The sequence below is a fragment of the Lacisediminimonas sp. genome (genome assembly GCF_030645335.1).
GTDB lineage: Bacteria > Pseudomonadota > Gammaproteobacteria > Burkholderiales > Burkholderiaceae_D > Lacisediminimonas.
On the sequence record NZ_JAUSNH010000180.1, the window covers coordinates 1 to 44329 of the forward strand.

Below are 44329 nucleotides of genomic sequence, written 5' to 3' on the forward strand. Positions count from 1 at the left end.
CCGATCTGCAGCGGGATCATCCAGTTGGCGAAGCCGACGAAGGCCGGCATGATCGCGCCGAACACCATGATCAGGCCATGCATGGTGGTGAGCTGGTTGAAGAATTCCGGACGGAACAATTGCAGGCCGGGCTGGAACAGCTCGGCGCGGATTCCCAGCGCCAGCACGCCGCCCATCATCAGCATGATGAACGAGAACCAGAGGTACAGCGTGCCTATGTCCTTGTGATTGGTGGCGTACAGCCAACGACGCCAGCCGTGGGGGTGGTCGTGCGCGTGGTCATGAGTATGATCGTGTGCGTGATCAACGGCGGTTGTGCTCATCTCGAACTCCTGATTTCAATTACTTGCGCGCAGCCAGGACTTCGGCCGGTTGAACGATATTTTCCTGCGCCTTGTTGGACCAGGCGTTACGGACATAGGTCGCGACTGCTGCTATATCGGTATCCGACAACACGCCCTTCCATGGCGGCATGGCCCTGACGCCATTCAGCAGGACGTCGATCTGGGCCGGTTTCGCTCCGAGCACGACTTTGGATCCGTCCAGCGGCGGGAACGCAGGTGGCACGCCCTTGCCGGTGGCCTGGTGGCAAGCCACGCAATTGGCGGCATAGACTTTCTCGCCGCGCTGGCTCAGTTCGGCGACGGTCCAGGTCTTGGTCGGATCGTCTGCGGCCGCAGCCATGGCTTTCTTCTTGCCTTCTACCCAGGTCTTGTAATCGTCGTCGGACACGACATTGACGACGATCGGCATGAACGCGTGGTCCTTGCCGCACAATTCAACGCAGCTGCCGCGGTACACGCCGATCTTGTCTGCCTTGAACCAGGTGTCGCGGACAAAGCCGGGAATCGCATCCTGCTTGACGCCGAAGGCCGGGATCGCCCAGGAGTGGATGACGTCGTTGGCCGTGGTGACCATGCGCACCTTGCGGTTGACCGGCACCACCATCGGATTGTCGACTTCGAGCAGGTAGTTGTCGCCCTTGACCTTGCTGCCGTCGACGATCTGCTCGCGCGGTGTCGACAGGTTGGAAAGGAAGGAAATTCCTTCGCCGTCGCCTTTCAGGTAGTCGTAGCCCCATTTCCACTGCATGCCGGTGACCTTGATCGTCAGGTCGGCATTGGACGTGTCCTTCATGGCGACCACGGTCTTGGTGGCTGGCAGCGCCATCAGGATCACGATCACGAATGGGACGATGGTCCATGCGATCTCGACAGCAGTGCTTTCATGGAAAGTCGCCGGCTTGTGGCCGAGCGATTTGCGATGCTTGAGGATGGAGTAGAACATCACGCCAAACACCGCGAGAAAAATGGCAACGCAGATCGCCATCATCAGGTTGTGGAGCTGGTAAATCTCGCTTGCAATCTGTGTGACCGGAGTATGGAAATTCAACTGGCGAACCGCTGGACCTCCCTGGCTATCGTTGACTGCCCAGACCGGCATGCCTGCGATCAGCAGTGATGCCCCGAGCATCAACGAATGAAGGCGCTTCACATGTTTCATGTTTTCCTCAAATGCCCTAAAAGTGAATTCTTGCCATATTCCGGCTACCGGCCCGTGCTGCCGCAATCCAGGCCCGGTCGCGTGCGAACTGTCGCACTGCGCGTGCGGCACGGGACGCGCTCCTTGCCGGCAGGGCTAACGACGGCTCGACGATTGGCCGAAGCATGTCCGCCATGGCGAAAAAGGCGATTGCACCGATGCGTCGGCCAGCGCCTGAATGCGTGCTTGCGCATCCGAAATCGACCCACCAGTCTGCCTGCGATCAGGGCCAGGGTAGCGGGCGGCGAACCGGAATTTGCTTGACCTGTATCAAATAACTCCGGAAGTATAAGGCTGATGCGAAGGCGGAATCAAGAAGAAAGGCTACCGGGATATGGCCGGCCACGACTGAAAATCAGTTTGCGCCGCTATTGCCGGCCTGCTTGCGCGGCGTGAAATGCACGATCGACTCGCCCCGGGAAGTCGTGCGCGCAAGCGGCCTGAACGCGTGGCCGTAGATGACTTCAATGCTCAAAGTCAGCTTGCCCGCGGCATTCCGGCCAGCTTCCAGCGCCCGGTAAGTCGCGTCGCGCAGCGTGTGTGTGGCAAGCCCGCGGGCACGCGTGGCCAGCGGATTTCCGCCCAGCGCGCGCACATCGGCCAGCATCTTGTCGGCTGTATCGTAGGTCAGTGTCAACATTTCCATGTCCATGACCGGTGTGGCAAAACCGGCATCGACCAGCATGTCGCCGAAGTCGTGCATATCGACGAAGGGCAGAACCTGCGGCGCCCGCGCCAGTGGGCGCGCCTGGCGCAATTCCCGGAAGGTGTCCGGACCGAAGCAGGAGAACATCAACAAGCCCTCATCGCGCAGGACCCGGCGCCACTCGGCAAATACCTCGTGCGGCCTGGGGTGCCAGTGCAGGGCAAGGTTGGACCAGAGCAGTCCGGCACTCGCATTGGGCAAGGGCAGCCGGGCATAGTCGCCGCACACCAATGACGGCGCGGCTGCAGCACCACCGCCCGCCCCCTGGGGCAGCAGCCGCGCCAGCAGCCGGCTCATTGCCGATTGCGTGCGGCGCTGTCGCGCGGCCGCTTCGCCGATCATCGCCTGCGACCCGTCGATCCCGATCAGCCGCGCCTGCGGAAAACGCTGGTGCAGCACGGCAAAGTCGGCGCCCTCGCCGCAGCCGGCATCAATGATTGCTTCCGGTGCGACACGGATCAGCTCAAGCCGCTCGAACATGCGTGCAGCGATTTCGCGCCGCAAAAAATCGGACGGCGCAATGCGCGCCGGGCGGCCGAACAGCGCGCGCACGTGCGCAAGCGAAATAGGAGCGCTGCCCATCTGGCCTGGCGGCGTCATGGAGGTAGTCAAGGCGGGGTCATGCAATGAGATAATGCGCCAGTTTACACGCACGAGGAGTGCTCCGCTGCTTAGCCGCCTGATTAGCCGCCTGATCCCTTCGCGCTGCCCGCTGTGCTGCCAGGATTGCGAGCATGCCGTTTGCGAAGCTTGCCAGCGACAGTATTTCGGCACGCCACAGGCTCGTTGCGTCCAGTGCGCCATGCCACTGCCGCATGCGGGCGGCACGCGCTGCGGATCATGCCTGCAACACGGTCCGGCCTTCGACCGCACGCTGGTGGCCGTCGATTACGGAGCGCCGCTCGACCGCCTGGTGCTGGGGTTGAAATACGCCGGCAAACTTGAACTGGCGCATTGTTGTGCCGCAGCGCTGGGCCCGCTGCTGGCGTCGGACCCCGTGCTGCCGGAACTTCTCTGCCCGGTGCCGCTGAGTGCCGGCAGGCTGCAGGAGCGCGGCTACAACCAGGCGCTGGAGATTGCCCGTCCGCTGGCGCGCAGCTTGCGCATTGCCTTGCATGCGCGGTTGCTGGAACGGGTGCGTGAAACGCCCGCCCAGGCCCGCTTGCCGGCCCCGCTGCGCGGCGACAACGTGCGCAACGCCTTCTTGCTGTTGCCGACGGCTGCGGCGATCGTGGCTGGCCGCCATGTGGGCGTGGTCGACGACGTGATGACCACCGGCGCGACACTGGATGAAATTGCATCGACGCTAAAGCGCTTTGGCGCCAGCCGCGTCACCAACATCGTCTTTGCGCGCACACCACCGCATTGAAGCTGGCACATGGTCACGCCAGCACCGGCAACAATGCTGTATTGACATTACTTTTTGCAGGGAGCAAGCCGTGTTTCATGTCGTACTGGTAGAGCCGGAAATCCCGCCCAACACCGGAAACATTATCCGTCTGTGCGCCAATACCGGCGCATGCCTGCACTTGATCAAGCCACTCGGCTTTCCGCTGGATGACGCCCGGATGCGGCGCGCCGGCCTGGACTACCATGAGTACGCGGACATGAACGTACATGAGGACTGGGCTGCATTCCTCGCCTTGGCCAGGCCCGACCCGGCGCGCATGTTCGCCCTGACAACCAGCGGCTCACGTCCTTTTGCCGGCGCCGTCTTCAAGCCTGGCGACGTCTTCGTGTTCGGCGCTGAAACACGCGGCCTGCCGCCGGCGCTGCGCGAGAGCTTTCCGCCTGAGCAACGCATCCGCTTGCCAATGCGCCCTGACAACCGCAGCCTGAACCTGTCCAATACCGTTGCCGTGGTCGTCTTTGAGGCCTGGCGGCAGCAAGATTATGCGGGCGGCGCGTGAAGCCTGAGGCGCCATTAGCGGCGCTTGTTTATAATGCCCGAGCTCCAGTGAACGTTTTCCGCATTGCTCCTACGTACCGATGCACTGACCGTTCCACCTTCGCAACCAAGGATCGCCATGATGTGCCGCACCCTCCGCACCCTCCACACCCTGCCAGTTTTCGCGGCGCTGTTGTTTGCCACTGCCGCGCACAGCCACTCTTTTGACCTGGGCAACCTGCGCATCGGCAATCCGTTTGCGCGGCCCACCGTTGCGCAGCAACCGGCTGGCGCCGCTTACCTGTCCATCGAGAATCGCGGTAAAACAACCGACACGCTGGTGCGCGCGAGCTCGCCAGTAGCGCGCGAAGTGCAGATCCATACCATGTCAATGGAAGGCGACATCATGCGCATGCGTGAGGTACTGCGGCTGGACCTGAAACCTGAAAGCACCGTCACCATGACGCCCGGCAAGGGCTATCACATCATGCTGATCGGCCTGAAACAGCCGCTGAAGGCGGGCGAGCAGTTCCCGATGACACTGATCTTCGAGAAATCGGGCCAGGTGGAAGTGAGCGTGACGGTGGAAGCCCGGAACCAGGGTGCATCGGCGCCGATGTCGGACAAGAATCACGGCCACAAGCATTGACACCCGGCGGCGACTTCCTGGAGGGAAAGTGAAGCAGGCGGGAGCATCATGCGCAGCGGTCGGGAAATCCTGCCACTGCGCCTGGTAACCGGTCAGTTCCTCGGGCAGGCGGATGCGCCGATCAGTTCAACCGGAGGATGGCATTGATCCGTCACCGGATTGGCGCGCCGCCGCGTCAGCCTCAACCCGGACTTTTTGCAGCAGCTTCGAAGTCGACCGGTCATGCGTGAAATCAATCGCGACCGCCTGCCCGCCATACGCCTTCACGGCGCGGCCTTCGGGGATGGCGTCCATATCGTAATCGCCGCCCTTGGCGTAGATGTCCGGACGGCTGTGCAAGACCGTCTCCAGCGCCGTATCCTCAGCGAACGCAACCACCAGCGATACCGATTCCAGCGCCGCCAGGACCGCCATGCGATCTTCGCAGGTATTGATCGGCCGGTCGCTGCCTTTGCCTAGCCGGCGCACCGAGTCGTCGGTATTGACCGCCACCACCAGCGAGCCACCCAGTGCGCGCGCCTGCGCCAGGTAGGTCACATGGCCGCGGTGAAGAATGTCGAAAACGCCATTGGTCAGCACCACCGGGCCGGGCAGCGCGGCGACTCGCGCTGACAGTTGCGCGCGGTCGCAGATTTTTCGTTCGAAATCAGGCATGAAAAAGCCGCGTCTGGCGCGGCTGGAAAATGGCGGCTAGATTGCCTGCGGAACCGGTACCGCAGCCAGGCGCACGGCCACTTCCTTGCGGTAGCGGTTGAGCTCCTGGACAGAATTGAAAGTCTTTTCAAACAACAGGGACATGTTGTGCAAGATGCGCTCGACGACTTTCTTTTCCCACTCGCCGTCGAATTTGATCTGCGTATCCAGCCATGCTTCGAGCCACTCCGGGTCGGGCAAACGGCTTTGCACCGTATCCAGCGGGAACAAGGCCTGGTTCACATGCAGGTTGGTTGGGTGCAGCGGCTTCTCGGTACGGCGCGCCGAACCCATCAACACACCGATCTTGGCAAATGCCGCACGTGCGGTATCGCCCTTTTCCAGCAGCGCTTTCTTCATGTAGCGCAGGTAGGCGCCGCCGTGGCGCGCCTCGTCCTGGCTGATGATCTTGTAGATTTGCTTGATGACCGGCTCGGTATGCCAGTCCGACGCGCAGCGATACCAGTGGTTCAGGCGTATCTCGCCGCAGAAATGCAGCATCAGGGTTTCCAGCGGCGGCGCCGGGTCGAACTCGAAACGCACGTTATGCAACTCTTCTTCGGTCGGCACGAACTCCGGACGAAAACGGCGCAAATATTCCATCAGCACCAGCGAATGCTTCTGCTCTTCAAAAAACCAGACCGACATGAAGGCGCTGAAATCGCTGTCCCCGCGATTGTCGCGCAAGAACATTTCGGTAGCAGGCAGCGCCGACCACTCGGTGATCGCATTCATCCTGATGGTCTGTGCCTGTTCGTCGGTCAGCAAGCCGGCATCGAACTGATCCCAGGGGATGTCAGTCTCCATGTTCCAGCGAACTTGTTCCAGTGATTTGAATAATTCCGGATACAACATAAGCGGCGCAGCCATAAAAAGTGGAAAGAGCGACCTGATTCTACCAATAAAACGTCGAAGACACGCCACACAAACCGGCCAATGACCGACCGCCTTGTGCACGGACGTACTGCTTGCGCGCTGGCGGCCTGTTGATTCACACTGTCGTGTGCCGCTTTGGCATCCCTCTGGCAGCTGGCCAAACAGGATACGAGCATCAGCAAAGTCACCCAGGAAAACCGCCATGATTGATATTTTGCCACGCTGGATTGTCGCGCTTGCCTTCATCTTGCCCGCTGCCACGGCAGTCGCGCAGCAAAAGCCGCCTGCCTGCGCCGGCCTCTATAACCACCAGTTCACGCGCTTGCAGGACGACGCGCCGCAGGATCTCTGTCAGTACAGCGGGAAAGTGGCCTTGATCGTGAATACCGCCAGCTATTGCGGCTTTACCGTCCAATACGAAGGACTGGAAAAACTGTACGCAAAATACCGCGACCGCGGGCTGGTCGTGATGGGCTTTCCATCCAATGATTTCGAGCAGGAGCCGGGCAATGGCAAACAGATTGCGGACCTGTGCTTCAACACCTACGGCGTGAAATTCCCGATGTTTTCGAAATCGCACGTCAAGGGCAAAGAGGCCAATGCGCTGTACCAGGCGCTGGCCCGCGACAGCGGCGCCATGCCGCGCTGGAACTTTCACAAGTACCTGGTCGGCCGCGACGGCCGGGTGATTGCCGACTACCCCAGCCGCGTCACGCCGCAAGACCCCAAACTGGTTGGTGCGATCGAACGGGCCTTGCAGCAAGCGCCGCCGGGCCCGCGCGAGCGCTAGCTCAGTAGGTGCCGGGCACGAGGATGCTGCGATCGACGCGGCGGATGTCGGTATGGCCGCAAAAAGCCATGCTGACATCGAGTTCGCGCTGGATGATTTCCAGTGCCGTTGTCACACCGGCCCCGCCCATCGCGCCCAGCCCGTACAGGAAAGCGCGGCCGATGTAGGTCCCCTTCGCGCCCAGCGCCATCGCTTTCAATACATCCTGGCCGGAACGGATGCCGCTATCGAGGTGCACCTCGATCTCGGAGCCGACCGCATCCACAATGGCCGGCAGCGCCTGGATCGACGACTGCGCGCCATCGAGCTGGCGGCCGCCGTGGTTGGACACGATCAGCGCATCCGCGCCACTGCGCACCGCCAGGCGCGCATCTTCGGCGTCGATGATGCCTTTCAGGATCAGCTTGCCGCCCCAGCGCTCCCGGACCCATTCGATGTCATCCCACGACAGCGCGGGATCGAACTGCTGCGCGGTCCACGACGACAGCGAGGACATGTCCGTCACGCTGCTGGCGTGGCCGACGATATTGCCGAACTGACGGCGGCGCGTACCCAGCATGCCCAGGCACCAGCGCGGCTTGGTCATCATGTTGAGGATATTGGGCAGGGTCAGGCGCGGCGGCGCGGACAGGCCATTCTTGATGTCCTTGTGGCGCTGCCCGAGCACCTGCAGGTCGAGCGTCAACACCAGCGCGGAACAGCGGGCTGCACGGGCGCGCTCGATCAGGCGGGCGATGAAATCCCTGTCCTTCATCATGTAAAGCTGGAACCAGAATGGCGCAGTGGTGTGCGCTGCCACGTCTTCGATTGAACAGATGCTCATCGTCGACAGCGTAAATGGCACGCCGAATTTCTCGGCCGCCTGCGCCGCCAGGATCTCGCCGTCGGCATGCTGCATGCCGGTCAGGCCGATCGGCGCCAGCGCCACCGGCATCACGGTGTCCTGCCCGGCCATGCTGGTGCGCAGACTACGGTTGGCGATGTTGACCGCCACCCGCTGCCGGAATTTCATGCCGCCAAAATCAGTCGTGTTGGCGCGATAGGTGGACTCGGTCCATGACCCGGAGTCGGCGTAGTCATAGAACATGCGCGGCACGCGCTTTTGCGCAAGCACGCGCAAGTCTTCGATATTGGTAATGACTGCTGGCATGGTGGCTCCCTGTTCCGAGCCGACACTTTAACCGAGCAGGATGCCGGCCGGCATGATTGCGGAAGTGAAATTTTCTTCATGGCGGCAAGCACGCCGGCAGACCGATGAGCCGGGGCCTGTCACACGCGGGTCGCCACCTTGGCCATGCCGCGTCGCAAGCCCATTGGACATTCGGACAAAAAAGGGCGCCTTTGGCGCCCTCCAGAGCATCTCGCGATAGACGCTTGATGCCCGGTTGCTGGATTACTAAAGGGAGCGTTAGTTGCCTGCGGCTCCACCCCCTGCTGCTCCACCCCCTGCGGCTCCACCACCGGCTGGCGGCGCTGCCGGCGGCGGGTTGAAGTTCACCAGATACTGCGCCACTCGCGGATCCTGCACACTGGCTACAGCGTTAAAGGTAATGGCACTGGCCGTGACGACCGGTGTGAATGTGATCGTCGTGCCATCGATCGGTGCTCCCATGTTGCCCAGCGTGATGGTCACGACACCGGTACCTGCCGCCATGGCGAACGCGGTGCACTCCGGCGTAGCGGCCGGGGCTACGCCCATGCCGATGGTTGCCCAATCGTTGGCAGCAGCCGGAAAGCCGCCGCGCTCCTGCTGCGTCACCGACAGCGCAGTCTTGATCGGGGCAAAGCAACTGAACACCTTGCTCAGCTTTGCGCGCAAGGTGTAGTTCTGGTACTGCGGGACGGCGACCGCGGCAAGAATGCCGATGATCGCCACAACGATCATCAGTTCGATCAGCGTAAAACCGCGTTGAAGCGGACGGTGTTGCATGGGTTTCTCCTGAAGTTGAAAGACGAAGCGAAAGCCTCGCTAGTCCAACAGCAAGATGACCGCCGGCAAGAAATGCCCGATATGCGAACTATGTTTTTTATACGAACGAACGGCAGCGAACAGATGACTGCCAAGCTGCCCATCTGGCAGTGTCTTGGCCACTGCCAGATTGCTGACAGCCTATCCCGCACTGTCCATGTCAGAGCTAGCCTTACCAACAGGCGCATCGACAAACCGTCCGCACAGGGCGCTGAGCAGCGCATCCGAAATCAGGTGCCCGGTGCAAGCCGAGCGCGCCAGCCACATCAGGCCCCTGTTGCGATCCTGGGGCACGCCCTCGCCGCCGAGGTAGCAACGACCGAGCCAGTGCATCGCATCCGCATGTCCGCCACGCGCCGCCTGCTGCAGCCAGTACGCCGCGCCGGACTGCAAGCGATGTGCCAGAAAAAGCAGGGCAAGGTCGTTTTGCGATTCGGCATCGCCGGTGTCCGCGCTGCAAAGTAGCGCCAAGCCATCGCGATCCAGCTTCAATCGTGCATGCGGCTCCACGCTTTTCCACGTGACCAGCACCCGGCTACCGCTGCTTGCCGGCCCGACACGGGTGATCGAACCCGCCGATAAGCGGCGCCATACAGTGCGCTCGCTCCATCCGGTGATGCTGATGACGGCGCCCAACGTAAAGGCCGGCCCGGTTTCCCTGGCCGCGAAAACAGGCCGTTCGCAAAGAGCTTCCATCCGTCTGGCTTTCCTGTGCAATGTTCAAGCGCAGCAAGATAGTCACGGGCGGGAAGGCTGGACAGACTTGTTAAGGCCAGGTCAATTGCCAGCGCAGCGCAGTGCGCGAAGGTCGCACGAGAGGTTCGGAAATGACCAGGCCAAGGCAATGCCGACTGACACCAGCAAGCCAGGCCAGGCAAAGCGGCGAGCACAGGAGGGCAAGCCGCGAAACAGGATTTTTTAGCCGCGCTTGCGAGCGCTTGCCGCTTTCTTGCCAGCGCCAGTGCTGCCACCTTTTACTGCTGCACTCTTGCCACGTGCAGCGCCACCGGCCGCCTTGCCAGTGGGCGCATTTTTTGCAGCCGCAGTTGTGCGCCTGGACTTGCTGGCCGGAGCCGCCGCTTTCGGCAGCTTGCGTGCCGGCTTGCCAATGCTGGCGCTGCCGGGCTTGCGAGCGGATCGGTTTGCGGGATGCGCCGCGGGCTTGGCCGATTTTGCAGCGGGCTTTCTCTTGATGGCGACAGGTTCGGCCTCCGGCGCCATTGCCTTGCCGACGGCTTGCTTGAACTGATCCTGCAACATGCCCCACCATGCGGCCGGATTGACGAATGGCGCTGCTGCTGCGGCCATATCTCCGGCATGGTCCTCGGCCTGTGCTGCCACCTTTTCAATTTCCGGCTCGGACTCGGGCGCAGGCGGCTTGTCCGCCGTTGGCGGCGCGAAGCTGAAGGTACTGTCCGCTGCCACGCCGGATGCGCCCCCCGCCGGTGCGCTACCTGTGCCGGCAGTGTCCGTCGATGCCCCCGCATGCATGGGATTGAATCCCGCCATCGACCCCGCCGCGCCCATTGCCGCGCCCATCGCCTTTTCCATCGATCCCATCGATTCGCCGACTGTCTTGCCCATCGACTGCAGCGCGGTGAGGGTCGCGCTTTGCACTTCCAGCGCCTGGATCGAGGCACGCAACATGCTCATGTTCAGCCCCAGCCAGGTTTCGACCGTTTTCAGATCCGTGATCTGCTTGTTGACGTCTTCCACTGACAAGCTGGGCATTGTCATGCCCGGCATTTTCACGCCGGCCCACAGGTTCTTCATGAAGCCCAGCGTGTCGCCCATCGGGTCTGACCCGGGCGTTTGCGTATTCGATGTCGACATGGCGATTCTCCACTGTTGCCGTTGGCGTATTCCGCATGCACCGCAGCCTTGTACTACACACCGGGCCCGGAACCTGATGCAGCGTAGCAGATACGAACGCCCCTGGTTCGAATTAGCGCAAGGCCCCGGGCCCGGGCTGCTGCACCCGGCCAACATACTGCGTCGCACGCTGGCGACAACAATTGCCAAACGCCCGGCCAGCCGCGAGCAGCAGCAGCTAAACTAGCGCGCATGCCTGCATTCCTGCACGTCCGCCCTCTCGCCAGGTTTTCCGTCGGCACGCTGCTGCTGCTCGCCTTGTCGATCCTGCTGCATCTGCTCGCGCTGCACACCTTTGCGACGCTGGACGCGCCAGCCGGCGACAGCAGCAGGGACGCGGGTACCAAAAGCACAGCCAGCACAGCCGAGCCGGTAATCGTCCAATTGCAAGCCCGCGCCACCCCGCCGTCCCGGCCGCCGGCGCCAAAGAAAAAGCCCCCGCCCGGACCGCCCCGGAAGACCACAGCAAAGACAGCACCGGCCACCCTGCCGACGCTTCAAGCGTTCCCGACAATACCGACACTGCCGACGCCATCGGCGCCGGAAACGGCCGAGGCCATTGCGCCAGCACCGGTAGTAGAACCGGATTCCGCACAAACCGGCGTGGCTGGCAATGGCAGCGCCGGCCTGGCCGCCGACCAGGCGACGGCCCCGACCATGCTCGACCCTGGTCCGGCGCTGCCCGATCCGCCCGCATTGACAGCAGCGCTCAAGCCCGAATACCGCACCGATCCCCCGCCACCGGCCGAGCTGCGCTATGACGTGCAGGCGCTGCGCCAGGACGGCGCTTACCATGGCAAAGGAAAAATACGCTTCACGCGGCAGGAAGACGGCTACACCATCACCGGCGAAACCAGCCTGCTGTTCATTTCAGTGCTCGACTTTCGCAGTACGGGACAGATCAACGAGCGTGGGCTGGAGCCGGTCATGTACACCGAAAAACGATTCCGCCGTCCGGCAACCAACACCCATTTCCAGCGCGAACGCGAGCTGATCAGTTTTTCGGCCTCGGCCAAAACTTTTCCGCGCCAGGGTGGTGAGCAAGACCGCGCCAGCATCATCTGGCAACTGGCTGCGATCGGACGCGGCGATCCTGCGCAATTGGGCGCCGGCCAGGAAGTCACCCTGTTCGTGGCCGGCGTGCGCGACGCCGAGCCGTGGATCATTTCCGTGATCGGTGAAGAAACGGTGGAGGCCGATGGCAAGCAAATCGCCGCCATCCACCTGGTTCGATTGCCGCGTCCCGGCAGCTATGAACAAAGGCTGGATATCTGGCTCGCGCCCACGATGTACTGGTATCCGGTAAAGTTGCGCTTTACCGAGACTAACAGGGACACGCTGGACATGTCCCTGGCAGACCCGCCACTGCCGGCGCCGCGCCCGTAACTTTCCCCATGCCACTTTTCCATCGCGTAATTCCCGGCCCGCTTTTTCCACCATCGCTGCCACGATCCCTGGCTGTGATGATGCTAGCCTTGCTGCTGGCCTTATCGCTGGCGTATGCCGCGCCCGCAATCAGCGCGCCCAAAGCAGCCGTGAACATGCCGCCCGCGGTCGTGCTCAACTATTCGATCACGGCGCGCCAGAGCGGCATCACGCTTTCTGGCCGCTCGCGCCTGCTGTGGCAGGCCGACGGCGCCAGCTACCTGACCACGGCCGAGACCAGCGCCATGCTGCTGGGCAAAATACTCGACGAGCGCAGCGAAGGCACGCTCGACGCGGGCGGCCTGGCGCCCGCCGCCTACACCGAGAAGCGTTTCCGCAAGAGCGCCAGCACCACCAGCTTCGACCGCAGCGCGCGCCTGATCCGTTTCGGGGAAACGCAGCAAACCCAGCCACTGCAAGGCGGCGAACAGGATCGCGCCAGTGCGATCTGGCAATTGATTTCGGTCATGCGCGCCGAAAAAAAAGCAATCAAGCCAGGGGCCGCATGGCGTTTCGTGGTTGCCGGCCAGCGCGATGCTGATCCCTGGACCTTCATCGTCAAGTCGCGCGAACGGATCACGACCGCGCTGGGCAGCCTGGACACGCTGCACATCGTGCGCACGCCACCGCCGGACGCCCAGGCGCGCCGGCTCGACATCTGGCTGGCGCCCTCGGTCGAATGGTATCCAGTGCGCCTGCGCTTTGAAGACAGCAACGGCGAATACATCGAGCAACTCATAGAATCCATCACCAAGCAATGAGCACGATGCCCGTCACCAACAACGCCAACACTGAGCCATCGGCCGCCGGCACAGGCGCCGGCGCACTGGTGCTGTTTTCCGGCGGACAGGACTCCACCACCTGCGTGGCGTGGGCGCTGGAACGATATCGACGGGTCGAAACGATCGGCTTTGACTACGGCCAGCGGCATGCAATCGAGCTGCAGGTGCGCCCGCACGTGCTGGACGGATTGCGCGCCCTGTCGCCGTCATGGAAACAGCGGCTCGGCCCGGACCAGATGATCGACCTGAAGGTGCTCGGCCAGTTGTCCGACACGGCGTTGACTGGCGATGCAGAAATCATGATGCAGGCAAATGGCTTGCCGAATACCTTCGTTCCGGGCCGCAACCTTCTGTTCCTGACGCTAGCTGCCGCGCTGGCTTACCGACGCGGGCTCGATGTGCTGGTAGGCGGCATGTGCGAGACGGATTATTCCGGTTACCCGGACTGCCGCGACGAAACCATCCGCTCGCTGCAAACCACGATCAATCTCGGCATGGCGACCAGCATGGCGATTGAAACACCGCTGATGTGGCTGGACAAGGCGCAGACCTGGCAACTGGCCAGTACACTGGGCGGCGACGCCCTGGTCGAGCTGGTCCGCACGCAGACCCATACCTGCTACCTGGGCGAACGCGGCGCCCTGCACCCGTGGGGCTATGGCTGCGGGCTGTGCCCGGCCTGCGAACTGCGGGCGCGGGGTTACCTGGCTTATGTGCAGGGCCTGTCCTGACCGGCCAGCGCCGAAATCCAGCGCCCGGCATTAGTCCCTGCCCCCTTTTGATGGCATCATGCAGCGGTTGCCGCAACAGCATCGGCCTGCATCCTGCAGCCGGGGACGTCCGGCTGACCTGCTGCCAAACCGCCCGAAGTGGAAGAACAACAAAACGCCCTGCCATTCCTGCGCGAAACAATCCTGTTCCTCGCCCTGTCCGGCATCCTGATACCGCTGTTGCAGCGCCTGCGCATCAGCCAGGTGCTCGGCTTCCTTGGCGTGGGCGCGCTGCTCGGGCCATTCGGCCTGGCCTTGTGGGCCGAGCATTTTCCCTGGCTGTCGCACCTGACCTTCACCGAGCTGGAAGAGGTGAAGGTGCTGGGCGAACTCGGCGTGCTGTTCCTGATGTTCATGATCGGCCTGGAGCTTTCCGCCGCCCGCTTGTGGTCGCTGCGGCGCTGGGTGTTTGGCGCCGGCACCGCGCAAGTGGCCGTCTGCGGCGCAGCCATTGGATTCATAGCCTGGTCATTCGGCAATCCGCCCGGCACATCGCTGCTGCTCGGTCTTGCACTGGCCTTGTCGTCAACGGCGGTCGTCATGCAACTGCTGTCGCAATCGCGCACGCTGGCGCAACCGCTGGGGCAGGCCAGTTTTTCCATCCTGATGCTGCAAGACCTGGCCGTGGTGCCGCTGTTCCTGTTGATCGCGGTGCTGTCCGACAGCGGCAGCACATCGGTGCCCTGGCTGGTGATATCGGCGGTGGCGAAATCGGTGCTGGCGATTGCGCTGATCTACCTGCTCGGCCGGCGCGTGATCCGGCCGCTGTTCCGTTCGCTGGTGGGGCAGCGCCAACCCGAAGTGTTCATGGCGCTGACACTGCTATGCACGCTGGGAATCGCCGGCCTGACCGCCATGGCCGGCCTGTCGCTTGCCCTGGGCGCGCTGCTGGCCGGCCTGCTGCTGGCCGAGACCGAGTTCCGGCATGAAGTGGAAGTCACGATAGAGCCGTTCAAGGGCCTGCTGATGGGCTTGTTCTTCATGTCTGTCGGCATGCAGACCGACATGCGCGAAATCCTGAAATCGCCCGTGCTGGTGCCGCTGTCGGTACTGGGCCTGTTTGCCATCAAGTCGGTGGTCGCCAGCCTGGTCCTGCGCGCCGGCGGTTTCAACTGGGGCCGCTCGATCGAGGGCGGGATGTTGCTGGGACAGGGCGGCGAATTCGCCTTCATCGTCGTCAGCGCCGCGGTGACTGCCGCCGTGATGGACCGGCCGACCGCACAATTCGTCATGCTGGTAGTGGCCTTGTCGATGTTCGCCACACCACTGCTGGCCCGGCTTGGCACGGTCATTCGCAAGCACCTGGAAAAGCATGAACGGCTGCGCAGCGGCGGCGGCTTTGCCGCTGACGGGCCGCCATCCTTGTCCGGCCACGTGATCATCGTCGGCTACGGCCGCGTAGGCCAACTGCTGGGACAAGTCATGAGCCGCCAGGGCGTGTCCTATGTCGCCATCGAGAACGATGCGGAAGTCGTGGCTCGCCTGCATCCGGCAGGCATACCGATTTTTTTTGGCAATGCGGCCCGCGTCGAATTGCTGGAAAGGGTGCACGCCGGCCATGCCGCATCGATCATCCTGACGATGGATGAACCGGAAGCCGCGCTGCGAGCGGTCGAGGCAGTCCACCGCAGCTATCCGCACCTGCCGCTGCTGGCGCGGGCGCGCGATGAAACCCATGCCTTGCACCTGTTGCGGGCCGGCGCAACGCAAGTGATTCCGGAGACCCTGGAGACCGGGCTGCAACTGGCCGTGTTCGCGCTGCAATCCCTGGGCATGTCCGACGGCGACGCCGCGCAACTGGCGCAGCTCGAACGCGAACAGCGCATCGCCGGCATCGACCGGCCGTCCTGACATTGGCCTGGCTGGACGGCAGCGCCACGCACATCAGGGCCGCACGCCGCTATCCATCGTTTCGATCGCGCGCCGGGCGGCCCTGCGCGCAGCAGCAACCGGGTCGTCGTTGCCAGCTTGGCCGGTACCGGCGCCGGCCGCGTCGCTGACGACGAGCGCGCCATCGGCCGCGCGGGTCACGATCAGTGCATCCTCGGTGCCGCCGCTGCTGTCGCCGCGCTCCAGCCACGGGACGCCCGGCGTGACCAGCATTTCAGCGCGCCGGGGCCTGGGGAAATTCGCCCTGGCATCCAGACGCTTTTGCCTGAACAAGGACTGGTAGAAATCGCCGACCAGCGTCAGCGCATTATGTCCGCCCTGCCCCCAATAATTGCTGCGCATGGTGACGCGGGCATCATTGAATCCGACCCAGGCGCCGCTCACCAGTTGCGGATGCATCATGATGAACCAGCCATCCGTATTGAACTGCGTGGTGCCGGTCTTGCCGGCAACGTCGGCCTGGATACCGAAGCGGGACCTGATTTGCTGCCCGGTGCCGCGGCTGACCGCGCCGCGCAGCATGTCGATCAACTCGATTGCGGTGCTCTCCTTCATCGCCGGCACCGGATCGGCGCCAAACTGCGCGATCACTTGTCCGTGGCGATCGGTAATGCGGCTGACCACGATCGGTTGCCGATACTGGCCGATGCTGGCGATGGTCGAATACGCAGAGACCATTTCCAGCAGGCTGACCGCACTCGTGCCCAGCGCCAGCGATGGGACAGGATCGAGACGGCTGCGGTTCACGCCGGCGGCCCTGGCCAGGGCGACGGTGTCTTCCACCCCGACATCGTGCATGACCTGGGCGGTGATGGTGTTGCGCGACAGGATCAGCCCCTCGCGCATGCTCATCGGCATTTCAGTTGGCGCGCCCATGTCGGTCGGCATCCATGCATCCCCTGCCCGCGTGCTGATACTGACCCGGGTATCGAGGTAGGTGCGCATCGGGCTGAAGCCGCGCTCCAGCGCCGCGCCGTAGACCAGCGGCTTGAAGGTGGATCCCGGCTGGCGCAATGCCTGCGCCACATGGTCGAACTGGTCGCGCCCGAAGTCGCGACTGCCGACCCAGGCCTTGACCTCGCCGGACTGCGGGTCGAGCGCCACGAAGCCTGCCTCCAGCCGGGACTTGGCGGCCTTCAGGCGCGCCATGAACTGGCGGTCATTGCGCAATGTTTCCAACATCCCGGCCGCTGCCTTGCCCTGCGCCACGCCCTTGCGGAATTCCGGCGACTCGCGCACGAACAACTCGATCAGGTCCTCGCGCGTGTCCCAGAAGTAGCCAAATGGCTCGACCTCGCGATGCTTGCTGGCGTAGGCCGCCGCCGATCGTGACAACAACTGTCCGGAACGCTGCGCCCATTCGACATCGGCCACCATTTGCAGCGCCCTGGTCTGCTTGTCCACTGCGCGCAATGCCTGCTCCTGCAAGCCGGTGTCGAGTGTGGTGTGGATCACCAGGCCAGCAGTGCCCAGATCAAGCTGATTGGCCTGCGCCCACGCCAGCAGCCAGCGGCGTACATATTCGGTGTAGTGCATGGCGCTCGTGTTGACCGGCTCCTGTTGCCGGCTAAAACGCAATTGCAGCGGCAATTCGCGCAGGCGCTGCAGATCCTGCGGCGGTAGCTGGCCCTCGCGCGCCAGCTGCGACAGTACGACATTGCGTCGTTCGAGCGCGCGCTGTGGATTGACGACCGGATTGTAGTAATGGGTGCCCTTGAGCATGCCGACCAGGGTGGCGCTTTCTGGCGCATTGAGCTCCACGGCGGTCTTTGCGAAATAAGTCCGGGCGGCCATTTCGATGCCGGACACGTTGTAGAGGAAGGGCATGGTGTTCAGGTAGATTTCCAGGATTTCGTCCTTGCTGTGGGTACGCTCGATTTCCAGTGCGGTCAGCATTTCCCTGAGCTTGCGGCCGGGGCTGCGGCTGCGGCCGATTTGCTCTGGAAAAAGGTTGCGGGCGAGTTGCTGGGTCAGGGTGGAGCCACCCTGCATGTCGCCGGTCAGGGTTTGCCAGGCGGCGGACAGGGTGCGGATGACATCGATGCCCTGGTGTTCATGGAAGCGGCGGTCTTCGGTGGCTAGCAGGGCCTGCACTACCCAGGGGGAGATCTGGTTCAGTTTGACCCACTGGCGGTCGATTTTCTTGAATTGGGTCAGCTGGTGGCCGTCGGCTGTGAGCACGATGCTGGGCTTTTCTGTTTGCAGGGTGCGCAGGTGGTCTAGCGATGGGAGCTTGTTGTTCAGTTGCCAGAGTTGATGGGTGAGGACGCTTGCGGCTGTTATCAGCGTTGCGGCTGTTGCCAGTAGCACAAATTGCAGCGGGGATAGCCGGAGGCGGCGGCTGGGGGGCATTTCGGTGCTCCTTGGTTGGGGAGCTAGATGGACAACAAATGAGGGGCTTAGTTTTTTGTTGGCGCCATCGTCATGGCTCGCCCTTGCGGCATCGTGGCCGCGGTGATACCGTCCTGCATCGTGAATTCCATTACCTCTCCCTCCGCTGCCCTGTTGCCGGCGAACGCTGTGCTGCGTACCACGCTGCATGACGAGGTGCATGCGCGGCCGTCTGTGCGGATTGACTTGCCGGCGCTGGTGGTGTTTGTGACGGTGCTTAACGAAGGCGTGGACCGGGCGGCGGAATGCGAGCACCTGCGCCTGCTGCCTGGGCAGGGCGGGCTGACGCAGGCGGATTTGCAACAGAATTTTGTACGGCTGCGGCTGGGTGGCTCAACGCTGCGCTGGGAGCGGCATGGCGAATTTACGCGTTATGTTTTATTGCAGGAATCTGCCGCCAGGCTCCCTGAGCCGGGTGACGCCGGCTCCCTGCGCGCCTGCCTGCCGGTCGATCCCGGCTGGCTGGCTGCCATTCCCGGACGCACCATCGCCGCCATTGAACTGACCATGCTCACCGGCGACCTGTCCGATCCACAGGCTGCCCTGGCTACGGCGCAGCAATGGTTCGACGCCGGCACCGTTGTTGCTTCGCTGCTGGGTAACGGGCATTCGCTGGCGGTGACGGATTTCCATTTGCGACCGGACGGCTTCGAGCGCATCGTCGTGATCGCCAAGCCCGATACCAGCGCGGCCCGGGCCGGCCGTGTCGCACAGCGGCTGCTGGACCTGGAAACCTACCGGCTGATGTCGCTGCGCGGGCTGCCGTCTGCCAAGGAACTGCTGCCGATCCTGGCGCAGTCCGAAGCGGCGCTGGCGGACATCACGGCGCAGCTGGAAGCACGCACGTCTTCCGAAGACGAATTGCTCGACACGCTGATCCATGTTGCCGCCGGCGTCGAGCGCGCCACGGCGCAGCACGCCTATCGTTTCTCGGCCACGCAAGCCTATGACGCACTGGTGCGGCAACGCATCGTTGAAATGCGCGAGGCGCCGGTGCCCGGCACCCAGACCATCGGCGAATTCCTGCAGCGCAGGCTGTCGCCGGCGATGGCGACTGTCGCTGCGACGTCGCAACGCCTGAGTTCGCTGTCGCAGCGCATCGAGCGCACCAGCGCGCTGCTGCGCACCCGGGTCGATATCGCCACGGAAAAACAGAATCACCAGTTGCTGGCCAAGCTCACGCGTGGACAAGAATTGCAGTTGCGCCTGCAAGCCACCGTCGAAGGCCTGTCGATCGCCGCGATTTCGTACTATGTGGTCAGCTTGTTGCTGTATGCAGCGAAGTCACTCAAGGCGCTCGGGCTGCCGCTGCAACCGGAGGTGGCGGCCGGTGCGCTGATACCGGTGGTGCTGTTTGGCGTATGGCGATTGACGCGGCGGATCCACGCACGGTTGCATTGATTCGGATTCCAGCGCGTTCCAGAGCGTTCACGCGGCGTTGCCGCCGGCTCTGCCGTACTGGATTGCCTCGTCGGCGATGACCACGCAATTGCGCCCGCTGGTCTTGGCCTTGTACATCGCCAGGTCGGCGCAGCGGATCAGTTCTGCCGCCGTGCCGCCATGTTCTGGAAAACTGGCGATCCCCACTGACAAGGTCGATCCGACCTGCAGTTCGCCATAGGGCGCACGACTGCTGGCAAAATCCGCCCTCAATTGCTCGGCCCGCTCGTGCGCCGTGGCTGCCGTGACACCAGGCAGTAGCAGCACGAACTCTTCTCCACCGTAGCGACAGACGACATCGGAGGCGCGCACCTGCGCATCGAGCAGCGCTGCCAGCAGCTTCAACACCTCGTCACCGGCCTGGTGACCGTGGTCGTCGTTGATGCGCTTGAACCAGTCAATGTCGATCATCGCCACCGACAGCGGTAAATCCTCTCGTGAACAACGCGCCAGTTCACGCTCCAGGGTCGCATCGAAATAGCGGCGGTTGTACAGGCCGGTCAGGGCGTCGCGGTAAGCCTGGTCGCGCAGCTTGGACTGCAGGAGTGTGTTCTCCTGCAGCTGGCGCTCGAGTTCCTGTTCGCGCAACTGCAATTGGCCCTTGGTCTCTTGCAGTTTCAGCGCGCGCGCATAGGCGTTTTCTGCCACCACCAGCACGTAGAACATGATCGACAGCACGCTAAGCAGCGTGACAGCCAGGTTGGTGTCAGGCGAAAAATGCCAGCCGTTGATTGCGCCCATCGGCAGCGCACCGGCCAGCATCGAGGCCAGGGCCTGCGGGAAACCGATGCGGCCACGGAAGACTGTCATGTTGACCGTGATCGTCACCAGGAAAATGAAGGTGATCCAGATCGGGAATCCGAGCGCTGCCGCCCAGGCGCCAAAGCACACGCCGTCGAGCAACAGATTCTGCATCTCGGCACGGCGCTGGTCGCTCGCATACAAGGCGCGAAAGTAGACCAGTTGCGGATAAACGATGCATTGCAGGACTAACAGAACCCAGGGCAAGACCCCCATGTTCTGGGGCGCGAAATGGGCGGCCACGGTGGCCAGGACGAGCAGGCTGCATCCGGCGCGGTTGCGCCGGTTCATTTTTACCGTCCAGTGCACTGGACGGGATTTCGACCGGGCGGCATCCTGTGTCATTGTTTCCATTCGGCAAGTTTAGCAGTATCACCGATATGAGCCTATCGACCCACAGAAATTCGATGGGGACACGATAAGGTGCTCATGGAATGCACAGCTTGCACTGGCGCGGAAGGGATTCAGCCAGGGTTCCAGGCCGGATCGCGCGTCAGCGCCACGCCGACGATATAGCAAAACATCAACAATGCACCTACCAGTGCCGCCAGCCGGATGGGTCTGGAACGGCCTCGTTTCAGGGCGATCGTTCCCAGCAAAATGTAGATCGTCAGCGCCAGCACTTTCGCAGTCAGCCAGGCGCGCTCGAACGGATATTGCCCGCTCCAGGCGGCCAGGGCGATCGCGCTGGCCAGCAGCACTGTGTCCACCAGGTGCGGCACTAACTTTACCCAGCGCTGCTGCAAGCGCGCCGGGGCGGCCAGCATCCACCATCCACGCAGCAGGAACAGCGCACCGGACAGCGCAACGGCGCTGACATGCAGATGTTTCAGTGCGAGATAGCTCAACACCGCGCTAAGCCTTCTTGTTGCCCGCAGGCATCAGCCTGAGAACCGGCAGCGCCACCGAGTGGCGCAAGCCCTTCGGATCGGAAAGTATCTGGTCGAGCGTGACGCCGTCCAATACCGCCAGCCATGCTTGCGTCGCCTGTCGCAATACGTCCTTTAGCTGGCATGTCGGCGCCAGCACGCAGTCGTTACGGACCGGGTCGAAGCATTCGACCATATTGAAGTCCGGTTCGGTCAGCCTGACCACGGCGCCGAGATTGATGTCGCCCGGCTCCATCGCCAGGCGCAAGCCGCCGCCCCGGCCGCGCATGGTCTGCACCATACCCGACAAGCCAAGCTGATGCACGACCTTCGTCAGGTGATTGTTGGAGATGCCGTAGGCGTCCGATATTTCCCGGATCGTGACCAATTGCTCGCGATGCAGGCCGAGATACATCAGCGTGCGCAAGGCGTAGTCGGTGTAATCAGTCAGTCGCATGAGTGCAGCACTGCTCCAGTATCGTGGCCGGGGTTGTCGCAGGTTTCGGCGGTTCTGACCGCGCTGATTTACGTTGATGTGCTTTGCAATGGTTGCTTTGCGAAGGCTTCAAATATAACATGCATTCATTCTGCATCTTTGAAAGTGCAGCAAAAAAAGTAGTCGAAAGACATCGGTGCAAAGCGCGCCATCACACCATCGAAGGAGCTGCGAAATGTCGCTGCTTTCCAATCAGGATTCTCCCGGCCAGCCCACCATCCAGGACATCGCCCGCAAGCGCAATCAGCCACCGCCGCCGCCAGTGACGACCGTGCCGCTGTGGCGGCTCGGGTTCCGGCCGTTTTACCTGCTGGCCGCTGCCTTCGCGGGCGTCGCCGTGCCGCTCTGGCTGGCAACGTTTCTCGGGGTCCTGCCCGCCACCGGGGCCAGTCTTGCATGGCATGTGCATGAGATGGTGTTCGGCTTTGCCGCTGCCGTCATCGTCGGCTTCCTGTTCACCGCGGCGGGCAACTGGACCGGACGACCGACGCCGCGCGGGCGCCATTTGGCCGCGCTCGCCGCGCTCTGGCTGGCTGGCCGGGTGGCAATGCTGTTCGCCCCCGCTGGCGTGGCCGCGCTGGTCGACCTGGCTTTCCTGCCGCTGGCCGCGTGGCCGCTGTACCAGGTGCTGCAGCGCGCCGGCAACAAGCGCAATCTGTTCCTGGTTGGCTTGCTGGCGCTGCTTGCCGCACTCAATGCCAGTTTCCACGGTGCCGTGCTGGGCTGGTGGCCGCTCGATCCGGTCCATCCGCTCGAGTCCGCCATCCTGGTGCTGGTGATCATTGAATCCGTGATGGGCGGGCGGGTGATCCCGATGTTCACCGCCAATACGCTGGGTGGCGTGCAGCCCGTAGTCAACCCGCGCCGCGACCGCCTTACCGTGGCCTTGCTGGCAGCAAGCGCGCTGGCCTGGACGCTGGGCGTGCCAGGGCCTGCCACGGCCGCATTGTGCGTGGCCGCTTCAATGGCGGTGTTGCTGCGCGTGCTCGGCTTCATGCCGCACCGCACGCTACGCCATCCGCTGCTGTGGGTATTGCACCTGTCCTACGCCTGGCTGTCGATCGGACTGTTCCTGCTTGGCCTGGCGGCGCTTGGCCTGGTCAGCGACAGCGCCGGCTTCCATGCGCTGGGCATTGGCGCCACGGCGGGCCTGGTGATCGGCATGCTCACGCGCACCGCGCTGGGCCATACCGGCCGGCCCTTGCAGGCAGGCCGCGCAGAGACCGTGATGTACCTGGCACTGCATGCCGGCGCTGTGTTGCGGGTACTGGCGTCGCTGCAGGTGATGGACTACAGCGTCGGGCTGCTGGTCGCATCGGCCGCCTGCTGGAGCACCGCGTTCATCCTGTATGTTGTCGTGTACGGTCCTTACCTGGTCCGGCCAAGGCTGGATGGCAAGGATGGCTGAGCCTGCTGCGGCGTTATGTGCGCGTCAGAACAAGTGGCCGAGCTTGGTCGACTTGGTGTCGAGATAACGCTCGTTGGACGGGTTGCGGTTCACGGCATGCGCCAGCCGCTCGACCACAGTGACGCCAGCCTCCTGCATGGCTGCCAGTTTGCGCGGATTATTGGTCATCAGCCGCAGTGAGTGGACACCCAGCGCATCGAGCATCGGCCGGACGATCGAATAGTCGCGCAAGTCCGAGTCGAATCCGAGTGCGTGGTTGGCCTGTACCGTATCGGCGCCGGCATCTTGCAGCCGGTAGGCCCGCAGCTTGTTCACCAGGCCGATGCCGCGCCCCTCCTGCCGCAGGTAGAGCACGACGCCGCGCCCTTCGGCCGCGATTTTTTGCAGCGCCCACTCCAGTTGCGCACCGCAATCGCAGCGCTGGCTGAACAAGGCATCGCCGGTCAGGCATTCGGAATGGATGCGCGACAGTACCGGCAGGCCGTTGGCGACATCGCCCAGCACCAGCGCCAGGTGCTCCTTGCCGGTTTCAGCTTCGACAAAAGCGGTCAGGTCGAACGTCGCCCACGGCGTGGGCAGCTTGCAGGGCGGGATGATTTCCAGGCGGGGTTGTGGTGCCGGGCTGCTGGCCGGTGGTGGCGTCGAAGTCATGACAGATGATTCTTGGGTGGTGTGGTCAGGCGCATCAGGCCTACCAGCATAAACGAGTTGGGCGCGCAGGTCAGTTTCATCCGATGCTGCAGCGCCCGGGATAACGGCAGCGCCAATCAGGGCGCGGTCATTCATCCAGCGCAGGATAGTCGATGTAGCCGACCGGCCCCGGCTTGTAGAAGGTTTTCGGATTGGCCACATTGAGCGGCGCATTTTTCTTCAGCCGCGGCACCAGGTCCGGATTGGCGAGGAAGGCGCGTCCGAAAGAAACGGCGTCGGCGCGGCCAGTTTCCACGGCATCGATCGCCATTGCGCGGTCATAGCCATTGTTGGCGATATACGCGCCCCGGAACGCTTTGCGGGCGGCGGCAAAGTCAAATCCGGCCAGGTCGCGCGCACCGCCGGTGGAACCCTCGATGAAATGGATGAATGCAATGCCGCGCTTGTCGAGTTCGCCGACCAGGTAAGCAAACACCGGCTGCGGATCACTGTCGGTCAGGCCATTGACTGGCGCCACCGGCGACAGCCGTATGCCAACCCGGCCAGCGCCGATCTCGGCGGCCACGGCATCCACCACTTCCAGCGCGAAGCGGCAACGGTTCTGCACCGAGCCACCGTAGCGGTCGGTGCGCTGGTTGGCGCCGTCGCGCAGGAACTGGTCGACCAGATAGCCATTGGCGCCATGGATTTCGACGCCATCGAAGCCGGCGCGCATCGCATTGGCCGCCGCCCGCCGGAATTCATCGACGATGGCTGGAATCTCACCGATGTCGAGCGCACGCGGTTGCGGTGTCTGCACTTTGCCCGAATGCGTATAAGCGACCATGTCGGCCTGCACGGCGGAGGGCGCAACCGGCGCCGCACCGCCAGTGAGTTCCGGATGACTGATACGGCCGACATGCCATATCTGCGCCAGGATTCTGGAGCCGGCCTGATGCACTGCGGCGGTAATGCGCTTCCAGCCTTCGACTTGCGCCTCGGAATAAATGCCGGGCGTGGCCAGGTAGCCTTTGCCCAGCGGCGACACTTGCGTGCCCTCGCTGATGATGAGGCCGGCGTTGCTGCGTTGCCGGTAATACTCCACGTTCATCTCGCTGCCCGGGATATCGCCGGCGGCTTCATCGGCGCGGCTGCGAGTCAGTGGCGCCATCACGACCCGGTTGCAAAGTTCGATGTCGCCGATCCGGACCGGCTGGAACAGTTTCACATCGCCGGCGTTGTCGGATCCGGCCTGGGTTTGCGTCAAGGGTGCATTCATCGATCTTGTTCCTGTTGCGATTCTTGGTTCTGTTGTTTCTGTTGGCCTTTGTGCGGCGCAGATGGTCGCCCCGGCTTCGGGCGGCAGCGCTGCAGGCTCAGGCCGTTTGCCGTTCCACCCAGCGGGCAAAGGAAGCGGCAAATTTGGTCAGGAATTCGCGCGTACTGTCGGCAGTCATGTTGCCGCCGGCGTCGAACATGCCAGCCACATTGCCAAGGTAAGCCTCGGGCTGCTGCATGCACGGCACATTCAGGGACACCAGCGATTGCCGCAGGCTGTGATTGGCGCCGAAGCCACCCAGCGGTCCTGGCGAAATGCTCACCACCGCGGCCGGCTTGCCGCTCCAGACGCTTTTCCCGGGCGGCCGGGAGCCGACATCGACCGCATTCTTCAGCATTGCCGGCAGGCCGCGGTTGTATTCGGGCGTCACGAACAGCAAGCCATCGCAGGCGCGCACCTGCTCGCGCAGTACCAGCCAGGCTGGGGGCGTGGCGCCGGCATCTTCCAGGTCCTGGTTGTAGAAAGGAATCTGGTCGACTTCAACGATCACCATCTCCAGCGAATCCGGCGCGACCGACATAAGTGTCCTGGCCACTTTGCGTGAGAACGACTCCTTGCGCGCACTGCCGATCAATACAGCGATTTTCTTGCGTTCCATTGCGATCCCCTTTTACCGATTTGCCTTGAACCCCCGGTGAGACCCGCCATCCGGTCCACCGCCATGCCCACGATCCAGATCGACATTCTACCGGCGGCGCCAATGTGCCGCCTGCGCGGCGATCGGCGCGAGCCAAGCTTCCAGAACAATGTTGTCCTAGACAATTCATATGTATATAGCTTAAGCGTGCTATTATCATCGCCAAATATAGTTATTGACATAGACAAACATGACAACTACAGGCCCGCTGGGTCGCTTGATATTTTTCCGCACGGCAGAGCGGGGATCGGCGAGGCAATGAAAGTCGCCGTCATCGGGGCTGGGATCAGCGGGCTTTCTTGCGCCTGGAAACTGGAGCGCCTGTTCGCCACGCACGGCGACCATGGCTCCAGCGTGACGCTGTTCGAATCCAATAGTTACTTTGGCGGGCACAGCAACACGGTCGATGTCGGCTTCCAGACCGCGGACGGCTTTGTCTCGCACGGGGTGGACACCGGGTTCCTGGTGTTCAATCCGCAGACCTATCCGCAACTGGTGAACCTGTTCAGGGAGCTCGACGTGCCGGTGGCAACATCGGACATGTCGTTTGCAGTATCGCTTCCCCACATTGATTTGGAGTGGGCTGGCAGCAACCTTGACACGGTGTTTGCGCAGCGGGGTAACATGGTCAATCCACGCTTCCTGCGGATGTTGCGCGACATCATGCGCTTCAACCGGATCACCACGGCCCTTGCCGAATCCCATGAACTGGAGCAATTACCGCTGTCGCTGGGTGAGTTCCTCGAACATCACCGGTTTTCAGCTGAATTCCGTGACTGGTATTTCCTGCCGATGGCAGGCTGCATCTGGTCCTGCCCGACCGCGCAAATGCGCGACTTCCCGGTCAGGACGATGATCCGTTTCTGCCACAACCACGGGCTGCTGCAGGTCAGCGACCGTCCGCAGTGGAGCACGGTACGCGGCGGCTCGCGCGAGTATGTGCGGCGCATGCTGGCGCAGATAAGCGATGCGCGGCTGGATCCGGTACTGGCCGTGCGCAGGCCAGTGGATCATCCGTCTGCCGGCGTGCAGGTTCATAGCGCGAGCGGCGTTGAAATCTTCGATGAAGTGATATTCGCCTGCCACAGCGACCAGACGCTGGCGCTGCTGCAAGACTCTTCAGAGCATGAACGACGGGTACTGGGCAGTGTGCAATACCAGCAGAACCGCGCCGTGCTGCATACCGACAGCTCGCTGCTTCCGGCGCGCAAGAAGGTGTGGTCGGCCTGGAATTACACCAGCCTGCCCGCGACATCGCGCGCCGGCGAAGGCGAGTCCCCGGCGCAGGTCTGCGTACATTACCTGATCAACCGCCTGCAACCCCTGCCTGCGGCATGGGGCGAGAAAACAGTAATCGTCAGCCTGAACCCCGTCAGGGAGCCAGCGCCGGAACAGATACTGCGCGAATTCGACTATGCGCATCCTGTATTCGATGCAAAAGCGCTGGCCGCGCAGAATGAATTGCCACGTTTACAGGGACGCGGCCATGTCTGGTACTGCGGCGCATGGACCGGTTATGGTTTCCACGAAGATGGATTGCGCTCTGGCCTCAACATTGCGCAGCATGTCGCGGCATTGGCAGCGCTGGACAGGCCGCGACTGCGGCCGGCAGCGTGAGCGTGCAACCAGCCCCCTCGCCGCCCCGCTCCGGCGCGCAGGCAATGCCGCAATTATTGCCAGGGCTGGTGCGGCACACGCGCTTGCGTCCGGTCAGCCATGCCTTCCACTATCCGGTCTACCAGTTGCGACTGCCCTTGCGCACCCTGCAAGACCGGCGGTGGGGCAATGCGTTCCTGTCACACAATCGCTTCAACCTGCTGTCGTTCCACGACCGCGACCACGGGGCCGGCGCTGCGCCGCTGCTGAGCTGGATCGACGACCTGTTGCGCAGCGAAGGCATCGACGGCGCCGATGGCGAGATCTGGCTGCATACCTTCCCGCGCGTACTTGGCTACGTGTTCAACCCCGTGAGCTTCTGGTTTTGCGAATCGCGCGCGGGACAATTGCGCGCGATCGTCTGCGAAGTCAACAACACCTTCGGCGAGCGTCATTGCTACCTGCTGGCCGACCCCAAGGGTGCAGACCTGGCCTGGGGCGCGCAATTGCAAGCGCCCAAGCGCCTGTATGTGTCGCCGTTCTGCGAAGTCGCCGGCGGCTACCGCTTCCGCTTCATGCAGGCCGAACGCACCGGCGCCAAGGGCGAAACGCTGGTGCGGCATGTGGCGCGGATCGACTATGGCGACGACGGCGGCCCGCTGCTGCTGACCAGCATCGCCGGCACCGCCCGGCCAATGACAGCCGCCCGCACGCTGGCGGCGTTCTTGCGCATGCCGCTGATGACGCTGGGCATCGTTGCGCGCATCCACCTGCACGCATTGCGGCTCTACATCAAACGCTTGCCGCTGGTGCGCAAGCCGGCCGCCCCTGCTGACCCGGTATCCCGATGACACAATCCCTCCTGCCAGGAACACCCTGATGCGACTGCTACCTTGGCAGCCAATGAATGCGCCCGTCACGCACTGGTCCGGCAAACGCGTGTGGATCATCGGCGCCTCCAGCGGCATTGGCGCGGCCACCGCCAGGCTGCTGCTGCAACGCGGCGCGGTGCTGGCAGTGTCGGCGCGTTCCGCAGCCAGCTTGCGCACCCTGATGCCGGCCAGCCCGGAGGCCGCTGACGCCCTGACGATCCTGCCGCTCGACATCAACGATGCGCCGGCCGTTGCAGAAGCGGCGCAAGCGCTGCGCCGGCAATGGGGCAGCATCGACCTGATCCTGGTGACGGCCGGCATTTACCGGGCGATGCGCGCCCAGTACATCGACCTGGCAGTTGCACATGACATCATCGACACCAATATCAAGGGCCCGCTCAACGTGCTGGCGGCCACCGTGCCGCTACTGCGCGCGCAAGGCGCCGGCGCTGTGGCGCTGGTGTCGAGTGTGGCCGGCTACTCCGGGCTGCCCAAGGCGCTGGCCTATGGTCCGAGCAAGGCGGCGCTGATCAACCTGTGCGAGGGGCTGTATTACGACTTGCATCCGGCCGGTATTGGCGTACACCTGATCTCGCCCGGCTTTGTCGCCACGCCGCTGACCGCCGATAATGACTTTCAGATGCCGGCGCTGATCAGCGCAGAGCAGGCCGCAGCCGAAATCGTGGCCGGCATCGAGCGCGGCGAATTCGAAATCCATTTCCCGAAGCGCTTTTCGCGCGTGCTCAAATTGCTGCGCCTGCTTCCCTACCGGCTCTATTTCGGCGCATTGCGGCGCATTACCGGGCTCTAGCCACAGGAGTGAAGCAAATGAGCGATGGTTCGCAGGCAGTTCGGTTGCAGGCACTGGCGCATTTCTTCGAGAACATGCACGCTGTCGATGTACCGCGTCTGCGCACGCTGTATCGCGAGGACGCGTACTTCAAGGACCCGTTCAATGAAGTGCATCGCATTGAAGACATCGAACGCATTTTTGCCCGCATGTTCGAGGATCTGCTCGATCCGCGCTTCGTGATCACCGGCACCGTGCTGCAGGACAGCGAGGCTTTCCTCACCTGGAACTTCCACTTCCGCCTGCAACGCAGCCCCAGCGACGAGCAGTGCATACGCGGCTGCAGCCAGATCCATTTCGATGACGACGGCCTGGTCCAATCCCACCGCGACTACTGGGATGCCGCCGAAGAACTGTACGAAAAGCTGCCGATCATTGGCAGCTTGATGCGCTGGCTCAAGCGCCGCATCCAGGGCTGACAGGCCCCGCGATCACCTCAGCACCGGACTGCTGCTGCAGCCAGCATCCACAGACACCCGCAAGCTCAAAAGTATTTGCCTTCCCCGGCCGCCTCAGCTTATAGTAATACGTGTTAATACAAGTAAGCTGATGACAGCCCCTGCCCAAGCCCCTTTCAATCGACATTCGATTGTGCCGATCTACATCCAGATTGCAGATGCATTGCTGGAGCAGATCAATGCCGGGCTGCTGAAATCCGACGACAAGCTTCCCAGCGAGGCCGAGCTGGTCGCCCGTTACCAGGCCAGCCGGGTCACCGTGCGGCTGGCGATTCGCCACCTGGTCAGCCAGGGCGTGGTAGCGCCGCGCCAGGGCAAGGGCACCTTCGTGCTGGCGCCGGTGATCAAGTACGAACTCGGCGAGTTCAAGGGCTTCTATGAGCAGCTGCAGTTGCAGGGCCTGCAACCGGAAACCGAAATCCTGCGCATGGCGGTCGATCCGGTCCAGTTGCCGCCGGAAGCCGTTCCGCTGTCGGGCACCGGCCGGCATGTGATTGAATTCGTGCGCCGCTATCGCATCGCCACGCAAGCATTCGCCCAGGTGCATACCTGGTACGCCAGCCATTCAATACCGGACCGGGACCGGCTGGACCGCTATCCGGTGCTGGGCCTGGTGATGCGCGAATTCGGTTCCTCCATCAAGTCGGCAGAACTGGGCATCCGTGCCGTTGCCGCCGATGCCGGGCTGGCCGGTGCGCTGGAAGTCAAGCGCAATGCACCGCTGCTGCTACTACGCCGCTCGTCCATGCTCAACTCGGACCAGCTTTGCGAGTACTCCGAAATCCACATACGCGCAGAGCGCTATGAATTCCGCATGAACACGACCGGCCCCTTGTCGGTCACCTCTGCCATCCACAGTGTGCTCGAACCGGCAAGCAGCCCGGCGCGCACGCCGCACCGCAATTGAATCAACCGGCATCGACACTTGCCGCATTTAGGAGAACAAATGGAATTGAATGAAGTAGAACAAGAGATGCTGGCCGGCAAGCATGGCGAAGCCATACAGAAGGCGCTGGCCTACCAGATTGAAGTCGGCAAATTTTTCCATGCCGAGCGCTTCGTGCCGATCACCAATGCCCACATGATGGGCGACATTGAAGTCATGGGCGACGGCGGCCTGGATTTCCTTAAGCAAGCATGCGATCGCAAGACGCACTGCTCGATTCCAATCACGACCAATGCCCGCTGCATGGATTTCAACCATGTCGAAAGCCTCGGCCAGGACGCCGGCGAAGCGGTCAAGGAAAAGAAGATCATCGCCTACCTGAAGCAAATGAACGTGGTGCCTACCGACACCTGCATCAACTACCAGACCGTGTACCAGCCAACCCTGGGCGAGCACGTGGCCTGGGGCGATACCGGCACCGTGATCTATGCCAACTCGGTGTTCGGTGCGCGCAGCAATTTCGAAAGCGGCCCGGCGGCGTTTTCCGCAGCCGTCACCGGCCGCACGCCAGCCTACGGATTCCACCTCGATGAATGCCGGCGTGGCAGCTTCGTGGTGCGGGTCGATGCCAAACCGGAAGACCTGGCTGACTGGGGCGCACTCGGCAAGCTGGTGGGCGAAACGCACCAGAGCTATTACGCGGTGCCCGTCTTTACCGGCATGCACCGCAAACCGTCACCGGACGAGCTGAAACATCTGGGCGCAGCGCTGGCCAGCTATGGCTCGATGGGCATGTTCCATATGGTCGGCGTGACGCCGGAAGCGCCGACGGTGGAAGCTGCACTTGGCGGGCGCAAGCCGGATGAAGAGATGGTCGTCAGCCAGGCCATGATGGACCAGGTCTACCGCAACTACGACTTGAAGGACCGCAACGGCAACCTGGTCGTGTTCTCCGGACCGCAGCTGTCGCTGCTGGAAATGAAAGACCTGTCGGAGCGATTCAAGGGACGCAAGGTCGCACCCGGCACGCAAGTGTTCGTGACCACCTACAGCGGCGTGCGCGCATCGGCCGAAAGCATCGGCTACACCAAGGACCTGGAAGACGCCGGCGTGCAGATCCTGGAAGGCGTGTGCTTCTACATCCTGCAAAACCTGTCGCAGATGCGCATCAAGAATGGCTGGGTGAACATGGTTTCCAACTCGGCCAAGATCGTCAATATCATCGGCGCGCACCGCTTCAACACCATCCTGCGCCGCACCCAGGACTGTGTCGACATCGCCTGCACCGGGAGGATCGAATGAGCGCCCCCGTGTTTCGCGTCGACGACGCATTCGGTCCGGTGGTAGAAGGCCGCGTGCTGATTTCCACCGAAGGTTTTTCGCCGCGCTACGACCTTGACCGCTGGACCGGCCTGATCAGCAAGCCCGGCCACAAGCTCGAAGGCAAGAACATCAAGGACATGATCTGCTTTTTCCCGACCGCCAAGGGCGGCATCGCGGCGGGATGGGCCTACTACGACATCAAGCACAAGCAGATTGCACCCAAGGCGCTGATATTCGGCGTCACCAATCCGGTCATGGTGCAGGGCGCGGTGCTGGCCGACATCACCATCACGCAGGGCTGGTCGCATGATCCGTCCGAAGTATTCAGCGATGGCGACCTGGTGCGGGTCGATCCCCAGAAAAAGACTATCGAACTGCTGGAAAAGGCGGCCTGACAAGCCGTGCGGACAGGCCGACAGCGGCCTGTCCGCAAGCACGAAAAACGACAATATCAAGGAGGAGACAATGAGCAAACGTACCCTGGCAATACTGGCTGCCGGTCTGCTGTAGGCCGGCGCGGCCGTCGCTGATCCGAGCTATCCCAACCGGACCATCCGGCTGGTGGTGCCCTTCCCGCCCGGCGGCCCTACCGATATCGTCGCGCGACCGCTGGCAAAGGAATTGTCGCGGGTGCTGGGACAGACCGTCGTGGTCGACAATCGCGGCGGCGCAGGTGGCAGCATCGGCGCCGATGTCGTGTCGAAATCGGCGCCCGACGGCTACACGCTGCTGCTGGGAACCGTCGGCACGCAAGCGATCAACCCGAGCGTCTACAAATCCCTGCCCTACGATCCCCGCACGGATTTCACGGCGATTGCGCTGACCGGCTCGGCGCCGGTGGCGATCGTGGTGAACGGCAGCGGGACCTATCCCAATCTTGCCGCCCTGGTCGCAGCCGGGCGTGACAAGAGCCGTGCGCGGCCGCCGAATTACGGCAGTGCCGGCAGCGGCTCGCCAGGTCATCTGTCGCTTCAAGTCGCAGACTGGCGCTGTGCTGACCCATGTTCCGTACAAGGGGAGCGCGCCGGCGGTGCAGGATTTGATCGGCGGTCAGATCGACATGATGTTTGATCCGGTGCAGTCGGTGCTGCCGCATATCAAGGGTGGGCGGATCAAGGCGCTTGCCGTTGCGTCGCGCCAGCGTCTTGCGGTTTTGCCGGATGTGCCCACTGTGGTGGAAGCCGGTTTTCCGGACTATGAAATGACGGCGTGGTGGGGGGTGTTGGCGCCGGCCAAGTTGCCTAAGGATATTGCCGACAAGCTGTCGGCGGCAGTGCTGGAGGCGGCTAAAGGGGAATCGTTCCGGGCCCTGCGGGATCTGGGGATCGAGCCTTTGACGATGGATTCGGGGACGTTTGGGAAATTTATCCAGGCTGAGGCGGCCAAGTGGAGCAAGGTGGTCAAGGATTCCGGGGCGACGAATAATTGATTTTCTTTTATGGCGTTGTTGGGGGTTATTGGCGTCGATGTGAAGCCAATAACCCCTGAAAGGCCAAAAATTGAGCAACGCAAACACCCGCCTGATCGCCCCTTCGCGCCACACCTGACCCAGCTATGATTGCGGCGGGTTCTCGTTGCTGCTGTCGTTGCTGCTGCTGTCCTTGCCGCCAACGGCTCTTGCGCCCCGATCCGCACTGGCGGCATTCCCACCCACGCTGCCTTTGCCCGATCCGACCGCTTCCCGCGCCAGGCTGAACAATTGCGCCGGGTCGATCGGCTTGGCCAGTACGCTGGCAAACCCGCTTGTACGGATGCGCTTGATATCTTCGGGCGCGACCCTGCCGCTAACAGCGATTGCCGGCAGGCTGTAGCGTTCACGCACCTGCCGCAGCAGCTCGACGCCGTCGGTTTTCGGCATCGATATGTCCGAGACCAGCAAGTCATACGACTGTTGCGCCAGCATCGCCATTGCCTGTTCCGCGCTGTTGGCGCGATCCGCCTGCGCCCCTTCCAGCTGTAACAGCGATTGAAGGATTTCGGCGGCTTCGGCCATGTCATCGACCACCAGTACCCGCAGTCCCGACAGGCTATTGCCCTTGGGGGCGGTGTCGGCGTCCACGTCTTGTCCGCCCTGTTCGTACAAGGGCAGCCAGACCGAAAATTTTGCGCCGCGGTTATGCCCTGCCGAGCTGGCACGGACCCGGCCGCCGTGCAACTGGACCAACTGCCGCACCAGTGCCAATCCGATCCCCAGTCCGCCGCTTGCGCGCGCCCCATGGGAATTTCCCTGCGCGAACATGTCGAACACATGCGGCAGCACCTCGGCATCGATGCCGCGGCCGGTGTCGATCACGTCGATGCGCGCTTCATCGCCGTCGCGCCCGATTTCGACTTGCACACGCCCGTTGGGGGGCGTGAATTTGACCGCATTCGTGATCAGGTTCATCAGCACCTGCTCGATCCGGACCCGATCGGCGCAGACCATGACCACCGGCGCCCGCCGCTGTAGTGACAGTGTCAGGTTGGCAGTCGCCGGATCGGCGCGCATGGCCTCCACCGTGGCGTCTGCAATGGATCCCAGCTCCATCGGCTTGACCGACATCGCCAGCTTGCCGTGCCGCAAGCGGGACAGATCCATCAGGTCTTCAATCAGCTTGGCCTGGTTGAGCACGGCGCTGCGGATCCGGTCCAGCGATTGCGTGGCGCGCGCTGACCAGCGGGCTTCAGGCAGCCGGGCCAGCAGTTCGGCGTTGATGTTGATCAGGTTCAGCGGATGGCGCAATTCATGCGCCAGAACGGCCAGGAATTCGTTGCGCATGTCGGCCTGCTGGCGGCCGGCCTTTTCGGCACCCAATTCGGCACTGAGCTGCGACTCCCAGCGGATACGGTCGGTCTGGTCGCGCGAAATCTTGGCAAACCCCAGGAATTCGCCGGCATTGACGATCGGCGTCACCACGCCGTTGCAAAAGAAACGGCGCCCATCCTTGCTGACATACCAACGCTCGTCCTCGACCCGACCATCGTCGCGCGCGCGCTGGCGTTCTCCGCCAGGAATGCCGGCTGCACGGTCCTCCGGCAGGAACAATACGTCGGCGCTGTGCCCCATCATTTCCTGCTCGGTATAGCCGAACACCCGCTGCGCACCCTGGTTCCAGCTGGTCACCATGCCGTCGGCATCGGTGGTCATGATCGCATAGTCCTTGGTGCTCTCGGCGACCAGCTTGATGCGCTCTTCGCCGGCGCGCACGTCATCCTCTGCCTTGTGGCGGCGGGTAATGTCGAAGAACGTCAGCACCGCACCATCGATCCTGTCTTCGGTGGTCCGGTACGGCAGCAGGCGCGCGATATAGTAGCGGCCGTCGTTGCTGCTTACCTCGCGTTCGACCGAATGCAAGGTATTGAAGGTACCGGCGATATCGCTATTGAGCTCCGGATAATCGAGACGATGCGTCAGATCCAGTATCGAGCGCCCGATGTCGGTGGGAATGATGCTGAAAATGTCCGCCGCACGCGGCGTATAGCGCTTGATGCGCATGCCGGCGTCGACGAACAAGGTCGCAATGTCGGTCGATGCGATCAGGTTGTTGAGGTCGTCGTTGACCTTGCCGGCCTCTTCGACCTTCATCTTCAGTTCGTAATTGACGGTCACCAGTTCTTCGTTGACCGACTGCAGCTCTTCCTTGCTGGTCTCCAGTTCTTCGGTGGCCGAGCGCAATTCTTCATTGATCGCCTGCAGCTCTTCATTGGAAGCGCGCAATTCCTCGGTCGAAACTTCCGATTGCTCGATTGTTTCCTGCAACTGCTCCTTGGTGCGCTGCAGCTCCTCCTCCAGTTCGCCCAGCACGGCGTCCTTCTTCAGCAGGCCGTCCGGATCGGGGCGCATGGTCTGCTCGACTTCATCGAACATGACCAGCACCAGATCGGCATCGGCGGCGTCGTCATGGAACGGACGCAGGATCATGTTGATGTAGAAGCGGCCACCGTCACGCTCCAGCTCCACCCGGCGCGCTTCGACGCTGCGGCGCGTCTTTTGCGCCTGGTGCATTGCTGTGCGCAACTCCAGCCGCAGCTCCGGCAACACCAGCGACACGACACTGCTCGACGGCTCGCCCGCCACATGCCGCAAGAAGCGGCCGACACGGTCGGACATGTGGACGATGTCGGATTCAGCATTGACAATCACGCTCGGCGGCGCGAACTGGGCCAGCACCCGCTGATGCACCTCGGCAAACGAAAACTGGCGGCGCGTGCGCGGCGCTTCCTCCGCGACTTCCGACAAGCGGGCCGGTATGCGCAAACCCATCGGTGGCGCAAAGCGGGCTGGCCGCGATGCGGGCTTGGCGCGGTATATCCTGGCTTTCTTGTTGACCGGCTCGAAGAAACTACTGATCCCGTCTGCCGATTCAGAGCTGCCCAGGAACAGGTAGCCCCCCGGGTTCAGCGCGAAATGAAACATTTCCAGCACATGCGACTGCACATCGCGGTTCAGGTAGATCAGCAGGTTGCGGCAGGAAATCAGGTCAACCTTGGAGAACGGCGGATCGCGCAGGATATTGTGGGCGGCAAACAGCACCCGATCGCGTATGCCCTTGCGGATCCGGTAGCGGTCTTGCTCCTTGTTGAAGAACTGACGCAGGCGGCCTGGCGCCACGTCGGTCAGGATCGAGCTCGGATAAATACCCGCGCGGCCCACCGCAATTGCCCGGTCATCGATATCCGAAGCAAAAATATTCACCTGGGGCGGCGCCGGCATCGCGGCACAGTGCTCGGCAAACAGCATCGCGATGGAATAGGCCTCTTCGCCTGTCGAGCAGGCCGGCACCCAGGCACGCAGCGTATCGCCGGCGTTTTTATTGCGGAACAGTACGGGCAACACCTCGCGTTCAAGCGCCTCGAACGCGTCCCGGTCCCGGAAAAAATTGGTTACGCCGATCAGCATGTCCTTGAGCAGGGCAGCGGACTCGGTTGGGTCTTTCTGCAGTACATCCCGATATGCCACCAAGGTCTGCACTGCGCGCACCTGCATGCGGCGCTCGATGCGGCGCAGCATGGTGGCGCGCTTGTAATGCCGGAAATCGTGACCGGTGCGCTCGCGCAGCAGGCCCACGACTTGCTGCAGGGCCTCCTCGCTATTGAACTGGTTTGCCGCCGGCGCTGCATGCGGCATTTCGGGGCTGGCGTCGGCCGGCAACACCAGGACCTGGGCGTTGTGCCAGATTTCCTGCAATTTCCGGGGAATCTCCGTCACCGGCAAAACAAAGTCGACAGTGCCAGTGTCAATTGCCGCCCGCGGCATTTCATCGTGCTCGGCATCTTCCGGATCCTGCGCGATGATGATCCCGCCTTGCTCCTTGATCCAGGGCACGCCGCCGGAGCCGTCACCGCCGGTTCCCGACAGCACGACCGCCATCGCGCGTTCGCGATGCGCCTCGGCCAGGCTGCGGAAGAACAGATCCACCACAACATGGCGTCCGGGAGGTCGTTCCTGGGCATTGACCTTCAATATGTTGTCCGTCATGGTCAACTGGCGATCGGGTGCGATGACGTAGACGTGGTTTGCCTCGATCGGCACCGACTCCATCACCTGCCGGACCGGCATGCCGGTAACACGCTGCAAAATCGCATCCACGTTGCTTTCATGCGTTGGCGACAGATGCAGCACCACGACAAAGGCCATGCCGCTGTTGACTGGCGTGTTTTCAAAGAACTTGATCAGCGCCGACAGCCCGCCGGCGGATGCACCCAGACCCACCACCGGAAACCCCAGTGTGCTGCGTACCAGGCTGCGGTCATGCGAGGGCGCGACAACGAGAGAAGCGTGATTGTCCATATCGGCTCGAAAGGCTGGAACGGCAACAAGATCGCAAAAAATAGCGCAGACTGTAGTCTAAGGCGATGACCGCCCGACAATGAGTGTAATCCATGGCCGTGGTGAAATCTTTCGACCACCGCGCACGCAACTGTAACCGACAAGGTTCGAGTAGAATCCAAACGGCATGCCCAGCGTACCGCAAATCCGCGCTTCCCGGACACCGACTGGCTCCGTGACGGACCTGTCGGGCGACGCCATTATCGTGCTTGACGGACATTTGCATGTCCGATTCTGGAGCCGGGGCGCTGAAGGCCTGTTCATGGTGACGGCGACGGCCGCCGCCGGCAAATCCTGGGCCGAACTGGTCGCGCCGAACAAGCCGCAGCAACTGCTCGATGCACGGGATGCCACTCTCGCCGATGGCCACTGGGAAGGAGAACTGAAGTGCCACGGCGCGGATGGCCGGGCATTGCATATATACAGCCGGTGGGAACGCGAAGCAGCGGGATCCGGTGCCGCGGGAGAGCCGCTGATCCTGGTCACCATCAGCAATATGATTGCACGAAACTACAGTCCGAAGCGCTCAATCGACGTAATTTCAACACGCTGTTCTGGCACCACCCGGACGGCGTTTTTTCGCTGTCCCCGGGCGGCCGGATCACGGCGGCGAATCCGGCGCTGGCGGTGCTGACCGGCTACGGCATCGAAGCGCTGTTGACGCGCCCGGCGGTTTCGCTGGCGGCCGCGGCCGACGTGCCGGAGCTGCGGCGGGCGTTCCGCCAGGCGCTTGCCGGCGCCCCCCAGACCCGCGATCTCAACTGCCTGCGCGCCGACAGCACCCAAGTCGAAGTGCAACTGACCCTGCTGCCGCAAATCGCCGATGATCGCATCGCCGGCGTGCACGGCATCATGCGCGATGTCAGCCAGCGGCGGCGCGATGAACGCCGCATCGTCTACCTCGCCAACCACGACCCCCTGACCGGCCTGCCCAACCGCAACCTGCTGCAAGACCGCATGCAGCATGCGATCGAGCAAGCGCACCGTCACCGCACCCGGCTCGGTGTGCTGTTCATGGACCTGAACCGCTTCAAGGTGATCAACGACAGCCTGGGCCATGACAAGGGCGACCAGTTGCTGGGCGTGGTGGCCGACCGCCTGCGCAAGGCAGTGCGCGAGGCAGATACCGTGGCCCGGCTGGGCGGCGACGACTTCGGGGTGCTGATGGAAGACGTCAAGCATGCCGACCAGGTCAGGCTGTTTGCCACCGGATTGCTGGAGGCGATCTGCAAGCCGGTCGACCTCGACGGCCAGACGGTCAGCGTGTCGACCAGCATCGGCGCGGCGATGTATCCCGACGACGGCGCCGACCCCGGTGCACTGCTCAAGCATGCAGACCTTGCCATGTACGCGGCCAAGGACGCGGGCCTGGGGCAGTTCCGTTTCTATGAAGCAGAGATGAACGTCCGGGCGCTGTCCCAATTGTGGCGCGAGCATGGCCTGCGGCGGGCAATTGCGGACGGCGAGCTGGTGCTGCACTACCAGCCGCGGCTGGACCTGGCCACCAACCGCCTGGTGGCGGTCGAGGCGCTGGTGCGCTGGGAGCATCCGGAGCGCGGCCTGATCTATCCCGCCAGCTTCATCGAACTGGCAGAGGAAATCGGCATCATCGGCTCGCTTGGAGAATGGGTGCTGCAGTCGGCCTGTCGCCAGATACGGGCCTGGCGCGACCTCGGCCTGCACCCGATCAAAGTGTCAGTCAACGTCTCGCCCCTGCAGTTGTACTCGGAGGGTTTTTGCGACGTGGTCGCCAGGGCGCTGGCGCAGTCCAGCCTGGAACCCGGGACGCTGGAACTGGAAATAACCGAAAACAGCCTGATGGAAAACATCGACACCATCAGCATCGGGCTCGACGCGCTGCGCCGGCTCGGCGTCGGGATGTCGATCGATGACTTCGGCACCGGCTATTCATCGCTGAGTTACCTGAAACGGCTGCCGATCGACACCTTGAAGATCGACAAGTCGTTCATCAAGGACATTCCCGGCGACGAGGACGACGCTGCCATCGTCCGCGCCACCATTGCCATGGCGCACAGCATGCAACTGCGGGTGGTGGCCGAAGGCGTGACCACCTTCGACCAGGTCTGGATGCTGAAGGCCGAAGGCTGCGACGAAATCCAGGGCTACCTGCTATGCCAGCCACTGGCGCCGGCGGAAATGGAAAGCTATTTCAGGACCTGTGCATTGCGCGGCATACAGTACGCTTGGGCGCATTAGCCCACGGCATGCGGCTGGCGGCGACCAGTCCCCCCGGAAGGAACCGGGCGGACTGGTCGCCGCCATCTTTGCAGGCGACTCGCGCCGGCCCTGTCCTCAGGCGTGCGCCAGCGGCCGGAACATCGGCACCGCCGCGCCGTCTTCGGCCGGCACGAATACCAGCTCCACTTCCTGCCCGATGCGCAGCGCATCGAAATCGCATTCGACGATATTGCTCATGATCGTCGGCCCTTCCGCCAGCGTCACGAAAGCGATCGCATACGGATTTGGCGCGCGGCGCATCACGCTCCAGGAATAGATGGTGCCGCGTCCGCTGGACGTCTGCCACTCGGTGTCGTCGCTGTTGCAGAACGGGCAGATGGTCCTTGGATAGAAATGCGGCTGCTTGCAGCTGCGGCAAGTCTTCAACAGCAGCGAACCATTTGATGCTGCGTCCCAGAATGCAGCCGTTTCCGGATTGCGCACCGGCGCGGGTATTTTCCTGCTCATGTCATTACTCCCTTTCCAGGATCACGGTCGCCGAACCGTGGCGGGTACCCAGCGAACCGCCGGTTCCATGCGCGAGCGCCAGGTCGCAATTTTTTACCTGCACCGCAGGATGTGCTTCGCCGCGCAATTGGCGCACTGCTTCCAGCACCTTGGTCATGCCGCCGCGATTGCCGGGATGGTTGTTGCACAGGCCGCCGCCGTCGGTATTGAAAGGCAATTTGCCCACGCCCGAAATCAGGTTGCCGTCGGCAACGAACTGCCCCCCCTTTCCCTTGGCGCAAAACCCCAGGTCTTCCAGCTGCATCAGCACGGTAATGGTGAAGCTGTCGTAAATGGACGCGTACTTGATGTCCGCCGGCGTGATGCCGGCCTCGTCGAATGCGCGCTTGCCCGACTCCACGCCGGCCGAAAAAGTCAGGTCAACCTTGCCGCCCAAGTGATACTTCAGGGCCTCTGCCGCGCCGATCACCTTGATGCGCGGGCGCTTCAGTGTCCTGGCGATTTCAGGGCTGACGACCACGATCGCGCCGCCGCCATCGCTGACCACGCAGCAGTCGAGCCGATGCAACGGATCGGCCACCATCGGTGAATTGAGCACATCGTCCACCGTGACCACATCGCGCAACATGGCGTGCGGATTATGCTGTGCATGGTGTGACGCCGCCACCTTGATCCAAGCCAGCTGCTCGCTGGTGGTGCCGTATTCATGCATGTGGCGCATTGCGCACATGCCATACACATTCACGATCGCCGGACCATACGGCACTTCAAACGCACCCTCCGGGAACAGCTCGGTGCGCAGGCCCAGGCTCGGGCTGCCGCCCTCGGCGCGCGGCCGGCCGGCCAGCGTGATCAGCGCCACGCTGCATTTGCCGGCGGCAATCGCGCGCGCCGCATGGCCCACATGCAGGATGTAGGACGAGCCGCCGACGTCGGTCGACTCGACATGCCGGGGTTTCAGGCCGATGTATTCGGCCATCGACAAGGGTCCCAGACCGGGTGCGTCGCCGGCGCAAAAATAGCCGTCGACGTCATCCTTGGTCAGGCCCGCGTCCTGCAGCGCGCCGCGCGCCACTTCGGCATGCAGCTGGGCCAGTGATTTGTCATCCGCCTTGCGAGTCGGATGTTCGAAGATGCCTGCGATATAGGCGCTGCCTGGTTTTGTCATTGCGGAACTTTCGACAGAGTCAGATTCAAAGGTGCAAAATTTGCGTCATCAAGGATACGGCCGACCAGCGTGGCCGCAAACCAAAAAATCATGCCGGCATGCCGGCTCAATCGCGGCGGATGCCGGCGCGCTTGACGATGTCCGCCCAGCGCACGATTTCAGTGGCCTGGAACGCAGCCAGCGCTTCCGGCGTGGAGGTCGATACTTCGCCGCCGATATCGGCAAAGCGCGCCTTGTTGGCCGGCGTATTGAAGTGCTTGACCAGGTCCGCATTGATCTGCGTGCGGATTGCCGGCGCAATCCCGGCTGGCGCATACAACGCGTACCAGGCAAAGGCATTGAAGCCCTTGACGCCACTCTCGGCCAGCGTCGGCACATCCGGCAGGATCGGCGAACGCTGCGCCGTCGTCACGTCCAGCGCCTTGACCTTGCAGACCTTGATCAGGGGCAGGGCCGCCACGGCCTGCTCAATGATGAAATTGATCTGGCCGCCCAGCAAGTCGGTCAGCGCCGGTGCAATGCCCTTGTACGGCACATGCAGCATGTCCAGGTTTTCCAGGCTGGCCAGCATCACGCCGTTGGTGTGCTCGGTGGTGCCGTTTCCGGCTGAACCATACGACAGCTTGCCCGGGTTGGCGCGCGCATGCCGGAGGAATTCCTGCACGTTGTTGGCCGGCACGGACTGGTTCACGATCAGCACGCTGGGCATGGTCAGCAGCATCGAAATCGGGGTGAAGTCCTTCACCGTGTCGTAGCGCATGTCCTTGTGGATATGCTGGTTCACTGTCATCACGCCGATCGATCCGAGGAACAGCGTGTAAGGGTCGGCCGTCGCGCGTGCCGCCGCTTCTGCGCCAACCATGCCGCCGGCGCCGGGCCGGTTCTCGACGATAACTGTCTGGTTCCAAGCCGACTGCAAGCTTGCGGCCACTGCGCGGCCGATATTGTCGGCAGCGCCGCCGGGCGGGAACGGCACGATCAGCTTGACCGGCTTGTTGGGATAGCCGGTTGCAGCCGTCTGCGCGCTCGCCGGCGCCATCGCGGCCGCAAAAAACACTGCGGCCAACAGGTGCAGCAATTTCATCTCGTCTCCTTGTTTGCGCCCGCACCTGACCGGCCCGGGCATCGCATCGTTTGACGAGAAGTGTAACCTCGCTCGCACAGTCGTGCAACGATACCTAGCACAAACGTGCTAAAAACAAGGACGCTGCGGCGCGCTTCCAGTGGCTGCGGCTAGCCTTGCTTGCCCATCACCAGGTCAGGCAGGTAGGTGACGATCTGTGGAAAAACAGTGACCAGCGCAATGCAGACCACCAGGCAGATGAAAAAAGGAATCGAGGCCAGCGCAATCGTGTTGCTGTCCCTGCCCGTCATGTTTTGCAACACGAACAGGTTAAACCCGACCGGTGGCGTGACTTCCGCAATTTCCACCAGCAGCACGATGAAAATGCCGAACCAGACCAGGTCGAATCCCGCCTTCTGGATCATCGGCAGCACGACGGCAGCGGTGAGCACGATCATCGAGATGCCATCGAGCGCCGTGCCGAGCACCAGGTAGACCACCACCAGCACGGCAATCAGCTGGAACGATGACAGGTTCATTGCGGTCACCCATTCGGCCAGTTCGCGCGGGATGCCGGTAAACGCCATCGTCTTGGTCAGGAAGGCGGCACCTGCCAGGATCATCATGATCATGCAACTGGTGCGGGTCGCGCCCATCAGGCCCTCCCAGAAATTTTTCCAGTTCAGGCTGCGCCCCCAGGCGGCAATCGCCAGCGAGCCCAACACGCCGAAGGCGGCGCATTCGGTGGCCGTGGCCCAGCCGGCGATGATGACCCAGACAATGAAAACGATCAGCAGCGAACACGGAATCAGGTTGCCGGAATTGCGCACCTTCTGCATGAAGGGCATCGGCGGATCGGCCGCCGGCACCTTGGACGGATTCATCAGGCTCCACACCGCGATGTAGCCCGAGAAAAGACACATCAGCAGCAAACCGGGCAGGAATCCCGCCAGGAATACGCGGATCACAGAAGCGTCGGCGGCAACCGCATACACCACCATCGTGATCGACGGCGGAATCAGTATCCCCAGCGTGCCCCCGGTGGCCAGGGCGCCGAGCGCGAGCTTTTCGTCGTAGCCGCGGCGCATCAGTTCGGGCAGGGCCACCTTGGAAATCGTGGCGCAGGTCGCCGCCGACGAACCGGACACCGAGCCGAATACGCCGCAGCCCAGGATCGTGGTGTGCATCAGCCGTCCCGGCACCCGGTTCAGCCACGGCCGCAGCCCTTCGAACATCTGCTCGCTCAATTTCGTGCGGAACAGGATCTCGCCCATCCAGATGAACATCGGCAGCGCCGCCAGTTCCCAGGACGCATTCGATTCCCAGAATGCGATGAACAGGTTCATGCCCGGCTCGGTATCGACAAAGAAAACCTGGCCGATCCAGGCGGTGATGGCCAGCGTCATCGCAATCCAGATTCCGCAGGCCAGCAGCACCAGCATCAGCGCCAGCAAGATGGCGCCGACAGTCAATGTATCCATGAGTGTATTTACCTGTCAGATATCGGCGGAGAAATCGCCGCGGGCGTGGCGCTCTTCGACGGCTTGCTGGTAAGTCGGCTTGCGGCCCTGCAGTACCAGCACCAGCTCGTCGAGCACCGCCAGCAACAGCAACCAGGCGCCAATGACAAATGCCGATTGCGGAATCCACATCGGCATCGCCACCAGGCCGCCGGCGACGTCGCCGGACGCGAAGCTGTGCCAGGTGTACATGCTCGCGCGCAAGGACAGGTAGC

40 protein-coding genes and 2 pseudogenes are annotated in these 44329 nt (G+C 62.9%); 20 read left to right on the top strand and 22 right to left on the bottom strand.

The genetic code is table 11. The features are described from left to right. From Q7T64_RS12525 to Q7T64_RS12535, 3 genes are all read right to left on the bottom strand, one after another. The coding region (locus Q7T64_RS12525; RefSeq protein WP_304796094.1) for a cbb3-type cytochrome c oxidase subunit I at window positions 1-323 on the bottom strand (323 nt) is incomplete at its 3' end. A 19-nt stretch (window positions 324-342) separates the two neighbouring features. Beyond that, complete coding sequence (coxB, locus tag Q7T64_RS12530) at window positions 343-1503, bottom strand: cytochrome c oxidase subunit II (protein ID WP_304796096.1); 1161 nt, start codon at window positions 1501-1503, stop codon at window positions 343-345. 394 nt (window positions 1504-1897) lie between these two features. Beyond that, window positions 1898-2830, bottom strand: coding sequence for a methyltransferase domain-containing protein (locus Q7T64_RS12535; protein ID WP_304796098.1), 933 nt, complete (start codon window positions 2828-2830; stop codon window positions 1898-1900). Window positions 2831-3050: 220 nt separating this feature from the next. On the opposite strand from Q7T64_RS12535, the gene Q7T64_RS12540 reads away from it, so the two are divergent. The 3 genes from Q7T64_RS12540 to Q7T64_RS12550 all read left to right on the top strand — a co-directional run bounded on the left by Q7T64_RS12540 (window position 3051) and on the right by Q7T64_RS12550 (window position 4785). After that, window positions 3051-3617: a ComF family protein gene (locus tag Q7T64_RS12540; protein WP_304796100.1), complete on the top strand. Its 567-nt coding sequence runs from the start codon at window positions 3051-3053 to the stop codon at window positions 3615-3617. 70 nt (window positions 3618-3687) lie between these two features. After that, window positions 3688-4158 carry a tRNA (uridine(34)/cytosine(34)/5-carboxymethylaminomethyluridine(34)-2'-O)-methyltransferase TrmL gene (gene trmL, locus Q7T64_RS12545; RefSeq protein WP_304796102.1) on the top strand — a complete coding sequence of 157 codons (471 nt, stop codon included), beginning with the start codon at window positions 3688-3690 and terminating at the stop codon, window positions 4156-4158. 120 nt (window positions 4159-4278) lie between these two features. Next, the gene (locus Q7T64_RS12550) at window positions 4279-4785 is read left to right on the top strand and encodes a copper chaperone PCu(A)C (RefSeq protein WP_304796104.1); all 507 of its coding nucleotides are present in this window, start codon (window positions 4279-4281) and stop codon (window positions 4783-4785) included. Window positions 4786-4911: 126 nt separating this feature from the next. Here the strand turns inward: Q7T64_RS12550 and Q7T64_RS12555 are convergent, their stop codons facing one another. Beyond that, a complete protein-coding gene (locus tag Q7T64_RS12555) occupies window positions 4912-5439 on the bottom strand; it encodes an adenylyltransferase/cytidyltransferase family protein (protein WP_304796107.1) in 528 nt (175 codons plus the stop codon). Between the two features lie 36 nt (window positions 5440-5475). Further along, complete coding sequence (locus tag Q7T64_RS12560) at window positions 5476-6333, bottom strand: ferritin-like domain-containing protein (RefSeq protein ID WP_304796169.1); 858 nt, start codon at window positions 6331-6333, stop codon at window positions 5476-5478. Window positions 6334-6556: 223 nt separating this feature from the next. Here Q7T64_RS12560 and Q7T64_RS12565 point away from each other — a divergent pair, with 223 nt between their 5' ends. Continuing rightward, entirely contained in the window at window positions 6557-7144 is a 588-nt protein-coding gene (locus tag Q7T64_RS12565; protein ID WP_304796109.1) for a glutathione peroxidase, read from the top strand. A 1-nt stretch (window position 7145) separates the two neighbouring features. Here Q7T64_RS12565 and Q7T64_RS12570 read toward each other — a convergent pair whose 3' ends face one another. The 4 genes from Q7T64_RS12570 to Q7T64_RS12585 form a co-directional block, all read right to left on the bottom strand. After that, window positions 7146-8294, bottom strand: a complete 1149-nt coding sequence (locus Q7T64_RS12570) for an alpha-hydroxy acid oxidase (RefSeq protein WP_304796111.1) — start codon at window positions 8292-8294, stop codon at window positions 7146-7148. A gap of 258 nt (window positions 8295-8552) precedes the next feature. Beyond that, entirely contained in the window at window positions 8553-9074 is a 522-nt protein-coding gene (locus tag Q7T64_RS12575) for a prepilin-type N-terminal cleavage/methylation domain-containing protein (RefSeq protein ID WP_304796113.1), read from the bottom strand. Window positions 9075-9254: 180 nt separating this feature from the next. Further along, window positions 9255-9809 carry a tetratricopeptide repeat protein gene (locus tag Q7T64_RS12580; RefSeq protein WP_304796115.1) on the bottom strand — a complete coding sequence of 185 codons (555 nt, stop codon included), beginning with the start codon at window positions 9807-9809 and terminating at the stop codon, window positions 9255-9257. Window positions 9810-10031: 222 nt separating this feature from the next. Continuing rightward, window positions 10032-10946: a PhaM family polyhydroxyalkanoate granule multifunctional regulatory protein gene (locus Q7T64_RS12585; protein WP_304796117.1), complete on the bottom strand. Its 915-nt coding sequence runs from the start codon at window positions 10944-10946 to the stop codon at window positions 10032-10034. A 231-nt stretch (window positions 10947-11177) separates the two neighbouring features. On the opposite strand from Q7T64_RS12585, the gene Q7T64_RS12590 reads away from it, so the two are divergent. The 4 genes from Q7T64_RS12590 (at window position 11178) to Q7T64_RS12605 (ending at window position 15813) form a co-directional block, all read left to right on the top strand. Next, entirely contained in the window at window positions 11178-12371 is a 1194-nt protein-coding gene (locus Q7T64_RS12590; protein ID WP_304796119.1) for a DUF3108 domain-containing protein, read from the top strand. A gap of 77 nt (window positions 12372-12448) precedes the next feature. Beyond that, window positions 12449-13171 (top strand): DUF3108 domain-containing protein, encoded by a 723-nt coding sequence (locus Q7T64_RS12595; RefSeq protein ID WP_304796121.1) that lies wholly within the window; start codon window positions 12449-12451, stop codon window positions 13169-13171. Between the two features lie 5 nt (window positions 13172-13176). Continuing rightward, complete coding sequence (queC, locus tag Q7T64_RS12600) at window positions 13177-13923, top strand: 7-cyano-7-deazaguanine synthase QueC (RefSeq protein ID WP_304796172.1); 747 nt, start codon at window positions 13177-13179, stop codon at window positions 13921-13923. Between the two features lie 138 nt (window positions 13924-14061). After that, window positions 14062-15813, top strand: coding sequence for a cation:proton antiporter (locus tag Q7T64_RS12605; RefSeq protein ID WP_304796123.1), 1752 nt, complete (start codon window positions 14062-14064; stop codon window positions 15811-15813). 33 nt (window positions 15814-15846) lie between these two features. Here the strand turns inward: Q7T64_RS12605 and Q7T64_RS12610 are convergent, their stop codons facing one another. After that, a complete protein-coding gene (locus tag Q7T64_RS12610; protein WP_304796126.1) occupies window positions 15847-18204 on the bottom strand; it encodes a transglycosylase domain-containing protein in 2358 nt (785 codons plus the stop codon). A 72-nt stretch (window positions 18205-18276) separates the two neighbouring features. On the opposite strand from Q7T64_RS12610, the gene Q7T64_RS12615 reads away from it, so the two are divergent. Continuing rightward, a complete protein-coding gene (locus tag Q7T64_RS12615; protein WP_304796128.1) occupies window positions 18277-19644 on the top strand; it encodes a DUF3422 family protein in 1368 nt (455 codons plus the stop codon). A 27-nt stretch (window positions 19645-19671) separates the two neighbouring features. Here the strand turns inward: Q7T64_RS12615 and Q7T64_RS12620 are convergent, their stop codons facing one another. From Q7T64_RS12620 to Q7T64_RS12630, 3 genes are all read right to left on the bottom strand, one after another. Continuing rightward, a complete protein-coding gene (locus Q7T64_RS12620) occupies window positions 19672-20775 on the bottom strand; it encodes a sensor domain-containing diguanylate cyclase (RefSeq protein ID WP_304796130.1) in 1104 nt (367 codons plus the stop codon). 173 nt (window positions 20776-20948) lie between these two features. Continuing rightward, window positions 20949-21335: a SirB2 family protein gene (locus tag Q7T64_RS12625; RefSeq protein WP_370653318.1), complete on the bottom strand. Its 387-nt coding sequence runs from the start codon at window positions 21333-21335 to the stop codon at window positions 20949-20951. 4 nt (window positions 21336-21339) lie between these two features. After that, entirely contained in the window at window positions 21340-21810 is a 471-nt protein-coding gene (locus tag Q7T64_RS12630; protein WP_304796135.1) for an Rrf2 family transcriptional regulator, read from the bottom strand. Window positions 21811-22024: 214 nt separating this feature from the next. Here Q7T64_RS12630 and Q7T64_RS12635 point away from each other — a divergent pair, with 214 nt between their 5' ends. Then, window positions 22025-23257, top strand: a complete 1233-nt coding sequence (locus Q7T64_RS12635; RefSeq protein ID WP_304796136.1) for an NnrS family protein — start codon at window positions 22025-22027, stop codon at window positions 23255-23257. 24 nt (window positions 23258-23281) lie between these two features. Here Q7T64_RS12635 and ribA read toward each other — a convergent pair whose 3' ends face one another. From ribA to Q7T64_RS12650, 3 genes are all read right to left on the bottom strand, one after another. After that, a complete protein-coding gene (gene ribA / locus Q7T64_RS12640) occupies window positions 23282-23908 on the bottom strand; it encodes a GTP cyclohydrolase II (RefSeq protein ID WP_304796137.1) in 627 nt (208 codons plus the stop codon). A gap of 127 nt (window positions 23909-24035) precedes the next feature. Beyond that, entirely contained in the window at window positions 24036-25166 is a 1131-nt protein-coding gene (locus tag Q7T64_RS12645) for an alkene reductase (protein WP_304796138.1), read from the bottom strand. Between the two features lie 97 nt (window positions 25167-25263). Next, window positions 25264-25824 carry an NADPH-dependent FMN reductase gene (locus Q7T64_RS12650; protein ID WP_304796140.1) on the bottom strand — a complete coding sequence of 187 codons (561 nt, stop codon included), beginning with the start codon at window positions 25822-25824 and terminating at the stop codon, window positions 25264-25266. A 297-nt stretch (window positions 25825-26121) separates the two neighbouring features. Between Q7T64_RS12650 and Q7T64_RS12655 the strand changes: the two genes are divergently transcribed. The 8 genes and pseudogenes from Q7T64_RS12655 to Q7T64_RS12690 all read left to right on the top strand — a co-directional run bounded on the left by Q7T64_RS12655 (window position 26122) and on the right by Q7T64_RS12690 (window position 33277). Next, on the top strand, window positions 26122-27480 hold the full coding sequence (locus tag Q7T64_RS12655) for an NAD(P)/FAD-dependent oxidoreductase (protein WP_304796142.1): 1359 nt from the start codon (window positions 26122-26124) through the stop codon (window positions 27478-27480). A gap of 44 nt (window positions 27481-27524) precedes the next feature. Then, window positions 27525-28310 carry a DUF1365 domain-containing protein gene (locus Q7T64_RS12660; protein WP_304796144.1) on the top strand — a complete coding sequence of 262 codons (786 nt, stop codon included), beginning with the start codon at window positions 27525-27527 and terminating at the stop codon, window positions 28308-28310. 28 nt (window positions 28311-28338) lie between these two features. Continuing rightward, window positions 28339-29142 (top strand): SDR family oxidoreductase, encoded by an 804-nt coding sequence (locus Q7T64_RS12665; RefSeq protein WP_304796147.1) that lies wholly within the window; start codon window positions 28339-28341, stop codon window positions 29140-29142. A 17-nt stretch (window positions 29143-29159) separates the two neighbouring features. Beyond that, entirely contained in the window at window positions 29160-29600 is a 441-nt protein-coding gene (locus tag Q7T64_RS12670; RefSeq protein ID WP_304796149.1) for a nuclear transport factor 2 family protein, read from the top strand. A gap of 130 nt (window positions 29601-29730) precedes the next feature. Then, the gene (locus Q7T64_RS12675) at window positions 29731-30546 is read left to right on the top strand and encodes a GntR family transcriptional regulator (RefSeq protein ID WP_304796151.1); all 816 of its coding nucleotides are present in this window, start codon (window positions 29731-29733) and stop codon (window positions 30544-30546) included. 39 nt (window positions 30547-30585) lie between these two features. Continuing rightward, the gene (locus tag Q7T64_RS12680) at window positions 30586-31827 is read left to right on the top strand and encodes an aconitase X catalytic domain-containing protein (protein WP_304796153.1); all 1242 of its coding nucleotides are present in this window, start codon (window positions 30586-30588) and stop codon (window positions 31825-31827) included. Continuing rightward, window positions 31824-32243, top strand: a complete 420-nt coding sequence (locus tag Q7T64_RS12685) for an aconitase X swivel domain-containing protein (protein WP_304796155.1) — start codon at window positions 31824-31826, stop codon at window positions 32241-32243. Before Q7T64_RS12680 ends, Q7T64_RS12685 begins: the two co-directional genes overlap by 4 nt. Window positions 32244-32496: 253 nt before the next feature. Continuing rightward, window positions 32497-33277: pseudogene (locus tag Q7T64_RS12690) on the top strand (tripartite tricarboxylate transporter substrate-binding protein). Window positions 33278-33400: 123 nt separating this feature from the next. On the opposite strand, the gene Q7T64_RS12695 reads toward Q7T64_RS12690, so the two are convergent. After that, the gene (locus tag Q7T64_RS12695; RefSeq protein WP_304796157.1) at window positions 33401-37618 is read right to left on the bottom strand and encodes a CheR family methyltransferase; all 4218 of its coding nucleotides are present in this window, start codon (window positions 37616-37618) and stop codon (window positions 33401-33403) included. Window positions 37619-37784: 166 nt separating this feature from the next. On the opposite strand from Q7T64_RS12695, the gene Q7T64_RS12700 reads away from it, so the two are divergent. Both Q7T64_RS12700 and Q7T64_RS12705 read left to right on the top strand, forming a co-directional pair. Continuing rightward, on the top strand, window positions 37785-38291 hold the full coding sequence (locus Q7T64_RS12700; protein ID WP_304796159.1) for a PAS domain-containing protein: 507 nt from the start codon (window positions 37785-37787) through the stop codon (window positions 38289-38291). Continuing rightward, window positions 38240-39874 (top strand): bifunctional diguanylate cyclase/phosphodiesterase, encoded by a 1635-nt coding sequence (locus Q7T64_RS12705; protein ID WP_304796175.1) that lies wholly within the window; start codon window positions 38240-38242, stop codon window positions 39872-39874. Before Q7T64_RS12700 ends, Q7T64_RS12705 begins: the two co-directional genes overlap by 52 nt. Window positions 39875-39970: 96 nt before the next feature. On the opposite strand, the gene Q7T64_RS12710 is transcribed toward Q7T64_RS12705, so the two are convergent. The 5 genes and pseudogenes from Q7T64_RS12710 to Q7T64_RS12730 all read right to left on the bottom strand — a co-directional run. After that, window positions 39971-40363 carry a Zn-ribbon domain-containing OB-fold protein gene (locus Q7T64_RS12710; protein WP_304796161.1) on the bottom strand — a complete coding sequence of 131 codons (393 nt, stop codon included), beginning with the start codon at window positions 40361-40363 and terminating at the stop codon, window positions 39971-39973. A 4-nt stretch (window positions 40364-40367) separates the two neighbouring features. Beyond that, window positions 40368-41531: a thiolase domain-containing protein gene (locus tag Q7T64_RS12715; protein ID WP_304796163.1), complete on the bottom strand. Its 1164-nt coding sequence runs from the start codon at window positions 41529-41531 to the stop codon at window positions 40368-40370. A 106-nt stretch (window positions 41532-41637) separates the two neighbouring features. Then, on the bottom strand, window positions 41638-42615 hold the full coding sequence (locus tag Q7T64_RS12720; protein ID WP_304796165.1) for a tripartite tricarboxylate transporter substrate binding protein: 978 nt from the start codon (window positions 42613-42615) through the stop codon (window positions 41638-41640). A 149-nt stretch (window positions 42616-42764) separates the two neighbouring features. Next, window positions 42765-44075, bottom strand: a complete 1311-nt coding sequence (locus Q7T64_RS12725) for a TRAP transporter large permease (protein ID WP_304796167.1) — start codon at window positions 44073-44075, stop codon at window positions 42765-42767. A gap of 15 nt (window positions 44076-44090) precedes the next feature. Beyond that, window positions 44091-44329 (bottom strand): annotated as a pseudogene (locus Q7T64_RS12730) (TRAP transporter small permease); the annotation flags it as partial.

What these genes read in the sequence shown, in the direction of transcription:
- Q7T64_RS12610 (WP_304796126.1), bottom strand. Translation starts at nt 18,204, where the DNA reads ATGCCCCCCAGCCGCCGCCTCCGGCTATCCCCGCTGCAATTTGTGCTA.
- Q7T64_RS12630 (WP_304796135.1), bottom strand. Translation starts at nt 21,810, where the DNA reads ATGCGACTGACTGATTACACCGACTACGCCTTGCGCACGCTGATGTAT.
- Q7T64_RS12650 (WP_304796140.1), bottom strand. Translation starts at nt 25,824, where the DNA reads ATGGAACGCAAGAAAATCGCTGTATTGATCGGCAGTGCGCGCAAGGAG.
- queC (WP_304796172.1), top strand. Translation starts at nt 13,177, where the DNA reads ATGCCCGTCACCAACAACGCCAACACTGAGCCATCGGCCGCCGGCACA.
- Q7T64_RS12635 (WP_304796136.1), top strand. Translation starts at nt 22,025, where the DNA reads ATGTCGCTGCTTTCCAATCAGGATTCTCCCGGCCAGCCCACCATCCAG.
- Q7T64_RS12695 (WP_304796157.1), bottom strand. Translation starts at nt 37,618, where the DNA reads ATGGACAATCACGCTTCTCTCGTTGTCGCGCCCTCGCATGACCGCAGC.
- Q7T64_RS12535 (WP_304796098.1), bottom strand. Translation starts at nt 2,830, where the DNA reads ATGGGCAGCGCTCCTATTTCGCTTGCGCACGTGCGCGCGCTGTTCGGC.
- Q7T64_RS12560 (WP_304796169.1), bottom strand. Translation starts at nt 6,333, where the DNA reads ATGTTGTATCCGGAATTATTCAAATCACTGGAACAAGTTCGCTGGAAC.
- Q7T64_RS12680 (WP_304796153.1), top strand. Translation starts at nt 30,586, where the DNA reads ATGGAATTGAATGAAGTAGAACAAGAGATGCTGGCCGGCAAGCATGGC.
- ribA (WP_304796137.1), bottom strand. Translation starts at nt 23,908, where the DNA reads ATGACTTCGACGCCACCACCGGCCAGCAGCCCGGCACCACAACCCCGC.
- Q7T64_RS12725 (WP_304796167.1), bottom strand. Translation starts at nt 44,075, where the DNA reads ATGGATACATTGACTGTCGGCGCCATCTTGCTGGCGCTGATGCTGGTG.
- Q7T64_RS12590 (WP_304796119.1), top strand. Translation starts at nt 11,178, where the DNA reads ATGCCTGCATTCCTGCACGTCCGCCCTCTCGCCAGGTTTTCCGTCGGC.
- Q7T64_RS12595 (WP_304796121.1), top strand. Translation starts at nt 12,449, where the DNA reads ATGATGCTAGCCTTGCTGCTGGCCTTATCGCTGGCGTATGCCGCGCCC.
- Q7T64_RS12540 (WP_304796100.1), top strand. Translation starts at nt 3,051, where the DNA reads ATGCCACTGCCGCATGCGGGCGGCACGCGCTGCGGATCATGCCTGCAA.
- Q7T64_RS12575 (WP_304796113.1), bottom strand. Translation starts at nt 9,074, where the DNA reads ATGCAACACCGTCCGCTTCAACGCGGTTTTACGCTGATCGAACTGATG.
- Q7T64_RS12665 (WP_304796147.1), top strand. Translation starts at nt 28,339, where the DNA reads ATGCGACTGCTACCTTGGCAGCCAATGAATGCGCCCGTCACGCACTGG.
- Q7T64_RS12645 (WP_304796138.1), bottom strand. Translation starts at nt 25,166, where the DNA reads ATGAATGCACCCTTGACGCAAACCCAGGCCGGATCCGACAACGCCGGC.
- Q7T64_RS12580 (WP_304796115.1), bottom strand. Translation starts at nt 9,809, where the DNA reads ATGGAAGCTCTTTGCGAACGGCCTGTTTTCGCGGCCAGGGAAACCGGG.
- Q7T64_RS12585 (WP_304796117.1), bottom strand. Translation starts at nt 10,946, where the DNA reads ATGTCGACATCGAATACGCAAACGCCCGGGTCAGACCCGATGGGCGAC.
- Q7T64_RS12720 (WP_304796165.1), bottom strand. Translation starts at nt 42,615, where the DNA reads ATGAAATTGCTGCACCTGTTGGCCGCAGTGTTTTTTGCGGCCGCGATG.
- Q7T64_RS12675 (WP_304796151.1), top strand. Translation starts at nt 29,731, where the DNA reads ATGACAGCCCCTGCCCAAGCCCCTTTCAATCGACATTCGATTGTGCCG.
- Q7T64_RS12660 (WP_304796144.1), top strand. Translation starts at nt 27,525, where the DNA reads ATGCCGCAATTATTGCCAGGGCTGGTGCGGCACACGCGCTTGCGTCCG.
- Q7T64_RS12655 (WP_304796142.1), top strand. Translation starts at nt 26,122, where the DNA reads ATGAAAGTCGCCGTCATCGGGGCTGGGATCAGCGGGCTTTCTTGCGCC.
- Q7T64_RS12620 (WP_304796130.1), bottom strand. Translation starts at nt 20,775, where the DNA reads ATGAACCGGCGCAACCGCGCCGGATGCAGCCTGCTCGTCCTGGCCACC.
- Q7T64_RS12570 (WP_304796111.1), bottom strand. Translation starts at nt 8,294, where the DNA reads ATGCCAGCAGTCATTACCAATATCGAAGACTTGCGCGTGCTTGCGCAA.
- Q7T64_RS12715 (WP_304796163.1), bottom strand. Translation starts at nt 41,531, where the DNA reads ATGACAAAACCAGGCAGCGCCTATATCGCAGGCATCTTCGAACATCCG.
- Q7T64_RS12685 (WP_304796155.1), top strand. Translation starts at nt 31,824, where the DNA reads ATGAGCGCCCCCGTGTTTCGCGTCGACGACGCATTCGGTCCGGTGGTA.
- Q7T64_RS12670 (WP_304796149.1), top strand. Translation starts at nt 29,160, where the DNA reads ATGAGCGATGGTTCGCAGGCAGTTCGGTTGCAGGCACTGGCGCATTTC.
- Q7T64_RS12565 (WP_304796109.1), top strand. Translation starts at nt 6,557, where the DNA reads ATGATTGATATTTTGCCACGCTGGATTGTCGCGCTTGCCTTCATCTTG.
- coxB (WP_304796096.1), bottom strand. Translation starts at nt 1,503, where the DNA reads ATGAAACATGTGAAGCGCCTTCATTCGTTGATGCTCGGGGCATCACTG.
- Q7T64_RS12555 (WP_304796107.1), bottom strand. Translation starts at nt 5,439, where the DNA reads ATGCCTGATTTCGAACGAAAAATCTGCGACCGCGCGCAACTGTCAGCG.
- Q7T64_RS12710 (WP_304796161.1), bottom strand. Translation starts at nt 40,363, where the DNA reads ATGAGCAGGAAAATACCCGCGCCGGTGCGCAATCCGGAAACGGCTGCA.
- Q7T64_RS12550 (WP_304796104.1), top strand. Translation starts at nt 4,279, where the DNA reads ATGTGCCGCACCCTCCGCACCCTCCACACCCTGCCAGTTTTCGCGGCG.
- Q7T64_RS12700 (WP_304796159.1), top strand. Translation starts at nt 37,785, where the DNA reads ATGCCCAGCGTACCGCAAATCCGCGCTTCCCGGACACCGACTGGCTCC.
- Q7T64_RS12615 (WP_304796128.1), top strand. Translation starts at nt 18,277, where the DNA reads ATGGCTCGCCCTTGCGGCATCGTGGCCGCGGTGATACCGTCCTGCATC.